The 55297-nt window shown below is 72.2% G+C and carries 55 protein-coding genes and 1 pseudogene (2 of these 56 only partly in view); 23 read left to right on the forward strand and 33 right to left on the reverse strand.

The window, feature by feature from the left end; translation table 11 throughout:
• On the forward strand, positions 1-287 hold the 3' end of the coding sequence (locus ACFVU7_RS23050; RefSeq protein WP_388046818.1) for a BTAD domain-containing putative transcriptional regulator. It extends 2434 nt beyond the left edge of the window; 287 of the gene's 2721 nt are visible here — the last part of the coding sequence; its start codon lies beyond the left edge, outside the window; it ends in the stop codon at positions 285-287.
• Here the strand turns inward: ACFVU7_RS23050 and ACFVU7_RS23055 are convergent.
• The 7 genes from ACFVU7_RS23055 to ACFVU7_RS23085 all read right to left on the reverse strand — a co-directional run bounded on the left by ACFVU7_RS23055 (position 277) and on the right by ACFVU7_RS23085 (position 9675).
• Positions 277-1314 (reverse strand): LLM class flavin-dependent oxidoreductase, encoded by a 1038-nt coding sequence (locus ACFVU7_RS23055; protein ID WP_380777094.1) that lies wholly within the window; start codon positions 1312-1314, stop codon positions 277-279. The genes ACFVU7_RS23050 and ACFVU7_RS23055 overlap by 11 nt on opposite strands.
• Before the next feature lie 25 nt (positions 1315-1339).
• Positions 1340-2530 (reverse strand): acyl-CoA dehydrogenase family protein, encoded by a 1191-nt coding sequence (locus ACFVU7_RS23060; RefSeq protein WP_074003436.1) that lies wholly within the window; start codon positions 2528-2530, stop codon positions 1340-1342.
• Positions 2527-4368, reverse strand: a complete 1842-nt coding sequence (locus tag ACFVU7_RS23065; RefSeq protein WP_388046820.1) for a dipeptide ABC transporter ATP-binding protein — start codon at positions 4366-4368, stop codon at positions 2527-2529. Before ACFVU7_RS23065 ends, ACFVU7_RS23060 begins: the two co-directional genes overlap by 4 nt.
• Entirely contained in the window at positions 4365-5222 is an 858-nt protein-coding gene (locus tag ACFVU7_RS23070; protein WP_074003434.1) for an ABC transporter permease, read from the reverse strand. The genes ACFVU7_RS23065 and ACFVU7_RS23070 overlap by 4 nt, the downstream gene beginning before the upstream one ends.
• Positions 5219-6181, reverse strand: coding sequence for an ABC transporter permease (locus tag ACFVU7_RS23075; protein WP_241852957.1), 963 nt, complete (start codon positions 6179-6181; stop codon positions 5219-5221). The genes ACFVU7_RS23070 and ACFVU7_RS23075 overlap by 4 nt, the downstream gene beginning before the upstream one ends.
• Before the next feature lies 1 nt (position 6182).
• Complete coding sequence (locus tag ACFVU7_RS23080; protein WP_388046822.1) at positions 6183-7832, reverse strand: ABC transporter substrate-binding protein; 1650 nt, start codon at positions 7830-7832, stop codon at positions 6183-6185.
• Positions 7833-8190: 358 nt separating this feature from the next.
• Positions 8191-9675 carry an MFS transporter gene (locus ACFVU7_RS23085; RefSeq protein WP_074003432.1) on the reverse strand — a complete coding sequence of 495 codons (1485 nt, stop codon included), beginning with the start codon at positions 9673-9675 and terminating at the stop codon, positions 8191-8193.
• 125 nt (positions 9676-9800) lie between these two features.
• Here ACFVU7_RS23085 and ACFVU7_RS23090 point away from each other — a divergent pair, with 125 nt between their 5' ends.
• The gene (locus ACFVU7_RS23090; protein WP_387824843.1) at positions 9801-10235 is read left to right on the forward strand and encodes a winged helix-turn-helix transcriptional regulator; all 435 of its coding nucleotides are present in this window, start codon (positions 9801-9803) and stop codon (positions 10233-10235) included.
• A gap of 200 nt (positions 10236-10435) precedes the next feature.
• Here the strand turns inward: ACFVU7_RS23090 and ACFVU7_RS23095 are convergent, their stop codons facing one another.
• The 13 genes from ACFVU7_RS23095 to ACFVU7_RS23155 form a co-directional block, all read right to left on the reverse strand.
• Positions 10436-11014: a hypothetical protein gene (locus tag ACFVU7_RS23095; RefSeq protein ID WP_388046824.1), complete on the reverse strand. Its 579-nt coding sequence runs from the start codon at positions 11012-11014 to the stop codon at positions 10436-10438.
• A gap of 607 nt (positions 11015-11621) precedes the next feature.
• The gene (locus tag ACFVU7_RS23100; protein ID WP_388046826.1) at positions 11622-12761 is read right to left on the reverse strand and encodes a hypothetical protein; all 1140 of its coding nucleotides are present in this window, start codon (positions 12759-12761) and stop codon (positions 11622-11624) included.
• Positions 12762-12766: 5 nt separating this feature from the next.
• Entirely contained in the window at positions 12767-14308 is a 1542-nt protein-coding gene (fxlM, locus tag ACFVU7_RS23105; RefSeq protein ID WP_388046827.1) for a methyltransferase, FxLD system, read from the reverse strand.
• Complete coding sequence (locus ACFVU7_RS23110) at positions 14308-14844, reverse strand: thiopeptide-type bacteriocin biosynthesis protein (RefSeq protein WP_388046829.1); 537 nt, start codon at positions 14842-14844, stop codon at positions 14308-14310. The genes fxlM and ACFVU7_RS23110 overlap by 1 nt, the downstream gene beginning before the upstream one ends.
• Before the next feature lie 170 nt (positions 14845-15014).
• Positions 15015-16496, reverse strand: coding sequence for a LuxR C-terminal-related transcriptional regulator (locus ACFVU7_RS23115; RefSeq protein WP_388046831.1), 1482 nt, complete (start codon positions 16494-16496; stop codon positions 15015-15017).
• Entirely contained in the window at positions 16496-17002 is a 507-nt protein-coding gene (locus ACFVU7_RS23120; RefSeq protein ID WP_388046833.1) for a LuxR C-terminal-related transcriptional regulator, read from the reverse strand. The genes ACFVU7_RS23115 and ACFVU7_RS23120 overlap by 1 nt, the downstream gene beginning before the upstream one ends.
• 36 nt (positions 17003-17038) lie before the next feature.
• The gene (locus ACFVU7_RS23125) at positions 17039-18493 is read right to left on the reverse strand and encodes a hypothetical protein (RefSeq protein WP_388046834.1); all 1455 of its coding nucleotides are present in this window, start codon (positions 18491-18493) and stop codon (positions 17039-17041) included.
• On the reverse strand, positions 18490-18681 hold the full coding sequence (locus tag ACFVU7_RS23130; RefSeq protein ID WP_388046836.1) for a hypothetical protein: 192 nt from the start codon (positions 18679-18681) through the stop codon (positions 18490-18492). Before ACFVU7_RS23130 ends, ACFVU7_RS23125 begins: the two co-directional genes overlap by 4 nt.
• 315 nt (positions 18682-18996) lie before the next feature.
• Positions 18997-19881 (reverse strand): phosphotransferase enzyme family protein, encoded by an 885-nt coding sequence (locus tag ACFVU7_RS23135; RefSeq protein ID WP_387824887.1) that lies wholly within the window; start codon positions 19879-19881, stop codon positions 18997-18999.
• Positions 19878-21173 (reverse strand): helix-turn-helix domain-containing protein, encoded by a 1296-nt coding sequence (locus ACFVU7_RS23140; protein ID WP_388046839.1) that lies wholly within the window; start codon positions 21171-21173, stop codon positions 19878-19880. Before ACFVU7_RS23140 ends, ACFVU7_RS23135 begins: the two co-directional genes overlap by 4 nt.
• Before the next feature lie 120 nt (positions 21174-21293).
• Positions 21294-21575, reverse strand: a complete 282-nt coding sequence (locus ACFVU7_RS23145) for a DUF397 domain-containing protein (protein ID WP_234348198.1) — start codon at positions 21573-21575, stop codon at positions 21294-21296.
• Positions 21572-21802 (reverse strand): DUF397 domain-containing protein, encoded by a 231-nt coding sequence (locus tag ACFVU7_RS23150; protein ID WP_049649459.1) that lies wholly within the window; start codon positions 21800-21802, stop codon positions 21572-21574. Before ACFVU7_RS23150 ends, ACFVU7_RS23145 begins: the two co-directional genes overlap by 4 nt.
• Positions 21799-22674, reverse strand: a complete 876-nt coding sequence (locus tag ACFVU7_RS23155; protein WP_063780036.1) for a helix-turn-helix transcriptional regulator — start codon at positions 22672-22674, stop codon at positions 21799-21801. Before ACFVU7_RS23155 ends, ACFVU7_RS23150 begins: the two co-directional genes overlap by 4 nt.
• Before the next feature lie 296 nt (positions 22675-22970).
• Between ACFVU7_RS23155 and ACFVU7_RS23160 the strand changes: the two genes are divergently transcribed.
• Positions 22971-23609, forward strand: a complete 639-nt coding sequence (locus tag ACFVU7_RS23160) for an HAD family hydrolase (protein ID WP_388046840.1) — start codon at positions 22971-22973, stop codon at positions 23607-23609.
• On the opposite strand, the gene ACFVU7_RS23165 is transcribed toward ACFVU7_RS23160, so the two are convergent.
• Positions 23589-24896, reverse strand: coding sequence for a helix-turn-helix domain-containing protein (locus tag ACFVU7_RS23165; protein WP_388046841.1), 1308 nt, complete (start codon positions 24894-24896; stop codon positions 23589-23591). The two genes, ACFVU7_RS23160 and ACFVU7_RS23165, sit on opposite strands and share 21 nt — an antisense overlap.
• A gap of 175 nt (positions 24897-25071) precedes the next feature.
• On the opposite strand from ACFVU7_RS23165, the gene ACFVU7_RS23170 reads away from it, so the two are divergent.
• From ACFVU7_RS23170 to ACFVU7_RS23205, 8 genes are all read left to right on the forward strand, one after another.
• On the forward strand, positions 25072-25830 hold the full coding sequence (locus tag ACFVU7_RS23170; protein ID WP_388046842.1) for a 6-carboxytetrahydropterin synthase: 759 nt from the start codon (positions 25072-25074) through the stop codon (positions 25828-25830).
• Positions 25827-26387, forward strand: a complete 561-nt coding sequence (locus ACFVU7_RS23175) for a phosphoribosyltransferase family protein (RefSeq protein WP_259316400.1) — start codon at positions 25827-25829, stop codon at positions 26385-26387. Before ACFVU7_RS23170 ends, ACFVU7_RS23175 begins: the two co-directional genes overlap by 4 nt.
• Positions 26384-27496, forward strand: coding sequence for a glycosyltransferase family 4 protein (locus ACFVU7_RS23180; protein ID WP_388046844.1), 1113 nt, complete (start codon positions 26384-26386; stop codon positions 27494-27496). The genes ACFVU7_RS23175 and ACFVU7_RS23180 overlap by 4 nt, the downstream gene beginning before the upstream one ends.
• Before the next feature lie 80 nt (positions 27497-27576).
• Positions 27577-28206: a GTP cyclohydrolase I gene (gene folE, locus ACFVU7_RS23185; protein WP_388046846.1), complete on the forward strand. Its 630-nt coding sequence runs from the start codon at positions 27577-27579 to the stop codon at positions 28204-28206.
• The gene (locus ACFVU7_RS23190; protein WP_388046848.1) at positions 28203-28871 is read left to right on the forward strand and encodes a thymidylate kinase; all 669 of its coding nucleotides are present in this window, start codon (positions 28203-28205) and stop codon (positions 28869-28871) included. The genes folE and ACFVU7_RS23190 overlap by 4 nt, the downstream gene beginning before the upstream one ends.
• Positions 28868-29920: a radical SAM protein gene (locus tag ACFVU7_RS23195; protein WP_388046849.1), complete on the forward strand. Its 1053-nt coding sequence runs from the start codon at positions 28868-28870 to the stop codon at positions 29918-29920. Before ACFVU7_RS23190 ends, ACFVU7_RS23195 begins: the two co-directional genes overlap by 4 nt.
• Positions 29913-31004, forward strand: coding sequence for a DegT/DnrJ/EryC1/StrS family aminotransferase (locus ACFVU7_RS23200; RefSeq protein ID WP_388046851.1), 1092 nt, complete (start codon positions 29913-29915; stop codon positions 31002-31004). The genes ACFVU7_RS23195 and ACFVU7_RS23200 overlap by 8 nt, the downstream gene beginning before the upstream one ends.
• Positions 30992-31660: a PolC-type DNA polymerase III gene (locus ACFVU7_RS23205; protein WP_388046853.1), complete on the forward strand. Its 669-nt coding sequence runs from the start codon at positions 30992-30994 to the stop codon at positions 31658-31660. The genes ACFVU7_RS23200 and ACFVU7_RS23205 overlap by 13 nt, the downstream gene beginning before the upstream one ends.
• A 10-nt stretch (positions 31661-31670) precedes the next feature.
• Here the strand turns inward: ACFVU7_RS23205 and ACFVU7_RS23210 are convergent, their stop codons facing one another.
• Positions 31671-32165 (reverse strand): NUDIX domain-containing protein, encoded by a 495-nt coding sequence (locus ACFVU7_RS23210; RefSeq protein ID WP_388046855.1) that lies wholly within the window; start codon positions 32163-32165, stop codon positions 31671-31673.
• A gap of 147 nt (positions 32166-32312) precedes the next feature.
• On the opposite strand from ACFVU7_RS23210, the gene ACFVU7_RS23215 reads away from it, so the two are divergent.
• The 8 genes from ACFVU7_RS23215 (at position 32313) to ACFVU7_RS23250 (ending at position 41047) form a co-directional block, all read left to right on the forward strand.
• Entirely contained in the window at positions 32313-33296 is a 984-nt protein-coding gene (locus ACFVU7_RS23215; protein ID WP_388046857.1) for a hypothetical protein, read from the forward strand.
• Positions 33293-34888: a PEP/pyruvate-binding domain-containing protein gene (locus tag ACFVU7_RS23220; RefSeq protein ID WP_388046859.1), complete on the forward strand. Its 1596-nt coding sequence runs from the start codon at positions 33293-33295 to the stop codon at positions 34886-34888. The genes ACFVU7_RS23215 and ACFVU7_RS23220 overlap by 4 nt, the downstream gene beginning before the upstream one ends.
• Positions 34885-35526 carry an HAD-IA family hydrolase gene (locus ACFVU7_RS23225; protein WP_388046861.1) on the forward strand — a complete coding sequence of 214 codons (642 nt, stop codon included), beginning with the start codon at positions 34885-34887 and terminating at the stop codon, positions 35524-35526. The genes ACFVU7_RS23220 and ACFVU7_RS23225 overlap by 4 nt, the downstream gene beginning before the upstream one ends.
• Positions 35510-36145, forward strand: coding sequence for a PIG-L deacetylase family protein (locus ACFVU7_RS23230; protein WP_388046862.1), 636 nt, complete (start codon positions 35510-35512; stop codon positions 36143-36145). The genes ACFVU7_RS23225 and ACFVU7_RS23230 overlap by 17 nt, the downstream gene beginning before the upstream one ends.
• A 108-nt stretch (positions 36146-36253) precedes the next feature.
• Positions 36254-37003: a 7-carboxy-7-deazaguanine synthase QueE gene (locus ACFVU7_RS23235; RefSeq protein ID WP_388046865.1), complete on the forward strand. Its 750-nt coding sequence runs from the start codon at positions 36254-36256 to the stop codon at positions 37001-37003.
• A gap of 969 nt (positions 37004-37972) precedes the next feature.
• Positions 37973-38863 carry a hypothetical protein gene (locus ACFVU7_RS23240; protein WP_388046867.1) on the forward strand — a complete coding sequence of 297 codons (891 nt, stop codon included), beginning with the start codon at positions 37973-37975 and terminating at the stop codon, positions 38861-38863.
• Between the two features lie 145 nt (positions 38864-39008).
• Positions 39009-39395: a hypothetical protein gene (locus tag ACFVU7_RS23245; protein ID WP_388046869.1), complete on the forward strand. Its 387-nt coding sequence runs from the start codon at positions 39009-39011 to the stop codon at positions 39393-39395.
• Positions 39392-41047 carry a hypothetical protein gene (locus tag ACFVU7_RS23250; RefSeq protein WP_388046871.1) on the forward strand — a complete coding sequence of 552 codons (1656 nt, stop codon included), beginning with the start codon at positions 39392-39394 and terminating at the stop codon, positions 41045-41047. Before ACFVU7_RS23245 ends, ACFVU7_RS23250 begins: the two co-directional genes overlap by 4 nt.
• 8 nt (positions 41048-41055) lie before the next feature.
• On the opposite strand, the gene ACFVU7_RS23255 is transcribed toward ACFVU7_RS23250, so the two are convergent.
• From ACFVU7_RS23255 to ACFVU7_RS23290, 8 genes are read right to left on the reverse strand one after another with little or no spacing between them, the layout of a single operon-like run.
• Positions 41056-41631 (reverse strand): DUF4913 domain-containing protein, encoded by a 576-nt coding sequence (locus ACFVU7_RS23255; RefSeq protein WP_388046873.1) that lies wholly within the window; start codon positions 41629-41631, stop codon positions 41056-41058.
• Entirely contained in the window at positions 41624-43360 is a 1737-nt protein-coding gene (locus ACFVU7_RS23260; protein WP_388046875.1) for a type IV secretory system conjugative DNA transfer family protein, read from the reverse strand. The genes ACFVU7_RS23255 and ACFVU7_RS23260 overlap by 8 nt, the downstream gene beginning before the upstream one ends.
• Positions 43357-44880, reverse strand: coding sequence for an ATP-binding protein (locus ACFVU7_RS23265; RefSeq protein ID WP_388046876.1), 1524 nt, complete (start codon positions 44878-44880; stop codon positions 43357-43359). The genes ACFVU7_RS23260 and ACFVU7_RS23265 overlap by 4 nt, the downstream gene beginning before the upstream one ends.
• Before the next feature lie 9 nt (positions 44881-44889).
• Positions 44890-46338: an SCO6880 family protein gene (locus ACFVU7_RS23270; protein ID WP_388046878.1), complete on the reverse strand. Its 1449-nt coding sequence runs from the start codon at positions 46336-46338 to the stop codon at positions 44890-44892.
• Positions 46335-47735, reverse strand: a complete 1401-nt coding sequence (locus tag ACFVU7_RS23275) for a hypothetical protein (RefSeq protein ID WP_388046880.1) — start codon at positions 47733-47735, stop codon at positions 46335-46337. The genes ACFVU7_RS23270 and ACFVU7_RS23275 overlap by 4 nt, the downstream gene beginning before the upstream one ends.
• A 38-nt stretch (positions 47736-47773) precedes the next feature.
• Entirely contained in the window at positions 47774-48583 is an 810-nt protein-coding gene (locus tag ACFVU7_RS23280; protein WP_388046881.1) for a hypothetical protein, read from the reverse strand.
• Between the two features lies 1 nt (position 48584).
• Positions 48585-48869 carry a hypothetical protein gene (locus ACFVU7_RS23285; protein ID WP_049650094.1) on the reverse strand — a complete coding sequence of 95 codons (285 nt, stop codon included), beginning with the start codon at positions 48867-48869 and terminating at the stop codon, positions 48585-48587.
• A gap of 3 nt (positions 48870-48872) precedes the next feature.
• The gene (locus ACFVU7_RS23290; RefSeq protein WP_388046883.1) at positions 48873-49292 is read right to left on the reverse strand and encodes a hypothetical protein; all 420 of its coding nucleotides are present in this window, start codon (positions 49290-49292) and stop codon (positions 48873-48875) included.
• Between the two features lie 218 nt (positions 49293-49510).
• On the opposite strand from ACFVU7_RS23290, the gene ACFVU7_RS23295 reads away from it, so the two are divergent.
• Positions 49511-50536, forward strand: a complete 1026-nt coding sequence (locus ACFVU7_RS23295) for an NlpC/P60 family protein (RefSeq protein ID WP_388046885.1) — start codon at positions 49511-49513, stop codon at positions 50534-50536.
• A gap of 29 nt (positions 50537-50565) precedes the next feature.
• On the opposite strand, the gene ACFVU7_RS23300 is transcribed toward ACFVU7_RS23295, so the two are convergent.
• The 3 genes from ACFVU7_RS23300 to ACFVU7_RS23310 form a co-directional block, all read right to left on the reverse strand.
• Complete coding sequence (locus ACFVU7_RS23300) at positions 50566-51699, reverse strand: hypothetical protein (protein WP_388046888.1); 1134 nt, start codon at positions 51697-51699, stop codon at positions 50566-50568.
• 16 nt (positions 51700-51715) lie between these two features.
• The gene (locus ACFVU7_RS23305; protein ID WP_388046890.1) at positions 51716-53350 is read right to left on the reverse strand and encodes a relaxase/mobilization nuclease domain-containing protein; all 1635 of its coding nucleotides are present in this window, start codon (positions 53348-53350) and stop codon (positions 51716-51718) included.
• 92 nt (positions 53351-53442) lie between these two features.
• Positions 53443-53823 (reverse strand): hypothetical protein, encoded by a 381-nt coding sequence (locus tag ACFVU7_RS23310; RefSeq protein WP_380740568.1) that lies wholly within the window; start codon positions 53821-53823, stop codon positions 53443-53445.
• A gap of 209 nt (positions 53824-54032) precedes the next feature.
• Here ACFVU7_RS23310 and ACFVU7_RS23315 point away from each other — a divergent pair, with 209 nt between their 5' ends.
• From ACFVU7_RS23315 to ACFVU7_RS23325, 3 genes and pseudogenes are all read left to right on the forward strand, one after another.
• The gene (locus tag ACFVU7_RS23315) at positions 54033-54362 is read left to right on the forward strand and encodes a hypothetical protein (protein ID WP_380740566.1); all 330 of its coding nucleotides are present in this window, start codon (positions 54033-54035) and stop codon (positions 54360-54362) included.
• Positions 54363-54544: 182 nt separating this feature from the next.
• A pseudogene (locus ACFVU7_RS23320) lies at positions 54545-54769 on the forward strand (DUF932 domain-containing protein); the annotation flags it as partial.
• A gap of 206 nt (positions 54770-54975) precedes the next feature.
• On the forward strand, positions 54976-55297 hold the 5' portion of the coding sequence (locus ACFVU7_RS23325) for a hypothetical protein (protein ID WP_380740630.1). The gene runs 239 nt beyond the window's last position; the window shows 322 of its 561 coding nt (coding positions 1-322); it begins with the start codon at positions 54976-54978; the stop codon falls past the right edge of the window.

The raw sequence follows: 55297 nt of genomic DNA on the forward strand, positions 1-55297 counted from the left end.
GCCCCGGGCTGCTGGCCTTCCACCACGACCGCGCCATCGCGCTCGCCGAGGCGGACGGCACCCCGGTGGAGGCGATGGAGCGCCGTGCCTGGGAGGCCCTGGTCGGGGCGTCCGCCCGGGCCGCCGCCGCGGGCGACGACGCGCTCGCGGTCAGCTGTCTCGACCACGCCCTGGACCGCTGCCCGCCCGGGGAGCCCGAGCGGGTCTGGCTGGTCACCCACCACCGCCGCATCCGCGACAGCCTCGGCGCCCGCGCCCATCGCCGCCGCCCGGCCGTTACCGGCTGACCCCGGCGGGGACGGGCAGCGCCGGGGCGAGGTCCCGCACGCGTTCCAGCGAGCGGATCTTCTCCTCGACGTCGGTGACGTTGTTGGTCACCATCAGCTCGTCCGCGCCGGTGCGCTCCAGCAGGTCCGTCAGCGCCCGGCGGACCTCCTCGGCGTCGCCGACCGCCTGGGTGCTGAGCAGCGCGTCGGCGGAGGCCAGCTCGGCCTCCGTCCACGGGTACGCCGCCGCCTCCTCGACGGTGGGCAGCGGCGCGATCGGCGAGGCGCCGTTCAGCCGCAGCACCGGGAACAGCGCCGGCGCCGTCAGCCGGCGCGCGTGCTCCGTGGTCTCCCCGCACACCGTGTAGGCGGTGACGATCGCGTGCGGCCGCTCGGCCCGGGCCGAGGGCCGGAAGCTCTGCCGGTACGCCCGCAGCGCCTCCTCGGTGCCGCGGGAGTTGAAGAAGTGGTGGGCGAACGCGTACGGCAGCCCGCGCCGGCCCGCGTCCACGGCGCTGCGCACACTGGCGCCCAGCAGCCACGGCCGGGGCGGCCGCGGCGGCTCCGGCAGGGCCTCCAGCCGCTGGTAGACGTGCCCGTCCGGGAAGCCGCCGTCGACGAAGGCGAGCAGCTCCTCCAGCGCCGCCGGGAAGTCCTCGTCGGGCGCCCGGCGCAGCGCGTGGGAGAGCAGCGGGTCCGCGCCCGAGCGGCCGATGCCCAGGTCCACCCGGCCGGGGAACAGCGCGGCCAGCGTCCGGAAGGACTCCGCGACGGCGTACGGCGGGTGGTTGGGCAGGATCACCCCGCCCGCGCCGATCCGGATCCGGCTGGTCCGCTCGCCGAGCGCGGCCAGCAGGACGGCCGGGACGGAGCCGGCGATCCCGCGCGAGTTGTGGTGCTCGGCCACCCAGAACCGGGTGTAGCCCAGCTCGTCGGCGGCCGCCACCAGCCGGCGGGTGCCGACCAGGGTCTCGGCGGGGCTGCCGGCGGAGTCGATGGACGATATGTCGAGGACGGACAGCGGGACGGTCGGGGAACTGCTGGTCATGCGGGGGTGCTCCTTACTCGGGGTGTCACGCGTACCAGGTGGGGCGGGGGACTTCGCCGTGCAGGAGGTGGCGCCCCACCACGCGGGCGCGCCCCGGGTCGTCCTCGTGCACCCGCCGTGCCCGGGTGTCCCGCCAGTAGCGGTCCAGCCCGGCCGCGGCCTCGGCGCCGCCGGGGCAGGCCGCCCCGAGCACGCCGGCGGTGACCGCGTCGGCGGCCGCGCCGGCCTGCGCGGCCAGCGCCGCGACCCGGACGGCGTGCCGGCCGCGCTCCTCCTCGGTCACCGTGCGGCGCCGGGCGTGCAGGGCGTCCGCCTCGGCGCCGACGGCGTCGGCGAACGCCTCCACCGCCCACAGCGCGGAGGCCAGGGCGCCGTAGTGCCGGGCCGCGTCCGCGGCGGCGGCCTCGGTCAGCGGCGCCTGCGACCACTGCTCGCGGGCGTGCCGGGCGGCGGCGTCCAGCGCGCCCCGGGCCGCGCCGATCAGCGCGTTGGCCTGGGCGAGCTGGAAGGCCGGGGTGAGGAAGGTGTTGTAGACCCGGGGAACGAAGGTCTTGTCGACGTGGCCGAGCGCCCCGGTCCACGGGATGTTCGCGCCGTCGGCGACCACCGTCCCGGCGGCCAGCGACCGCAGCCCGAACTCCTCGGCGCCGGGCTCGAAGGACAGCCCCAGGTGGTCGCTCATCGCGAGCGCGCTGATCGGGGTGTCGCCGTCCTCCAGGAAGCCCTCCAGGATGGTGATGTCCGACACCGGGTGGCCCAGGACGCGCTCCAGCCGCCCGTGGAACAGCATCTCGCGGCCGGTGTCCTGGATCACCAGGGGCGCCGAGCGGGGCTTCGAGGACCCGCTGTAGAACCACCGGGCCCGGGCCGACACCTCGGCGATGTGCTGGATCTTCTCGTCGGTGCCGATGAACTCGGCGATCGACACCCACACGTAGTGGTGGGCCAGCAGCTCGCCGACCGAGGCGTCGGCCGCCGCGACGGTGCGCACCACGCGGAACGCGGTGGACCAGTCCTGGCCGGCCCCGCCGTACTCGACCGGCCCCAGCAGGGTCACCAGGCCGGACTCCTTCAGCAGCCGGATCTCCCGCACCGGCGGGGTGCCCTCGCGGTCGCGCCGGGCGGCGCCGGGTGCCAGCAGCGCCGCGACCTCCTCGGCCCGCCGCAGCCACGCCTCGGCGGCCTCGGGGACGGCGTCCGTCGTCGTGTCAGTCATGTCTCCCACTTCGTGACGTGCTCGCCGTCCTGCCCGGCGACGTGTTCGGTGTCCTGCCCGGTGTTCCGCTCCGGGGCCTGCTGCGGGTCGTCGCGGCCGGTGACGTCGGCGCCGTGCGCCCCGCCCGAGCCGTCCGTACTGCCCGTACTGCCCGTACCGTCCGTACTGCCCGTACCGTCCGCGCCGGGCAGCCGCAGGACGGCGTCCAGCAGGGCCCGGGTGTACGGGTGGGCGGGGGCCTCGAAGATCCGCTCGGTCTCGCCCTCCTCGACGACCGACCCGCCGCGCATGATCAGCACCCGGTCGGCGACCTGCCGCACCACGGCCAGGTCGTGGGTGATGAACAGCAGGGCGATGCCCCGCTCGCGCCGCAGCCGGTCCAGCAGCTCCAGCACCTGCGCCTGCACCGAGACGTCCAGCGCCGAGACCGGCTCGTCGCAGACCAGCACCTGCGGACGGCCCGCCAGCGCCCGGGCGATGGCCACCCGCTGGCGCTGACCGCCGGACAGCTGGTGCGGCCGGCGGGAGAGCAGCTCGGCCGGCAGGCCGACCTGGTCGAGGAGTTCCGCGCACCGCCGGGCCCGCTCGGCGCGACGCAGTCCCGGCAGCGCCTCGCCGATGATCCGCGCCACGGTGAACCGGGGGTCCGCCGAGGCGTACGGGTCCTGCTGGACGAACTGGATCGCCGAGCGCGAGGCCCGGCGCCGCCGCTCCGGCAGCGCCGACCAGGGCCGCCCGTGCAGCAGCACCTCCCCGGCGTCGGGACGGGACAGACCCATCGCGACCCGCGCCAGCGTGGTCTTGCCCGAGCCGGACTCGCCGACCACGCCCAGCGCCTCGCCCGCCCGCAGGGTGAACCCGACCTCGTCGAGGGCCCTCGGCCCGCCCGGTGCGAAGGACTTGACCAGCCCGCGCCCGGTCAGCACCGGGGCCGCCTCCTCGGCGTCCGGTGCCTCGGCCTCGGCCGGGGCCGGGGCCTGGGCGGGACGGGCCGGCGGGCGGCCCGAGGGCACCGCGTCCAGCAGCATCCGGGTGTACGGGTGCTCCGGGGCGGACAGCACCCGGCCGGTCGGCCCGCTCTCCACCACCTCGCCCCGCCGCAGCACCAGCACCCGGTCCGCCAACTGCGCCACCACCGCCAGGTCGTGACTGACCAGCAGCAGTCCCCGGCCCTCGTCCTTGAGCCGGCCGAGCAGCGCCAGGATCTGCGCCTGGACGATCGCGTCCAGCGCCGTGGTCGGCTCGTCGGCGATCAGCAGCGGCGCGTCGGCGGCCAGCGCGGAGGCGATCAGCGCGCGCTGGCGCAGCCCGCCGGAGAGCTGGTGCGGGTACTGGGTGCGCCGGGCCTCCGGCTCCGGCACGCCCACCGCCGTGAGCAGTTCCACCACCCGGGCGCCGACGTCCGGGCCGGCGGTGCCGCCGAGGCGGGCCGCCTCGGCGATCTCGGCGCCGACGGTGCGCAGCGGGTCCAGCGCGGTCAGCGCGTCCTGGAAGACCACGGCGACCCGCCGGCCGCGCACCGCGCGCCACTGCCGTTCGCCGAAGCCGGCGGTGTCCGTCCCTGCCACCTCCAGGGTCCGGGCGGAGACCCGGGCCCTGGCGCCCGCCAGCCCGATGAGGGAACGCGAGGTGACGGACTTGCCCGAGCCGGACTCGCCGACCAGCGCCACGCACTCCCCGGGGCCGATGGCCAGTGACACCCCGTCCACGGCGGGCCGCGGCGCGCCGGGGAACGACACCCGCAGCCCCTCCACCCGCACGAGCGGGCCCGGCACCGGCGCACCGGTGTCCCCGGCCGTCGCCTCCGCACCGGTCGCTTCCGTTGTCGTCGTCGTCATCGCACCGCCCTCAGCTGCAGCGAACGGCCGATCAGCGTGGTGCAGACCACCACGACCGAGACGGCCAGGCCGGGTGAGATCGAGATCCACCAGGCCGTCTGGAGGAAGTCCTTGCCGTCGGCGACCATCGAGCCCCAGTCCGCCTCCGGCGGGACGGGGCCCAGGCCGAGCAGGCTGAGCCCGGAGCCCGAGATGATGGCCGAGCCCAGCCCGATGGAGGCCAGCACCACCAGCGGGCCGCCGACGTTCGGCAGCACGTGCCGCAGCACCGACCGCCAGGCCGGCACCCCCAGCACCCGCGCCGCCTCCACGTACTCCGAGCGCAGCACCAGCCGTGCCTGGCCGCGCACCAGCCGGGCGTAGTGGGGCACCCCGGCGATGCCGATGGCGATCGCCACGTTGACCGTGCCGCCGCCCAGAACCGCCACCACCACCAGCGCGAGCAGCAGTTCGGGGAAGCCCAGCAGCACGTCCACCAGCCGCATCAGGACGAAGTCGACGCGCCGTCCGCCGCAGCCGGCGACCAGGCCGAGCAGCGCGCCGCCGCCCACCCCGATCAGCGTCGCGCCGACCGCGATCAGCAGCGACAGCCGGGTGCCGTGCACCAGCCGCGACCAGACGTCCCGGCCGAGCTGGTCGGTGCCCAGCCAGTGCTCCGCACCGGGCGGGCGCAGCGCCGCCGCGACGTCCGTCGCCGCGGGGGAGTGGGTGGCGAACACCCCGGGGAAGGCCAGGACGAGCGCCACCACGGCCAGCAGGACCAGCGGCGCCAGGCGGGCCGGGGAGCGCAGCAGCGCGCCCCGGCGGGCGGCGGCCCCGGCCGGCCGGTCGAGGAGGGCGGTCACGGTGCTCATGCCGCTCCTCCCTCGCGCAGCCGGGGGTCGATCAGCGGGTGGAGCACGTCCACCAGGGTGTTGATGACCACGAACGCCGCGCTGGAGATGACCACCAGGGCGCTGACCACCGGGAGGTCGCGCGAGCCGACCGCGTTGGCCAGCACCCGGCCCAGGCCGGGCCGGGTGAAGATGTTCTCCACCAGCACCGCGCCGCCGAACAGGCTGCCCAGCACGAAGCCGGCCAGCGTGGTCAGCGGCAGCAGCGCGTGCCGCAGGGTGTGCCGCAGCAGCACCGCCGTCGCGCCCAGGCCGCGCGAGCGCGCGGTCAGCACGAACGGGCGGCCGTCGGCGCTCTCCAGCTCCTGGCGGATCACCTGGGCGAGCACCCCGGCCAGCGGCAGCGCCAGCGCCAGTGTCGGCAGCACCAGCGCCGCCGGCCCGTCCGCCCCGATCGAGGGCAGCGCGTGCAGCCGGTAGGAGAACACCGTCAGCAGGATGATGCCCAGCCAGAACGAGGGCATCGACACCATCAGCAGCTCGGCGACACCGGCGGCGGCGCGCACCGCCCGGCCCCGGCCGGCCGTCAGGGTGGCCGCCAGCACCGCCAGCACCAGCGCGGTGACCAGCGCGGACACCGCCAGCTCGACGGTCGGGCCGAGCTGGCTGCCGAGCAGCCGCTCGATCGGCTCGTTGAGCTGGTACGACCAGCCGAGGCCGCCGCTCGCCAACCGGGCGAGCTGGCGGCCGTACTGGACGAGCAGCGGGTCGTTCAGGCCGTTCTCGGCGATCACCTGGTCACGCAGGGCCGGGGTGCCGGCGGCGCCCGGCCCGATCAGTCCGTCCACGATGTCGCCGGGGGCGAGGTGGAGGGCGAAGAACGTCACCGTGAGCGTCCCCCACACCACCACCAGCCCCGCCGCGAGCCGCCGGGCGACGAACCTGGCCCAGGGCGGCACGTGCCGGGCACTGTTCGACACCTCAGGCCACCCCGATGCCGTAGAAGTCGGTGTTGGCGTCGACGTCCAGGACCAGCCCGTTCACCTTGCCGTGCCGGGCGACGTCCATGGTGGCGATGTAGGCCGGGAAGGAGTACGCCTGCTCGACGATCTTCCGCTGGACCTTGCGGTACAGCTCGGCGCGCCGCTCGGCGTCCACGGTCGCCTCGGCCTCGTCCAGCCAGCCGTCGATCTCGGCGTCCTTGACCCGGCTGCCGTTCGCCCCGCCGCCCCCGAACTGGGACTTGGAGTGGTAGAGGCTGCCCAGCAGGACCGGGTCGGAGCCCTGCCAGGCGAAGGCGAACACGTCGTAGTCGCCCTTGCCGGTGCGCCCGATGGAGCCCGCGGAGTCCAGCGGCACCAGCTTCAGCTCGATGCCGACCTGCTTCAGCGCGTCCTGCACGCCCACGTCGAAGGTGTGGTTCTGGGCCGAGACGAAGGTCTGCACGTACGGCTGCTCGGCGCTGAGGCGCTTGCCGTCCCTGGTGCGGTAGCCGTCGGCGTCCCGCCCGGTCCAGCCGGCCTCGTCCAGCAGCTTCTCCGCCTTCTCCTTGCTGTACTCCCAGGCCGGCTTGGCGAACGACGGCTCGGCGCCGGGGGTGGAGGGCGCCAGCGGCCCCCAGGCCTGCTCGTACTCGCCCTGGAAGACGCCCTTGACGATCCCGGCGAAGTCGATGGCGTGCCGGACGGCCTGCCGGGTGCGCGGGTCGTCGAACGGCGCGCGGGCGGTGTTGAGGTAGTAGGTGTAGGGGACGCCGGGGACCGCCTTGCGGACCACCTCGACGCCGTTGCGGCCGCGCAGGCCGGCCAGCCGGTTGGCGGGGATCAGCTCGGCGGCGTCGACCTGACCGGACGTCAGGGCGCCGACCCGGGAGGCGTCCTCCTTCAGCAGCAGCACGACGATGCTCTCCAGCTTCGCCGGCCCCTGGTGGGCGGCGGTCGGCGGGGCCCAGTCGTAGTCGGAGCGGCGCTTGAACACCGCCTGCTGACCCGGCGTCACCGACTCGAAGGTGAACGGGCCGGTGCCGACGACGAACGCGCCGCCGGAGGAGAGGTCGCCCGCGTGGTCGCGCAGCGCGACGGGGGAGTGGAAGCCGAGGAAGGTGCTCCCCGCCGAGTTGAGGAACGAGGCGTGGGGGGCCGTCAGGTGCACGGCCACCGTGCGCGGGTCGACCACCTCGGTCTCCTTGTACGGGCCGAGCAGGCCGGCCGCCCGCTTGGACGCCGTCTTCGCCGCCGTGACGTGCTCGAAGTTCGCCTTCACCGCCGCCGCGTCGAACGGGGTGCCGTCGCTGAAGGTCACGCCGCTGCGCAGGGTGAAGGTGTAGGTGAGGCCGTCGGGCGAGACCGTCCACGACTCGGCCAGCCACGGCTTGACGGTCCCGTCCGGAGCGATCGCGACCAGCGACTCCAGCACCGGGCGCAGCAGCCGCCCGGTGACGGCGGTGGACGCGGCGTGCGGGTCCCAGCTGTCGGGTTCGACGGCGGCGCCGTAGCGCAGGGTGCCGCCGCCGGCGCTCTTCGCGGAGGGCGGGGCGGAGGAGTCGGAGCAGGCCGTGAGGACGGCGGGGCCGATGACGGCGGCGGCGGTCAGGGTGACCGGGAGACGGAGGAAACGGCGTCTGGTGTACATGGGTTCTTTCTCGATCCTGCGCGAGGCGGGGAACGGTGGGCGGCGTGAGGCCCGCCCACCCCGCGGGGGAGACGCTGATGGACCCGGCCGCGGACGATGCGACGAGTCTGCTGGCTCCGTCCGGATCCGACCCCCCTGACCGTCCCCCTAAGCGGGCCCTTTCCCGGGGCCCGCGGGTTTCGCGGCGGGATCCTCGTGGGTGTGCTCGGCCGGTGTCTCGGCCGGCGTGTTCCGACGCGGTGTTCCGACGTGGTGCTCCGACGTGGTGCCGAGTGCGGTGCGGCCCCGGCGGCGGTACGCGCCGTCGGGGTGGTGCGGCCGTTCCGGGAGGCCCTCCGGAACGGCCGCACGGGGACCGTCAAACGTGCGGTACGGGGGTGTCCGCAGACTTGAGGTCCGACTCGGGGGCGCTCTCGGCGCCGTCCGCGGGGCTGCGCAGGACGAAGGCGGCCACCAGGACGCCGACCGCCACGAACAGGGCGCTGAGCCCGTAGGAGAGGTGGAAGCCGCCGGTGAGCGCCGCCACCTTGCTGTCGCCCTCGCCGAGCAGAGTCGCGGTGCGGGAGGCGGCCACCGTGGCGAGCACGGCGGTGCCGATCGAGGCGCCGACCTGCTGGGTGGTGTTCACCAGGCCGGAGGCGATGCCGGCGTCGTTGGGCGAGGTGACCGACATGGCCTGGCCGATCAGCGCTGGCATGGCCGCGCCGAAGCCGAGGCCGAGCAGCACGAACGGCGGCACGATGTCGGCGAGGAAGCTGCCGTCGCTCGGCACCCGGGCCAGCAGCGCGAGCGCCGCGGCCACCAGCAGCAGGCCGACGACCAGCACCCGGCGGGGCCCGAACTTCTGGTTCAGCTTGACCGCGAAGCCCAGCGAGACGATCGCGATGGTGACCGGCGCGGGCAGGAAGGCGAGCCCGGTCTTCAGCGCGTCGTAGCCCAGGACGTTCTGGAAGTAGAGCGCGGTGCAGAACTGGTAGCCGAACAGGCCGGCGACCATCAGGACCATGATGCCGTTGGCGCCGGAGACCGCCCGGGAGCGGAAGATGTGCAGCGGCAGCAGGGGCTTGGCCGCGTACGCCTGGCGGACCACGAAACCGACCAGCAGTACCAGCGAGCCGGCCAGCAGGCCCAGCGTGCGGGCGTCGCCCCAGGTGTACTCCTCGGCCTTGATGATCGTGTAGACCAGCAGCATCAGACCGCCGGTGGCGAGCACCGAACCGATCAGGTCGGCGCCCTCGCGCAGCCCCGCTCCCTTCCCGCCCGGCACCACGCTCTGCGTCAGCACGAGCGCCACCAGGCCGATCGGCACGTTGACGTAGAACACCCATGGCCAGCTGAAGCTCTGCGTCAGCACGCCGCCCAGGATCAGGCCCAGCGAGGCGCCGGCCGCGGAGACGAACGCGTACGCCGCCAGTGCCTTGGCGCGCTCGCCGGCGTCGGGGAACAGGGTGATGATCATGCCCAGGACGACGGCCGAGGCGAGCGCCCCGCCGACCCCCTGGACGAACCGGAACACCACCAGCGCCGTCGAGGAGGAGGACAGGCCGCAGGCCAGCGAGGCCACCGTGAACAGGCCCAGGCCCGCGCTGAAGACGCGCTTGCCGCCCAGCAGGTCGCCCAGCCGGCCGGAGAGCAGCAGCAGCCCGGCGAAGGCGATGAGGTAGGCGTTGACCACCCAGGCCAGGCCGGACTGGGTGAAGCCGAGGTCGGTCTGGATGGTCGGGAGGGCGACGGTCACGATCGAACCGTCGAGGATGATCATCAGGTTGCCGGTGCAGAGGAGCCCCAGTGCCAACCAGCGTGACCTGGAAGGCTGGAGGGACGGCGGGGCTTGCGTGGTCATCGGAGCAGTCCTTCGGGGGAATGGCCCGGGAGGGGCGCCCGGTGGCGCCCGCGCTCCCTGAGGGCACTTCTTGTTACAGCGACCATCATGTGTGACCATCAAGTCCACCGTAAGGAGGCACTTTCATGTTCCTGGGGAACAACGATGTGATCGAGGACATCGACGAGACCGGCGGCCTCGACGACCCGGCCCCCGCCCGCGAGGCGTGCACCGTCCTGGAGGCGCTCAACCGGATCAGCGGCAAGTGGGCGATCGGGATCCTGCTCAACCTCAGCCACGGCCCGGTCCGCTTCACCGAACTCGAACGGTCCGTACCCGGAATCAGCCGCCGCATGCTCACCCTGACACTGCGGAACCTCGAACGCGACGGACTGATCGAACGCACCGTCTACGCGACCGTGCCGCCCAAGGTGGAGTACCGCGGCACCGAGATGGCCGCCGAACTCTACGCCTCCCTCAAGGGCCTCACCGCCTGGGCGGAACGCCACCGCGACGCCATCGCCCTCTCACGCGACTCCTACGACCGGGAGCAGCTGGCGGCGGGCACCGGAGACCTCTGAGGCCAGACCCTCCGCTATGCGAAGGGCGAGCCCGTCATCATGCTCGACGGGCTCGCCCGGGTACTGCACGTCGACCGGCAGGAGGCGGCCCGCCGGGTCCTGACCCCAGTCGTTCGGCGCGGCGGCGTCCGAAGAACTGCCGGATGGAGCAAGGACGTTGGTGGCGAATCAGGGTTCGGCCTGACCGCCACGATCCCGGGCTACGTCAGCTTGTAGGCCATCTCGGCGAGTTCGAGTGCCTGGCGGAGCGTGTCCTCGTCCGTGATCTGTACGCTCACCCGGTAGGCCCGGTGGCCTTTGGGGACGAGATAGGCGTCCGGTGCGATGCCGTGAAGGGTCGCGGCGTCGCTGTCGTAGTTGAGCCGCAGGTTGACCACGCCGGTGTCGGCGTAGACGTACGCGAACCCGCCGAGCTGGCTTCCCTGCCGTCGCAGGCGCAGGTAGTCGCTGTAGTCGAGGGGTTCTCCCTCCTGGTGGGTCTTCCGCTTGACCCCGTGCAGCGCGGCGTTGGGCCACGACGTCGTCTCCTCGAGGAACGCGACGAACTGCTCCGCGGCGGGGTTCCGGGTCAGCATCTTCCTCACCTCCGCCTGGCCCTCGGCCGCGAGGCCGGGAATCGGCAGCGACTGCCGGCTGCCCCCGACCGCCGCGTCCTTCCCTGCGGTGGGACGGCTGGCGGGCGTCGGGCCCACTCCCATCGCGGCGATGAGCTGCCTTCCCACGTCGGACGCGTCCAGCTCTTCTGCCGTGCCCTCCATCTGGATGAACGTGACCTTCACTTCAACCCCTCCCTGAGTTGCATCGGTACATGGAAAGTAGCATCAACTCCCAATGTATGAAATGTACTTAGGAGGCCCCGAAGCAGGAGGTGCCGGGTGCCGGAATGGGTCTTCGTCGCGCGCCCGAGGCTCCGGACCAAACACCGTCCGTTCCATGAGGGCCTCCAGCCACGCGACGACCGAGGCCGGTTCGCGTACGGGAGGGCGTCGCCGAGTACGTCTCCTACACCTACCGCGGCGGGGCCGGCCCCGCGGATCCGGCCGGTCGGGTGCCGTCCGGGGCGCGGCGGATCAGCCCTTCCCGGTCCTCAACCGTCGCGTCATGAAGCCCACATGCCTTCTGCTGGGCCTGTCGGTTGTGCATCCTCGCTTCGATTGTCACGCCGGAGAGGAGCTTCAGGTGAGCCGACCCGGCCAGGGCCGCCTTGCGCTGACACACCACGCCTGATCATCCCTTCTGGAGGGACGATCAGGCGCCAGCGGGGATCGACTCGGCAGCATGCCTGGTCAGACCGTCGATGTGTAGTAGCTCGTGAGAGCCTCGCGCCCGTCCCGTGAGTTGCTGTCCTGTGACTCTCGCCCGTTTGAGGCAACTCCGAAGGCTGCTTCAGCTGTGTGCTGTTCTGGGGGTGTGCTTCCCGAACGGGTTTCCTGCGGGTGGGACCGGGTCCGGCGGGGAGGCTTCGAGTACCGCCCGGGCATCGGCGAGGGCGGCCTCCAGCTGGTCGCGGAGGGGCTTGGGGAGGGTGGCGGAGCCGAGTGCGCAGGCGGCGAGGGCCTGTGCGAGTTCGGCTGTCCGGCCGGGTCCGAGGCGGTCACGGACACCGGGGTGGGTGAGGAGGTCGCGCAGTGCGTAGCCGTCGCCCGTTTCACCCGCTCGGCGGGAGAGCTGCTCGATCAGGTCTCGGGAGGCGGGGGTGTCCGGGCCGGCGGCGTCGATGGCGGTCAGGGCGAGGCGGGTGGTGAAGACGGCCAGGCCCTCATCGGGTTCGAGGGCGAGGCAGTGGTCGATCGCGGTTTCGGCGGCGGGCCGGTCGCCGGGGCGGCACAGGGCGGTGAGGACGGTGGTGACGGCGTTCTCCCAGGGCGCGCCCGGCTCGGTGTCGGCCAGCAGGGCGAGGGCGCCGGGAAGGTTGTCGGCGGTGATGCGGGCGAGGACGGCGACCTGGCGGCCGTCGAGGATGCGTCGGCCGATGCCGCAGTGCTGCTCGATGTGGCGCAGGGCGGCCGTCCAGCGGCCGGCGGTGGTGAGGGCGCGGGTGCCGTCGGCGATGAGGACGCGCCACAGCCACCGGCGGACTTCGTGGCGCTGTTGGTCGGTCTCGGTGAGGCGAGCGGGGATGGTGATGCCGTCGAGGGTGGTCTCGGTGGCGGTGGTGACGGCGTGGTAGAGGTCAAGGAGGAGCTGGTGGCCGTGCTGGTGGTGGCCGGCGCGGATGTGGAGGCGGGCGAGGTTGACGACGGGTTCGAGGCCGTGGATGGCGCTGGTCGTGGGGAGCGGGCCGCGGATGAGGTGGAGGGCGGCGTGGCGGTGGCAGAGTTCGCGGGCGTAGCCGGGCAGGGCGAGGTCGGAGGCGAGGAGGGCCGCCTGGTTGAAGACGGCGGAGGCGAGGCTGGGATCGTCCTGCCGGGAGGCTGTGTCGGCCAGCTCGGTGAGCCGGCCGACACGGGTGTCGAGGGGCAGGCACGCGGGCCGGTGGCGGGCGACCAGCGGGAAGCGCCGGGCGATCGGTCCGGTCGGGTGCATGCGGGCTACTCCCAGATGACGGTGATCGGGTGGTGGGGGCGGTCCAGGACGAAGCGGCCGGCGTCCGGGGCAGTGGTGGCGGGGGAGTCAGGGAGTTCGAAGCGCGGTTTCCGGCTGCGGTAGCCGGTGTTCCAGGTGCGGATCTGGTCGGTGACGAGGTCGGCGAGGGCGGCGCCCGTCGGGCCGTGGCCGATGACGCCGGTCTCGTAGGTCTTGCGGCCGTCGGTGTCGGGTGGGCCGGGGCGCAGAGTGAGGTAGGCGAGGGAACCGGCGTCCATCGTGGCCATGGCGCCCCAGCCGAACATCGGGTTCACGCCGCGTTCGCGGGCGTTGCCGGTGACGCTCATCCGCATCAGGGAGTTGGGGAGGGTGAGGGCCAGCCACAGGTCCTGGTACTCGTAGGTGGTGCCGGCCGGGATGGTGACGCCGGTCCAGACGTCGTGGCGCTCGGTGTCGAGGACGCCGAGCAGCAGGTCGGCGTGGACCGCGTCGCTCTGGTCCTTGTGGACCTGGAGGGTGACGTCGCCCTGGTGGGTCAGGGCGACGGTGCGGCGGGCGTCGTCCATGCTGCCGCGCAGCGGCATGAAGACGGCGAGCTGGTCGTCGACGGACACCCAGCCGTTCTCTCCGCGCTCGAAGGCGATGGTGCGCGAGGCGGTGCCGCGCAGACGCAGCGGCAGGACGATCCGCCCGCTGGGCTTGACCTGCTGGAGCCAGGCGGTGGGCACCTCGCTGGTGCTCACGGTGGCGATCAGTCGGTCGAACGGGGCGGCGTCGGGGTGGCCGAGGGCGCCGTCGCCGAGGACCACGTCGGCGTTGGTGATCCCGGCGTCCGCGAGGTGCTTGCGGGCGCCGTCGACGAGGTCGTCGTCCACGTCGACGGCGACCACGTGTCCGTCCGGGCCGACGATGGTGGCCAGGTAGGCGGCGTTGACGCCGGTCCCGGCCCCGGCCTCGAAGACGCGCTGGCCGGGCCGGGCGTCGAGCTGCTCCAGCATCAGGGCGACGATGGCGGGCTGGGAAGCGGCGCTGATCTGGGTGCCGGACCCGTCGGTCTTGGTGTAGGTGGGGTTGTCGGCGTAGGCGGCCTCCAGAGGGAAGCCGGGCAGGAAGTGCTCGCGGGGAACGGTGCAGAAGGCACGCTCCACCGAGGTGCTGGTGATGTGCTTCTGGGCGAGCAGACGGTCGGTAAGGCTGTTGCGCAGCTGCTCCGCGGAGGTGGCGGCGCTATTGCTGAGAGTAGTCACGTCGGCGACCCTAGTGGTTGTGCGGATGGTGGGCTGCGAGGACGTGGGGCCCTCGCCGGAATGGAAGACGGTTTCCAACGCGCGTGCAGCAGTGGCGGATTGGTGCTCGACGGGCACGCCGGCGCGGTTGGCGTGGAAGATCATCAGGTGGGTGAGGACGGCGCGTAGCCCGCGGGTGAGGCGGCCGTCGCGCGCCAGGCGGACGAGGTCCTGTCCGGCCTTCTCGAAGGCGTCGACCCAGTCGGATTGGCCGGCGAACGGTTCACCAGGGTGGGTGAGTCGGCGGGTGTCGAGGGTCATCAGGCGGCGCATCGCGGTGGCCAGGGGGCTGCCCGTACGGGTGCGAGGGCGGGCGGCTCGGGTCGCAGTTCGGCGAACTTGGCCCAGACATCGCCCTGTTCGTACCAGTCGAGGCCGGCGGAGCGGAGCATGGCGGAGACGAGGACGACGAGGGTCTCGGTCCGGCCGAGTGCGGGCGGGTCAGGCTCGGCGGTACGGGCCATCAGGTGCCGGCTGTCGGTGTGGAAGAGCCGGTGGGCGATCTCCATGGCGTCGGGGCCGCCGAACGCCTCGGTTTCCGGTTCGTAGATCACGGTGGCCCAGCCCGTGAGGAGACCCTCCTTGGCGAGCACGTCGAGGAGCGCGGTGATGACGAGGGCGGGGTCGGCGGCGCGGTAGCGCAGTCGCAGCCCCTTTTTGCGCATGTACCACCAGCCGTTCAGCGCGCCGGAGTTCTGGCCGTAGGCGAGGACGGGGGCCAGGCGGTGGGCGGTGATCTGTTCGACGGTGGCAGGGTCGGCGAAGGTGAGGTCGTGCTGGATCCAGCCGGTGGTCATCGAAACGGTCCTTGGTCAAGCGGTCAGGCGGTCAGGAGGCAGACGCCCGGAGCGAGAGCGCGAGGCGGCGGGGGTGGGGTGCCGTTCAGTGTGCGGAGCGGCACCCCACCGGGATCACTGGCCGGAAGCCGCCCAGATCGGGAGGCTCTCAGCGACGGAGGCGGTCCGGATCAGCCAACCCATAGAGGTGTTGGAGGCAGGGTGACGAGGCCGGTGACGAGGGCGAGGGCGGCGGCGTGGGTGCGGCTGCCGCGCCACGAGAGCGCACGGACGACCCTGGCCTCGACGGTGCGGGCCTCGCGCAGGCTCAGTCCGGCGGCGTTCGCCCCGGCCTCGCTCATCGTCCCGGTGCAGATCAGCGTGAGCACGGCTCGCCCCGCCTGATCCAGCTCGGGCACGCGGTCGGGCAGCCCGGCGCGCAGCCGCTCGGTGCCGATCAGCTCCGTCGTGATCAGGCGGACGGCCAGGTGCGCGTCGTCCACGGCGCCGGCGCGTCGGCGCAGGTCGGCCAGGCGGTGACGGACCAGGTACTCCCCGGCATGGACCCGGCCGCCGATCTCGGCGATGGTCAGCCCCTCGGCGGCGAGTTCGGCGATCCGCCGCTCCAGCGCGTTGAGCTCGGGCACAGGGGCACGTCGTGGCTCCGTCCTCGGAACGAAGCTCGTGGTCGCCAGGACCCGGCGGAAGCCGGCTTCCCCGGCCACGGGTACTTGATCGGCGGTGCACGCGAGCAGGAGGTCGTCGGCCGGTGCACCGAGGCGGTGGGCGGCGGCCACGTAGGCGGCGGTGCCGTTGTGCGCGCCCTGGCGTACGGCGCAGGACCAGGCCGCTCTCAGCCCGACCACTCCGACGGCACGGTCCGGATCGACCGCCACTGAAGGAAGCACCAGAGCGCACGGGACACCGAGGGCCAGCGCCTGGTGCACCAGCCGGACGACGGTCGGCGCGACCCCGCGAGGCGCGGCCCCGGCCAGAACCTCCGCCAGCGACGGCACTTCCGGAAGGGCGGCAAGTGCGCCGAGGTGTACGACCAGACCGCGCGTGGACCGGAGCATCGCGACGGCGCGCTCCACCGGATCGGAACGGTGGCAGAGCTCTGCCGGGGTCGTCGCTACGGGTCCGGACGCACCGGCCGCTCCCTTCGTCCGGTGGTGCCTGGTGCGGCCCTGGCCCGAATCGGCCGCCATGGGTGTGGTGAGCCCGGCCAGGGTGTCCCCGGCCGGGTCGATCAGCTGGTGTTCCAGTGCTCGGCGGACGGCGACAACGCGCTTGCGCGTGCCGAAGACGTCCAGCACGGCGTCCTCGTAGAGCTCCGCCGCGCGCTCCCGGACCTCCAGCGCGCGGGCGACGTCGAGGCGGTTCCCACCCGCCGCCCAGATCCGCAGGATCAGCGTCTGCTCGTCCGTGAGAGCCGGCGGAGCACCCGTCGGGGCCGAACGCGTGAGCAGACCGGACTGCCACGCCCAGGCGAAGGCCTGGACCCGGTTCGCCGTCCCCAACCGGTCGTACGCCTGGCGCAGGTGGTACTTGACGGTGTCGACACTCAGATCCATGGCCGTGCCGATCGCCGCGTTCGTCATCCCGAGACCGACCCTGTCCAACACCGCGACGAACTGCGCGGCCGGCGCCGTGGACGCCACTTCCGTACGCATCAGCACGCCTTCGCCCGCTGCCGAAGCCTGCTGAGCTTCACGGCCGGCCAACCGACGCCGAGTGCCCGCAGCGGCACCAGGTCGCCGAGAACGGCCGCGGCGCTCGCCTGCTCCCGCGACCGGGCCCCGAGCGTCCTCAGGACGGTCTGGGTGTAGGTCTTCACCGTGTTCACGGCCAGGCCCAGGTGCTCGGCGGTGACGGTCGGGTTCTCGCCGCCCACCAGCCCGGCGAGGACGGCGATGTGCTGCGCCGACAGCGGGTTGCCGATGGGGTTCATCAGGTGCACCTCCTGCACCAGGCCCCATCCCGCGCCCAGGGCGGTGGCGTGGAAGCGCGACTTCGCTCCGATCTTCGGCAGTAGCGTGAGGATGGCAGCGCCGACCCTGGACTGCTCGATTCCGGTGGCCCGGCTGATCGCCCCGTACAGCGCGCCGCGGGCCAGCTGTTGCAGGAGGAGGACGTCGGCCTCGGACAGGTCGGGCTTGACGGGGCGGGAAGCGGGCATGGCGGATCTCCAGCAGAAGCGGGGGAGGATGGGAGGCTACGACCGGTCGAGGGCGGCCAGCAGGGAGGGCCCGATCCGGCGGGCGGCGTGGGGGCCGATGGTCAGGACCAGGTCTCCCCGTCGGACGAGGGAGGCGACCAGCGATTCGGGGCCCGGCTGGTCCAGGCCAGGCTCGTAGCGGATCACCGTGCCCGTGGGACTGGCGGTGAGGATGCTCTCGCCGCCGTCGACGCGGTTGTGGTGACGGGGGAACGTCGAGTGGACGGGCAGCAGCACCGTCCGGTCGGCGGCCGTCAGGGCGTCGGCGATCAGGCCGGCGAGGGTGTTCGACCGCAGATGCCCGGAGGGCTCGTACACGGCCACCACCGCGCCCTCGGTGAGCATCCGGGCACCCAGGAGGTCGGCCTCGATCTCCCTCGGGTGCACGGCGATGGATTCCACGACGTCGATTCCACCGCTCGTGCCGAGCCGGGTCAGCGACCTCTCGACGCCGGCGAACGCGCCGAGCCCGTCGACGAGTTCGTGGCCGGGGACACCGAGCGCCCAGCCCGCGGCCCAGGCCGTCGCCACGGCCATGGCGGAGTTCGTCCCCGCGACCGGCACGGTGAAGGTGTGACGCTCGCCGCCGGCCTGGACGGTGACGCGGTGCTCCTCACCGGTCCAGAAGCTCCCGAGGACCTGCACGTCCATGTCGGCGCCGCGGCCGACGGTCACCACGCTCGGGCCCCGGCGTCGGCGCAGCCGGTCCGCGAGCTCCAGGCAGCCGGGCTGGGCGGCCCACAGCACCACCGTGCCGCTCCGTCGGGCGAGGGCCTCCATCTGGTCCAGCGCCTCCTGCTGGTTCCACCAGCTCGGCGGTGCGGCCTCCGCGGCGGTGACCAGTGTCACGGCAGGGGCGAGGCCTTCACCCAGGGAGCGGAAGCGCCAGCCGGGCGGCGAGGCGTCGTGGCCGGAGCTGTCCGGGCACAGGTCCACCACCAGGAGCTCTCCGCCGCCGCCGTAGCCGGCGGAGTCCCCTTTGGGCGCCTCGGCGAGGATCCACCCGGGGTCGCGGCTGACGAGCGCGCAGGTGAGCGCGGCGGCGGCCATGGTGGTCGAGTGGCTGCCGGCGACGGCGACCGTGGTCGGCGCCGTGGCGGCCAGCAGCTCGACGGCCCGCCCGTAGCCCAGTATCGGAAGGCCTCGCCCGACGGCGTGGTCCAGGACCTCGTGCACCACGGTGTTGTCCCCGCCCCAGATCAGCGAGGCCGTCCCGGGAGTGGCCGCCCGAAGGCCGACACCGCACCGTTCGAGCCTTTGGAGCAGGTCGGGGCGGGAATCGGGGCGCGGCGGCGAGACCGTCACCCGAGCGTGCCTCCGGGCCAGATAGGAGGCCAGGCCCGCGATGCCGGGGGTGTGGGGGTCGAGGATGTGGACGGCCGAGAGGAGGCCGGGCAGCGGCAGGGGCCGTCGAGGCGCTCCGGCGCTGTTCGCGGCAGTGGTCGTGTTCACGCCGGCTCCGTCAGAGCGGGTCCGTTGTCGGCCGGTTGGGCGAGGTGGAAGGCGACCTTGCCCAGGTGCTCGGTGCTCGCGCACACCACGGCAAGCATCGAGCCGACGTCGGTAGCGGCCGGCACACCGGCGTCGCCGGTGACCGGGTCCTTCAGGAACAGCGGATGGCGCAACACGTGAGCCTCCATGGCCGGAGTGGAACGTGGGGGGCGGGTCGAAGCACGTGGATCGGCTGGGACCCGACGGGAGCGCCGGTGGCGGCGTCTCCGACACGTCAAGAGTGGCCAGGGAGGCGGTACGAGCGGGAGGGGGTTGAAGGGGACAACCCCGAGTGTCCCCTTCATGTTCATGGGGACAGGGCAAGCTGTCCCCATGAACGGAGGCTGGCAGCCTGCGAAGGCATGCACAGTCAGGGAAGCGGTGAGGGACAGACCCACCTACGCCTATGAAGGAGGGGGGTCAGGAATCGTCGTTCGACCGAATCCCAGAGGGTGTCGGCGAGTTCAGATGACCGTCCAGCCCCACGGACGGGCCCCTTCCCGGCCTTGGATGCAAGCGAGGCGGTAGTGGGCCTGCTCGCGATGCCGTGTGGGATCGGCCGCAGCGAGCTGGAGTGCGAAGCAGGTGACGCGCAGTTCGCGGATGTTGCGCAGGACCGGAAAGCTCGGCTGGTCCGTGACATCGGCACCGTAGGCGGTGCAGATCGCCTCGTACTGCTGGGCGGTGATGCTGCCGAAGCTCGTGAAGCCCGCTGCCATCGTTGCCAGGTCGTACTCGCGCCGGCCCAGGGAGGAACGTTCGAAGTCGAGCAGGTAGGTGGTGTTCCGGGTGACCGCGGTGTTGCCGCCCCAGGCGTCTCCGTGGACCACGCAGAGCGGCTCTCCGAGCGGAAGGTCGTCCCAGGCAGCCTGGAGGTCCGCGAGGTGCCCTCGTAGCCAACTGCGCTGGTGGTCATCAAGGGTGACCGCTTCGGCGATCCGCTCGGCGATCCGGACGAGCGGGTCGAGGAGGCCGAGATCGATGTGCTCGGGTACGGGCAACTCGTGCAATCTGCGGAGGAGCGGAGCCATGTCCGCGCCGGTGCCCGGTCGATGGGGCGGCAGCTCGTGCCAGAAGGTGACGGGCCGGTCGCCGACGAGGACGGGGACGGAGAAGGCGTCCAACGGACGGACGACGGGCAGGCCGCTCTCGTGAAGCCACCGGGCTATCGCGATCTCCTGTACCGCCGCGGGCCGTTGGCCGGTGCGGGCGATCCGGGCCACCACACCTTCGGGGAGTCGCCACAACGCGTTCTCGCCCAGCCTGATCAGCTCGGCACCGTCGGCGGACAGACCGGCTTCGGCACATGCCCTGAGCAGGACGGCATGGGAACCGCTGGCAGTAGTCACCCACCTACCGTAGCGGCGATCTGGAGGTGCAGGCCTTGGAGCCCGCTGTGCCGTTCGTACCGGCGTGCGATGCTCGCCAGCTCCTGGAGGTCCCGCACGGCCCGGTGCGAACGGAGCCGGGCGACCTCGGCCATGGCCAGCTCGGTTTCCGGCAGCACGTCGTCGGGGTCTCCGACGACCAGCAGGAGGCCGGTCAGCTTGGTCCGGCTGAAGGTCCTGGATCGGGCGAACGATTGAGAGTGTCCGTCGACGGCGTTCCTGAGCCGGTAGAGCGCGTCGTCGACCGCGTGACCGGTGAGTGCGAGGTCGTAGACGGCATGGCCGGTGTCGCCCTGGTGCTGCGCGTCGTCGTAGTAGCTCATCCAGGGGGACTCCTGGGCTGCCCGGACCTGGCCGTACGCCTCGTCGGACCGTCCGATGGCCGCGAGAGCTGCCTGGCGATTGCCCAACCGGGCGTGCCCTCGTGCTGCCGCGTTGTTCAGCATGGCGCGTTCGGCGGGGGAGAGCCGGTCGGACCGGACGAGGCCCAGCTCGGCCAGGGTCACGCTGTCCTCGTACTGCTCACACCAAGTGGCGAGCCGGGAGCGCAGGTTGAAGGAGACAGCACGTGCCGACCAGTCACTTGCCTCCTCCGCGAGCTCTGTCGCCCACCGAAGGTGTCGGCCGGCCTCGGCGAACTCGCCCGTGTCGAGCAGAACGGCGCCGGCGGCGGAGGCGAGACGGCTCGCCGCGGTGAGCAACTTCGGGCGTAGCGGACTGCTGCACGGCGCCTCGGTCAGACCCCTGACCCACCGAAGCTGTGCGACGGCGGTCTCCCGAACGAGACCACCTCCACCGTGCAAGTTGTCCCAGCTGCGCAGGACGGCGGCGGCGGACTCGACGTGGGCGATATCCCCTGGAAGCACCGACGAGCCAGGTCCTGAGCCGGGCTGGATGAGCGGAACCGCGATCGGGCTCAGGCTGTCCACGAATGCTGCTGAGGGATGGGCTGCCTGCGCGGTCGCGACGGCGGAGTCGTCCTCGCCGCGAAGGCCCACTTGCATGTTCACCAGCACGAGGCTGCGGGCGAGTGCTCCGCCGGTGTCCAGCGCGATGTCGAGCGCCTCGGCGTGATGCGGCAGGCACCTGCGCTCACCGCGTTCCATCTTGCCGATCAGATCGCCGCTGAGGTGCACCAAGGCGCCGAGTTCGTCCTGCCCGTAACCCCTCAGCATGCGCCACTGCCGGATCTCGTTGCCCAGCCACTCCTCGGGCGAACGCTCCGGGTGCAGCATGTTGGGCCGTGCCGCCATCTCGCCCCCTTCGACCGGCCGTGGGGACCGATCTCGTTGTCCCCACGGCCGGGAGGATTCCTCACCTGTACCGGGAATCGGTGCTTCCACACATCTGCCGTCGTGGGCCAGGCGCCCTCGTCAAGGCCGGACGGCCTTGACGAGGATCGCCTGGCACTCGGCCGTGTCGATGTCCTGCTCGAACTCGCCGTCCTGGCAGCCCCGAACGAAGGCGGTCCACTCTGCCGCGGTGAAGAAGAGCACCCTCCCCGTGGCCGAGTGCCGAAGTGCGGTGGCGCCGTTCGGGAGGATGGCCACCTCCAGGCGATCCGCAGGATCGCTCTCCGGGGCCACCATCCATCGAGCTACGCGGAGGTCGAGCGTGTAGAGGTCCGACTTGGCGGCCGGCACGTACGTTGTCACGCTTCGACCAGGGTGTCGGCCGCGAGGGCGAGGATGAACGCACGAACCTGACCGGCACCGGACCTGAGCGCGGGGATCTCCGGGTTCTTCGAGTCCCGGATGGCGACAGCCGGAAGCCCTGGCACGGTCGCAAGCTCGACGCAGTTGCCGTTGTTCGCGGTGTAACTGCTCTTGTGCCAGAGCACATTGTCGAGCGGAACGGAGTAGAGGCGGTTTGTCTCGATCATGATGCGGTCAGTCTTCTCTCGGTCTTCGCGATCAGTGCCAGCGACTCCTGGGGACCGAGGGCGGCTCGCAGGAGGTAGGAATGGAGACGGGCGAGACGCCGCAGCCCGAGCGCGTCGTCCACGACGATCGTGCCCGTGACGGCCTCGGCGAAAGCGGTGCCCGGCGATTCCTGGCCGTCGCCCTGGAACAGGGTGAACGCGCCGGTCAACGTGCCTTCGGCCCCCTTGTCGAAGGGGACGACCCGAAGGTCTACGGACTCCAGGTCGGCGGTTTCCCGGAGATGGCGGAGCTGAGCCGCCTGGACGGACGGTCCTCCCACCTCGAATTCCAGCGCGGCCTGGGTGATGACGGCCGTCAGGCGAAGCGGGACCTCGTCGCGCAGACGGCGTTGCCTCATCCTCTTGACCTCGACCAGGCTGTCAACCTGGTCCGGGCCGAGCGCCGCGAAGCCGACCTCGGTGACTGCACGGGCGTAGGCCTCGGTTTGCAGGAGGGCCGGTATGTACGCGACCTGGTACTCGGCCGCGGCGACAGCCTCGTGCTCGTAGGAGATGAACTCCGTGTACCTGCTGCTGAGGACGTCAGCGTAGGCGTCCCACCACATGGCCGTGCGCGCTCGTCCCCGGCGGAAGAGGGCCTCCAGGTGGCCTCGATCCGACTCGGAGACGTCGAAGAGGTCCATGAGGGCCTCGAAGTCGGCCGGAGTGGCGCTGCGCTTGCCGGTCTCGACTCTCGTGACCTTGGAAGTGCTGCATCCGATCCGAGCGCCGACCTCTTCGGCGGTCCAGCCGAAGGCTTCGCGCCGGTGTCGCAGGTCGGCGCCGAACCTGCTGCGTGCGGCGAGCGGTTGCTGCGGGACGGCGGGCGTCATCGATTCCTCCGTGAAGCCGTGGTCCGAGGATTCTGTCGCTCCGTCAGCTTAGCGGGTCGGACCATGTACGGCATGTGTATGGCAACAGAATTGGCAATTTGCCAATCATGCGTAGGGCCGTATCAGCGCGGCATCCTCCCATGGATCCAGGCGCCGGCAGGCGTGCTGCGGTATGCCGGTGACCTGGCGACCCGGGTCCTGCCGGGATCCGGTGAGCCGGGTGCTGCCCGCGAGGAGTTCTACGGTCCCGATGCCGCGGAGTTCCCGGAGCCTGGCGGGCGGCCTAGGCTGCCGGGATGACGACATCTCCGGCGACCGGGTTCGGCGCGGTGGTATTCGACTTCTTCGGTGTCTTGACTTTCAACATGGTCGAGGTGATCCAGGCGTTCGAGGATCGGGAGAAGATCGTCCGCGGGACGTTCCTTCGCGGGTGGGCTTCACCGGAGGGACAGGAGCTGTTCCGTCGGCTCGAGCTCGGCCAGATCACCCAGGAGGAGTGGAACTCGAGGTTCGGCGGCCTGATCGGCGTCGAGCCTGCCGGCTTGATGGCGCGGTACCTCCACGACGCCTTCCCCGCCTACCCGGTGCTCCGCGTTGCTCGCCAGGCGCGTGCAGCCGGGATCAGGACGGCGGTGCTGTCGAACTCGCTCGGCCGCCAGCCGTTCGACCCGTACTCCGGATTCGACCTCGCCGGTACGTTCGATGCGGTGGTGCTCTCCGCCGACGTCGGCGTACGCAAGCCGGATCCGGCGATCTTCCGGATCGTGTTGGACCAGCTCGGTGTGGGCGCGGATGAGTGCCTGTTCGTTGACGACAGTGAGTCGAACCTTGAGGCCGCCGCCGGACTCGGGTTCACGCCGTTGCTCGGGTTGGACGAGGACGTGGTGGCCCGGCGTCTGCGCGAGCTGCTGCACCTACCCGGCAGCGGCCTGTAGGAAGTCCGCGATGGGCCGGTAGGCGGCGTGCGGGGCGAGTTTGACCCGCAGTCCCTTGAGCTGGGAGGAGGAGCGGGCGGAGTCGACGGAACCGAGGCAAGCGGCCGCCTGCCAGGCGGCGGCGACGGCCGCATCGAGGTCGTTCAGGACGAGGTGGGCCTCGGCGGCGCGGGCCAGGTAGATGGCATGGCTGCGGGGAAACTCCTCGTCGACGCTGGGGTGTGCCCGCATGCCGGCCTCGAAGCGGCGCAACGCCTCGGCCGGGTCGCCGAGGTCGAGCGCGCACGAACCGGCGATCATCTCCACCTCCGACCTGGTCACCCAGTAGAGGAACTCGGGTTCGTCGTCCTGTGGGCCTCTGTCCAGCATGTCGTGTGCCAGGCGGAGTTGGCGGCCGGTTGCCGCCTTGGCAGTGGTCTTCGACATCGCACGGGCGGTGCGGGCGGCCAGCATCGCCTCCATGCGGGGGGTGCTGTGTCGCCGCAGCTGCGAGCGGGCGGTCTCCAGGAGGGCCACCGCGCGGTCGGCCTGGCCGGTGGAGTAGAGCTGGACGGCTGCGAACGAGATGGTGTAGATGCCCCCGGTTGCGTCGCCTGCTTCGGCGGAGGCGCGGAGGGACGCGTCGAAGTACCGCTGGGCAACACCGGGGCGGCCTTGGTCGAAGGTGCACCAGGCGACCTGCCGTGCGGCTTCACCCGCGAGCCGGAGGAGACGGTTCGCGGCAGTGCCCCGGTAGCGGCCGGCCTTGAGGAGGGTCACCGCGAGCGACAGTTCCCCGGAGGCCTGCCTGCGGACCTCCCCGCTGCCGAGCTCGTCGTCCAACCTGCGCAGGAGCTCGAGTCGGCCGGCCATGTTGACCAACAGAGCCGTGCCCCCGGCGCTCTGCGCGCTCTCGACGGGTGCGCTGGGGCGGGCGATGCCCAGAGCGCCGGCCCATCCTCCCGCTGATGCCGACATTGCGGCACCGGCCTTGACGAACCCCCGGCGATCCACTCGGCCTGCTCTCCCGTCCACGAGGTCGGCGAGGACCGTCAGTGCCGCTCCGTCCTGACCCCACGGAACGGCGGACGGCGCAGCCTTGGCGTTGGCCAGCTCCTTCTCGAACTTGCCGTCGGTTCGCAGCGCGCGGTCGTAGGCCGCGGCCACGTCGATGGTCAATGATCTGTTCCCGTTCTCCACGTTACGCAGATACGCCGGTGTGAAGCTCGTTGCCTGGGAGAACTGCGCCCAGGACATCCCGGAGTCCCGGCGCGCCTGCCGTAGGTCGTTCCGTAGTCGCTCGGACATCGCGACGCTCCTCGGGATTTGGGATCGCTCGTGGATCGGCCCCAGCCATTGTTCCCGGGACGCTGGCGGTGTGTGCTCGGTTCAGCACAGATTGCCACTTCCGCCTGGTCGGAGCTGGGCCCCGGCCCCGCGGCGCCATGCTCTGCCTCGTACCCCTGATCTCGAGAGGTGCACGATGAACTCCCCCTTCGAAGCCGACCCGGCGGCCGGCCCTCTGCCCAACGGATGGCTCCCGGGCCTCCCGGCGGGTGGCACCTACACCATCGGCAAGCGGGCGAACTGCGACATCGCCCGCACGGTCGACGGAATCGACGGCAGCGACCTGGTCACCGTGGAACTCGTCCTGACGGCCACTGAGCTGACAAAGCCCGGCTTCGTCTGCGACTTCGGTGACCTCTCCGGGCTCCAGCAGCACGTCGACCAGGTCCTGGACCACCAGGACCTGGACACGATCCTGGCCGACCCCACCGACGCCGGAATCGTCGCCCATGTCCGGGCGTGGGCGCAGGAGAACCTGCCCGACGACGTGCGTCAACTGCTCGACGACGTCCGGGTCTTCACCGGCCGCCTCCCCGACCCCGCCGCTGATGAGGCCGTCCGCTTCCGGGCCCGGCACTGGCTGTGCGATCTGCCCGACGGCCACAAGTGCGGTCGCCACCACGGCCACGCCTACCTGGTGACCCTCCCGGACCCGGACCAGCCGGACAACCTGCTGCCGGTGCCCGGGAAGCTGCGCGAGGTCGTGCTCTCGCGCTTCCACGGGCAGGTCCTCAACACGGTCTTCGACTTCAACCCGACCAGCGAGCACCTGGCAGCGGTGCTGACCGCGTGGCTCGTTGAGCAGGAGCTGACGGCCGTGGGCGGGCGCCCCTTCACGGTCCGCGTGTCCGAGACGGCGAGCACCTGGTCGCAGTTCACCCTGGAGGCGGCGTGAGCACCCGGGCCACGGCGGCCGCCTCCCCCGATGGAGCCGCTGCGCCGGGAAGCAGCATCAGACACCTGGACTGGGACGACGTCCAGGCGCAGGCCGCCCGGATCGCCGCCGCCATCCGGACGGACGGGGTGCCGCAGACCGTGGTGGCCGTCGTGCGCGGCGGCATGGTCCCGGCGGTGCTGCTCACCCATCAGCTCGGTGTCCGCGACGTGCGGGCGCTGGAGGTGACCCACACCGTCGATGACAGCGCCAACGCGGCCAAGACCACCGAGCCCATGGTCCGCAACCCCGCCTCGCTGGGCGGGCTCGACGGCTTGGACGTGCTCGTGGTGGACGACGTGGTAGGCACGGGCCAGGCCCTGGCCAGCGCGGTGCGGATCGTGGAGCAGGCCGGTGCCGCCCGGGTGCGCAGCGCCGTGCTGGTGGTCAACGAGGCGAACTGGACCGGCGACAGGCCGCCTGGCGAGACGGTGACCTGGATCGGGGAGACGGTCCGCGGTTGGGTCGTCTTCCCCTGGGAGGCGTCCGCGTCGGCGGGAGCGGAGGAAGCGTCGTGAGCAGGGTCGCGCTGGTGCTGTTGTCCTACCGGCCCGACCAGCCGTCGGGTATCGACCGGTCGATCGGCGCCTTGGTCAAGGGGCTGCGGGAGCTCGGGCACACGCCGCTGGTGCTGACGGCGGGCCCGGCCGGTCCGCTGGACCACCTGGAGACCGGCCTGATCCGGCTGTCCGGCGTCACCCTGCCGCACCCGGCGACGAACGCGGACGTGCTGGCCGCCCTCGCCGACCCCGCACCGGTGGCGGCGGAGGTCCGGTCCGTCCTGGCCGAGCACGGCGCGGACGCGGTCTGCTGGGGAGACACCCTGTGGGGCCTGGGCTACCTGAGCCCCGCCCCGGCCGGAGTCACCACCGCGCTGATGGTCCACAAGATCCGCCCCAGCGCGGAGCAGCGCTGGCAGAACGCGCTGGCGGCCGCCGACGTCGTCTGCCCTGCCAGCGACTACCTCGCCGACGGCGGGTCCGCAGCCGGTCTGGACACCAGCCGCTGGCGGCCGGTCCTCAACGCCCTGCACACCCTCATCGAGCCTCCCACCGCCGGGGAGCGGGCCAAGTTGCGGGAGACGGGGCCGGTGCGGATCGTCTCGCGCGCGGACCCGGCCAAGGGCCTGGCCGAACTGCTCTGGGCACTGCCCCCGGACTGGGACCGGCCCGTGGAGCTGGTCCTGGCCGAAGCCGGGTTCGAGCTCCAGAGAGGAGGGCAGGCCCGGACCCTGGCCGCCTGCCGGGAGGTCGAAGCCCGGCGTCCCGGCCTGGTAAGCATCCTGCCGGCGCTCGGCTGGGCCGACGTACCGGACTTCTTCGCCGGCGCCGCCGCCACCGTCATCTCCACCCAGGTGCCGGAGACGTTCTGCTTCACCGCCGCCGAGGCCCTGTCCGTCGGAACCCCGGTGGTCGGTGTCGACCTGGGCAACGTGCCGCTGCTGGCCGGCGAGGCCGGGCGCTATGTGCCGCTGGAAGCCGGTCCCGGGGGACTGTGGTCGGCCGTGGCCGAGCTGCTGGCCGACCCCGGCCCGTACGAACGGGCCAGTGCGGCCGCCCCCGGCCGCATCACCCGCTTCACGCCCCAGAAGTCCGCCCGAGCCCTCCTGGACGCCCTCGGGCTCTGAGCCCACCGCACGACGCTTCGTCGCACGGGCGACCCGTGCGACCCCGTCACCCTTCCCACGGACAAGTGGAGGACACCTTCGTGGAGACCACCCTGCCAGCCCCCGCCGAACCGCACCCGGGGCCGGACTCCGGCACCCGCGCCCCGATCGACGCCACGGCCGTCGAGACCCTGCTGCGCGACCTGCTCATCGCGCTCGGCGAGGACCCCACCCGGCCCGGCCTCGCCGACACCCCGGCCCGCGTCACCCGGTTCTTCACCGAGTTCCTCGGGCACGAGGCCGGCACCACCGACACCACCTTCGAGTACCAGGCCGAGGGCGAGGGGTGCGTCGCCGTCGGCGGCATCCGCACCGCCTCCCTGTGCGAGCACCACCTGCTGCCGTTCACCGTCGAGGCAGTCGTCGCCTACGCTCCCGTCGACCGGGTGCTGGGCCTGTCGAAACTGGTGCGGATCGCCCACCAGCACGCTCACAAGCTCCAGCTGCAGGAGCGGCTCGGCGCCGAGATCGCCGAGGACGTCGCCCGCCTGACCGGCAGCAAGCAGGTGGCGGTGTGGATGGTGGGCGACCACTCGTGCATGGTGGCGCGCGGGGTACGCGCCCACGGGACCCGCACCGCCACCGAGTACCTGCTCAAGCCGCTGGCCGCCGACATGGCGGCGGTGGAGCGGCTGCGCCGCGTCGCCGCACTGGCCGGCGGTGCGCGATGAGCGCCGTGGTTACGCTCGAAGGCGTCAACGGGGTCGGCAAGAGCCACCTCGGCCGCCTGGCCGCCGCCGCCCTGGGCCCGGTGTGCGTGCCGCTGGTCGAACTGCCCGACTCCGCGCCGACCGGCCTGCCCGGCCAGGTCATCGCCGCGCTGCACAGCGAGGGCGACCGGTTCCTGCGAACCGGCCACCCGGGTACCGAGACGCTGCTGCTGGCCGCGCTCCAGGTCCACCGGCACGAGGCGCTCGCCCCTGTCGGCCCCGGCCGGATGGTGCTGGAGGACCGCGGTCCGGCGTCGGTGGCCGTCTACCAGGCCGCCGTCCTCGCCGAGGCGGCCGGCGCCACGGACGCCTGGGCACTGGAGCGGTCCCTGGCCATCGAGCAGATGATCCGGGGGTGGCGGCCCGCTCCCACGACCACCGTGCTGCTCACCGACGACCCCGACGCGTGCCGGGCCCGGTTCGAGCGACGCACTGGCCAGGCGGCGAGCCGGGACGAGCGGGCCCTGATGTCCCGTGCCGGACGGATCTACCACCAGCTGGCCGCCGTGTCGGACGGCTACGTGGTGCTGGACCGGCAGCTGATCGGCGAAGCCGACGCCGTCGACCTCATCACCGGGCTGTGCCGCGACGCGGCCGCCACGACCGCGGACGGGGTGGCCGAGTGAAGCCGGGGAAGACGGTCAGCCTGCTGTGGGGCCTGCGCTCGTTCTGCGCGTCCCACGGCTGCCGGTACTGCTACTTCGGGACCGTCGCCGAACACAGCATGCAGATGCCCACCCAGCTCGGGGTGCTCTCCCACCTGTCGCCGAACGACCTGACCACCGAACAGGTCCTGGCCTTCGCGGGCACGCTGGCCGACTCGCCGGTCGGCCGGGTGTTCCTGGCCGGCGGGGAGCCGCTGCTGTGGAGGCCGATCATCAAGCTGATCGAGATCCTCAAGACAGGCGGCCTGGAGGTGGTGGTGTGCACCAGCGGTGTTGCCCTGAACCGGGCGGACCTGTGCGATCAGCTGATCGAGCTGGGGGTCGACGCGGTGTCGGTGTCGCTGGACTCCGCCGACCCGGTCCACAACGACCGGTGGAGGCCGCCGCGCCGCGAGGGCGACGGCTGGAAGGCCGTTGTCTCCGGGATCAGCGCGCTGCTGGAGTCCCGCGGGCCCGCGCCCCGTCCCAAGGTCGGCATCTACAGCGTCATCACCGCCCGCAACCTGACGGACATCATCGCTGTGCCCGAACTCGCGGTGGCGCTGGGCTGCGACTACGCCGTCCCGCAGCCGATCGCCCTCGACCCCGGCCACAAGCTCGCCAAGGCGCTGTCCCTCACCCCCGAGCGCGCGCCCGAACTGCGCCAGCACTTCGACGAGTTGTACGCCGCCGAGCTGCCGCTGGTGCTGCCCGAGCGCGCCTACGCCCGCCAGGTCGCCTCCGCGGTCACCAAGCCCACCGACCTGGTCCCCGGCTGCTTCGGCGGCGACACCCTCTTCTTCGTCCAGCCGGACGGCACGGTGTGGGACTGCCCCTCCGGGCTGAAGATCGCCGCCACGGCGCCGGAGCGCCACCGCACCATCAAGGACACGGCCGCCCGGGACGTGTTCCCCGCTCCGACCGGCTGCGGCGCCGACTGCTCCCTGTTCTCCGTGGACTGCGTCAACATGTGGCCGCTCACCGGCTTCCCCGTGCTCTCCCCGACCGGAGCGGAGGCTCACCGTGCCTGAACCCGCGCACCACCAGGCGATGGCCGCCGCCGTCGCCCGCATGCCCAACCCGTCCGGCTACCAGGAGGTCACGGCGCTGGAGGAGGAGCTGGCGGCCGCGTTCGGCACCCGCCGGGCCGTCGCCGTCTCCTCCGGCACCGCCGCGATCACCACCGCGCTGGCCGCCTGCGGCATCGGAGCCGGCGACGAGGTCCTGCTGCCGGCCGTCACCGTCGTCATGACGGTCGCCGCCGTCGTCGCCGCCGGGGCCCGCCCGGTGTTCGTCGAAGCCGGCGCCGACGGCCGGGGCCTGGACCTGGCCGACCTCACCGCGAAGACCGGCCCGGGGACCAAGGCCGTCATCGCCGTGCACCTGGCCGGGCGCACCGACGGCATCCACGACGTGGCCGCGTACACCCGCACCACGGGCCTGCGGCTGATCGAGGATGCCTGCCAGGCCCAGGGCACCACCACCCGGGGCCGCCCGGCCGGCACCGTCGGCGACACCGGCTGCTTCTCCCTCAAGGACGGCAAGATCATCGCGTGCGGGGAAGGCGGCTACCTCCTCACCGACGACGACGCCCTCGGCGACCGGGCCGCCGCCTACCGCACCCACTGGCAGAGCCCCGCCCCCGACGCCCCGGCCGGAAGCCGCCTGGGCGTCAACTACCGCCTCGCCGAGCCGCTCGCAGCCCTCGCCCGCCACAACCTCCAACGCTTCCCCGAGGCGCTGGCGCACCGCCGTAGGCAGGCAGCCGCTCTCCACCGCGCGGTCGACGGCACCGCGGGCCTGGAGCCGATCGCCGCGGGCGACGGCGACATCCCCAACGGCTACAGCGCCCTTTGGCGCCTGACGCTGCCCGCGCCGCGCGCCTTCGCCGCCCACCTCGCCGGCCTCGGCGTGCCCAACAGCGTCGGCACCCACCGCCTCACCGCAGCCCACCTGCACCCGGCCTGCTCCGGCTACGCCACCGGCGGTCTTCCCCGCGCGCACGCTACGGTGGACACCCTGCTGGCCGTCCCGTTTACCGAGCACGACACCGAACTGGCCATCGAGCAATGGGCGTTGACGATCAGGCAGGAGGCCGCCGCGTGGAAGAGCTGATGCGCGATCCCCGCTTCGCCGACACGACCCTGGTGGTGATCGACTTCGAGGGGCTCACCCCCGCCGGACGGCCCGCCGAGCCGATCGAGGTCGCCGCCCTCGCGCTGCGCGCCAGCGGCCGCCGACTGGTGGAGGTCGGCCGGTTCGAGTCACTGATCCGCCCGCCCGCCGACGTCCCCGTCACCGCGATGGACACGGCCCAGACCGGCCTCACCGCCGCCCTGCTCGCCACCGCGCCCTCGTCCGCCCAGGTGATGGCCGACTTGGACGCTCGCCTGAGCGCACCGCCGTACCGGCTGGTGGCCCACCACGCGCACACCGAAGCCGGTCTGATCGCCCATCAGGCCGAGCACTGCCCCGTCCTGGCCGCCACGCCGCTGCTCGACACGATCGGCCTGGCCAAGGCGGTCCTGCCGGGGCTCGGCTCCTACCGGCTGGACAACCTGCTCGGCCACTACGGCATCCCCAGACCCGCGGACCGGCACCGGGCGATGCCGGACGTCCAGGTCACCGCCCAGGTCCTGGAACTGCTGCTGGCCGCAGGGTGCGCCACCGGCCGGTGGCGCACCCTGCTGGAGCTGGACATGGCCGCCGGGCTGCAGCCCAAGCGCCTGACCCCGGCCGTCCCGGACGCGGAGCAGAGCGCCCTGTTCTGACCGTCCGCCCTCACGCCGCCAGGCGCAGCGACCCGTCGGCGATCATCGCGAAGAGCTGCTTCACCTGAAGGCGCGAGTCCTCGGACAGGCCCTCGACCTCGGCCGCCTCCTGCTCGGTGAACCAGCGCACCTCGTGCACCGCGCTGCCAGGCGCCCCGTCGTCACCCGCCCGGGCGACGTACACGTGGTCGATGTGCCGGTGCGGCTCGCGGGTGTGGTTGTCGGCGCAGGCGTCCATCTCCACCACCCACCACGGCGCGACAGGCGCGCTGTGCGGGAAGCCGGAGGGCAGCGGAAGTGACGGACCGGGGAGCAGCTCGGCCCGCAGCCCCGTCTCCTCCTCGATCTCGCGCAGCGCGGCCTCGGCCGCCCCCTCGTCGACCTCGACGTGCCCGCCGGCCGGGAGCCACAGCTCCAGCCGCGGATGCCACACCAGAGCTGTCCTGCACTCCCCGTCCCCGCCGACGCGGAAGACGAACGCACTCGCTGTCGATTCCTTGATCACTTCGCTGCTCCTCGGCACTCGGCCACCTACGGTGCCGCACCGGCCCACCAGGCGGCAGGCGCCGAGCCTTTCACACCACGCACCACCCAGATGACCAAACGTCACCGATCCGGCCACCGCGCCGCCGGCCCCGGCAAGGAGAAATCCGTGGAGCCCGTCTGGAACGGCCAGCTCTCCTGCGACTACGAGCACACCAGGCCCGGCAGCACCCCGCTGGAGCTCGACCTGTACACCACGTCCCTCACCCGGTGGCCCGGCGTGTTCATGAACGACCCCCGCCCGTACGGGCGACTGCGGCGGCCGGGGATCGTCGACATCCCGGAAGGCGACCATCTCGCTCTCACCGGGCGCTGGCACCAGCTGCTCGCCGATCCCGCCTACGCCAGCTCGATGGTCACCGCCGCCGAGCAGCGCCACCGCCTCGCCGACACCACCATGCTCGCGCTGGAGCACCAGCTCAAGGCCGGTGCAGCTGCTGAGCAGCAGCTCGCGGCGGCGACCTCGGCGTTCCTCGGCGTGATGAGCGCCCACATCGTCAACTGGCTGCTGCCCGACGACGACTGGCAGCACCTGCTCGCCGAACTGCTCGGCGGTGACGCCGAGGGGCGGGCCTGCCGCCTGGCCCTGAACACCCCCGATGCCACCGGCCACCTGCTGGACGCCCACCTGGTGCTCCTGGACGGCGCCGCCGCGCTCGCCGGGGGCGCCGACCTCGTCCTCGCGGCCGGCACCCTCGCCGCGCGGGCCGGAACCCTGTACGGGGACGGCTCCCCGGCCGCCGCCGCGATGCCGCTCGAAGACCACGCCCGCGCCGCCGGGCTTCTCACCGCCACCGCCGCCACCGACACCACCGGCCAGCGCCACGTCATCGACGCCTCGCGCCGACGCGCGGTCCAGCTGCGCGACGCGTGGGTCCTCGCCGCGCTGCTCGCCGCCGCGGGCGACCCGGCCGGCACCGCGCGGGTGCAGGGGATGACCACCGTCTGCCGATGGGCGGCCGGCAGCGAGGAGACCCGCAAGGTCCAGCGGCACCGCTACCTCGCCGCAGCACGCCGCTGGTGCGAGCAGCACGGCGCCGACCCCGCCACCATCACCGCCGCCGACCTGCTGGCCCCGGGAGCTGTCCGATGACCACCGCCCTGCCCTGTCTCGACGAGACCCTGGACACCGAAACCGCCGGGGCGAAGGCCACCGCCCTCGCCCGCCTGGCCGCCGCCGGGCTGCCCGTCCCCGCGGGAGTCGTCATTCCCGCAGGTCACCCCGAGGAGCAGCTCGCGGCCGCCACCCGCGAGGTCCTCGCCCGTTGCCCTGCCCCGTACGGGCTGATCGCCCGCTCCTCCTCCGCAGCCGAGGACGGAAGAGAGGCGTCCTTCGCCGGCCTGTTCACCTCCCGCATCGTCCCGGCCAAGCCCGCCGCGCTACTGGACGCCATCCGCGCCGTTCGCGCCTCCGCCCACCACCCGACCGTTACCGCGTACGGCCAAGCCATGGGGGTAACCGGTCTGCCGCGCATGGCCGTTCTCGTGCAGGCGGTCCTGCGACCGGCTTGCTCCGGTGTCCTGGCCGCCGCCGTCACCGGCGGCCGGTGCACCCGCTGGCGGATCGAGGCCGTCCGCGGCCTGGCCGAGCAGCTCGTCTCCGGTCATGTGGTCGGCGAGATCCACGTGGGCGGCCCCGGCCACAGCGCCACCGTCCGGCCCGCCACCCAGGAGGTCATCCAACTTCCCGCTAAGGAACATGAGTTGGAGATTCCGCCGGGCGAGTGGGTAGGCCTTGGCACGGTAGCCGGAACTCGGGCCAAGATCCAGACCTCCAGCGCGGGCGTGCTGCACCTGTACACCCCGGCCGCCCTGGCGGACCAACCCGCGCTCACCGCCACAGCACGCGATCAGCTCCTCACGGCCGCCGCCCGGGCCGCCGAGGCCCTCGGCCTGGAGCGCGTCGACGTCGAGTGGGTGATCGACGCCGATGGCAGCCTCCACGTCGTGCAGGCCCGCCCGCTCACCGCCCCGCTCACCGACCACACCGCCGTTCGGACGGCGGCCGACGACGACCCGGTGCTGCACGGGATCGCGGTCGCCCCCGGAACCGGCACCGGCCCCGCCGTCCATGCGGTCGGCGATGCCGGCATCGCCGACCAGGTGCTGGTCTGCGACGCGCTCGGCCCCGAAGCCGTCCCGGCGCTTCTCACGGGACCTGCCGCCGTCGTGGCCACCACGGGCGGCGAGCTCTCCCACACCGGGATCATCACCCGCGAGCTCGGTATTCCCTGCGTCACCAACGTCACCGACGCCCGCAGGGCCATCACCACCGGCGCCGTCGTCGAAGTCGACGGCGGCGCCGGTACCGTCCGCCCCGCCCTGGCCGTCCCCCCTCAGCGCACCAGCCCCCAGACCCACTCGCTCTCCGCCACCGCGGTGCTCGTCCGCGCCCTGGACCAGCCAGTGCCCGACGACGGCCGCGTCGCCACCCTCCTCTGGCACGATGAGCACACCCTCGCCCTCGACCTGGCCGGGTACGGCAGCCACGGCCAGCACCCCGTCGGCCTGCTGGTGCCCGGCGACTTCTCCGCGCCGGTCACCGTCCCGCCCGGCTGCAGCCCGATCCGCCTGCCGGGATTGGGCATGCTGCTGTGGCCCCAGGACGCCCCGCCCCCGCCCACCGAGATCGCCGTCCTGGGCCCTGACGGACAGGTCCTCCACCGCAGGACGGTGACCCGGTGACCTCCGTCGAACTCCTCAGCGACGCGACGGCGCTGATCGTGGACTGGGACGGCACCGTCGCGGACAACACCGCCGCCCGCCACGCCGCCCTTCAGGCCGCACTGGCACCGCACGGCGTCGCCGTCCCCGCCGGCCGCTACCGGGCGCTGACCGGCCTGCCCGTGTGCGAGGTGATCGCCCAGCTCGCCGCCGACGCCGCTCTTCCTGCTCCACCTGTCGAGGAGGTGGTGGCGCGCAGCCGGACCGCACTGCTCGCCGGACCGGCGCCCGCCCCGATCCCCTGCAGCCTCGCTCTCCTCCACGCCGCCCACCGACTCGGCCTTCCGCTGGCCGTCGCCTCCAGCGCCGCCGCCGTCCTCGTCCACCACGGCATCCACCAACTCGGGGTGGAGGCGCTGCTGCCGATCGCCGTCACCCTCGATGACGTGCCCCAGGGCAAGCCGGCGCCGGACGCCTACTCGGAAGCCGCCCGGCGCCTCGGTGCCGACCCCACCCGATGCCTGGCCGTCGACAACGCTGCCGACGGCGTCGCCGCAGCCCTGGCGGCCGGCATGCGTACCCTCACCATTCGCGACGGTCGGCTCGTCCCGGCCCACACCCCCAGTCCCTCTGGAGCTCCCTGTGCCGTGCAATCCTGACGACCAGTTGACCGGGCCGCAGTCCGTACTCGCCGTGTTCGCCCACCCCGACGACGCCGAGCTGTGGGCCGGCGGCACCCTCGCCCTCCACGCCCAACATGCGCCCGTCCACATCGCCGTCCCCCTCCACGACCCGGTCCGCGACGCCGAGGCCAAGGCCGGAGCGGCCGTCCTCGGCGCCACCCTCCACCAGGTCGCCGAGCTCACCCCGTCCGCGATCCAGGCTCTGCTCGTCCAGCTGAAGCCATACGTCGCCATCACCCACCCCGTCCTCGACACTCACGCCGAGCACCGGCGCACCGCCGAGGCCGTCCTCGAAGCCCTGCCCGAAGCGAAGATCGAAACCGGCCGACCGCGGCGCCTCTACACCTGCGACACCTACAACTCCCTCACCCTCGTCGGTCCGGTCACCCCCACGGTGATGGTCGACGTCACCAGGACCTTCGACACCAAGATGCGGGCCCTGCACTGCCACGAGTCCCAGCCCATCGACGACCACTTCGGCCCCATGGCTGAAGACCTCGCACGCCTGTGGGGCAGGCGCAGCGGCGCCGTACACGCCGAGGCGTTCACCGCCCTTCCCATCCTCGGCCGCCTGCCCGGGGCCACTCACCTGTGATGTCGGCTGCCTGTCGCCGGTCAGAGGCCATCTTTTGCTCGGCGGCATACGCACCCCCGACGGAGGGCGGGCCCCTCGTCTGCAGAGCAACGGAGGAATCACCGAGTGATGAAGATCAGCCAGGTATTCGGGCCGACGGTTCAGGGTGAGGGGAGCGCCGCCGGACGGCACTGCCTCTTCGTGCGAACCTTCGACTGCAACCTGGAGTGCAAATTCTGCGACACCGCGTACACGTGGGCGGTGACGGACGAGAAGGCGGCCAAGACCCGCAGCGGGAAGCGCTACGAGCGCGACGAGCCCCTGTACGGACTCAAGTACATGGACGCCGCCGCGATCCTCGACCGGCTGAGGGCGCTGTGGGACATCGAGCACCGACCGACGATCATCGTGATCTCCGGTGGCGAGCCGATGATGCAGCAGCGGGAGCTGGTGCCGCTGCTGGAGCAGTTGCGCGGCTGGGGCCACGAGGTCCACGTCGAGACGGCCGGCACCATCGCCCCCCTCGCGGAGTTCAACGAGCTCGTCACGCAGTACAACGTCTCCCCGAAGACGGCCAGCAGTGGCAACCGGCTCTCCAAGCGGTTCAAGCCGGAGGCGCTCACTGCTCTTCGGGACAGCGGCCGGGCCTGGTTCAAGTTCGTCGTCACCGAGGACTGGGAGACGGACCTGGCGGAGATCGACCGGATCGTCGCAGATGTGGTGCTGGCGCCGCAGCGGGTGATGGTCATGCCGGAAGGGTCGGACGGCCGAACCAACATCACCACTGCCCAGAAGATGGTCGACGCCGTCCTTGGGCGGGGCTTCGGACTGTCCTTCCGGACCCACGTTTTCCTGTGGAACGACAACCCTGACCGGTAGCACGACGACGGCGTCCTCGGCACGGTCGTGATCCTCGTACGTTGATCTGCCGCGGACTCGCATGTCAGCGGTCCCCTGCGCCTCGCGGCCCATTGTGGCCGCGAGGGCACGGCATCGCTGGCGCAGCCCTCGCCAAGGGTCATACCGGCCTCGATTGTGGCGGCGTCGAGGTCGATCGCCCGCTGAAATTTCCGGCGCCGGAGTCACCGACGACCAGCAGTGGGCGGCCCTCCCGAGCTCAGGTCGTCTTGAGTGCAGCCGCCGACATCGAAGGCGGCGTTGACCTCATCATGGCCGGCTGTCATGGCATGCCGTGGTTGGTTCACGGGGTAGGGCAACTCTGAGGATCCGGCACCGGCGTGAAGGAACGGATTCGCCGGATCCTTCAGCCTTGCCTGGCAATATTAAGTGTAACAATAAGCACTAACTCGCTGTAGTCAGTCATTGCTGAATTCGTTCATCTCACGGGACAGGGTTCGTCGACGGGGCCGATTCTCGGTTCACTCCTGGTCGTTGGGCGGGTGGCCTTCGGAAATTTGGGAGCTCGGGTGCCAGTGCCGCGAGGATTGATGGCGCGCAGGTGCTTGTGATCAGGGTGAGCCGACGACTTCGGATATGGCCGTCGCGTTGACCGGCGAAATTCGGCAGACGTGTGCTAAACCGGGGTACTGGTACGTGGAGGGGGCGCTGTCCGCCCGGACCGGCCCACTCCTTGGCGGTGCAGCTGGACGTATATGCGGATTGTCGCGTGGGAGATGGCGGATGCGATCACTGCAGCCGGCGGAGCGGGAGGATCTCATTCTTGGTGTTCCTCCAGCGAATGATCAGAGGATTTGGGAGCGGCTGGCCGAGGAGGACGCAGTCTCGGCCGGACTTGTAGGGAGTTGGATGGCAGAAGCCGGAACGGACGACAAGTCGGTACGCGTACGGCCAGAATCTGGGGCGCGCGAGCCTTCGGCAGGTGCGCGGGTGGCGCAGACGGATCAGTTGCCCCTGTGGACCGAAAAGGGAACGGCTGAGCCGTCAGGTGCTCGGCTGGTGACGGACGAGGCCGGGCTTCCCGACCTCAAGGCGCAGCTCCGCGAGGTGATGGAAGCCTGGAAGGAGATCGTGCCCGCGGGGCGCAGCACGGCCGACGATCTGCGAGTGATCCTGGAAGCCGATGTCGAGGCGCTGCGGGTTCGGTGGCAGCAGGTCGCCATGCCGTCGGATGGGTCTGCGGGGCGGGACGAGCAGGGGGTGTCGGGATGGCCTGCCGCAGGGTGGGGCGCGGAGGCCGTCAACGCAGCTCTTCGCGATGCCGAGCGATGCGACCCGGACCTTCGCGGGCTGGAGGAATGGCGCCAACTTGGGGCCGTGCGGGAAGCGGTTGGCCGACTGTGGCGAAGTCTCGCGCTAAGCGCAGGTGAGTACGCCGGTCGGCTCTTCGCCGACCACCGTGTCTCCGAGTTCCTTCGCAATGTGTCGATCCACGCCTGCGAGACGATCGCCCGGCTTGCCCAACTGGCCTCCGACCGTCTGCGTCGCGGCCAGACCGCGCTGCCGAGCGCGGAGGCCCTCCTAGTTCTGGGCGACGCGGCAGGTGCCTACAGCAGGTCCGCGCGGCGTCAGGATGGAGCTCCTGCCGCCGGGGCTCCGGGCATCACCGTCGATGTTCCCGGGCTGCGGCGGATGGGCGAGGCGCTGCAACGGCCTGGCCCGACGGCCGCGCAACCAGGAAGCGTCTCGGCGGGAGCGGCCACGGCGAGGTCGGCCCGTACGTCCCCGAGGCGGCCGACCGCCGCTGCGGGCGAGCGGCCGGCGCACCTGCGGCGCGGCGGATCGTCCGTCCAGTCGGGGCGCACGCCCAAGCAGAGGTGAGCCGAGACAGGGAGCGAGTTTCAGCGGGTTCAGCCGAGCCGGTGAACCGCCCTGCCGCCAAGCCGGCCTTTATCCACAGCACCCCGAACCGTCGCGAGCCATGCTCGCCTGTTTCCGCACCGCCAGCCGATCGGAGGACCGAATCATGAACCCGAACCCAGACCAGCCGGACGTCGAGCAGACGGCCGCCGTCACCCTGAGGACGGCCGCCGCTGCCGCGCACGTGCTTGCGGACCTGGCCGTCCGCGACGAGCGCTACGACCAGCTGGCCGCCCTCACCGCCGCCTCCTACGCCACCGAGGCAACCATCTACCTCCCACTGCCCGACAGCGATCCCGAGGACAACGACCGCGCGGCCGACCGCGACCTGGTCGACAACCTGGCCGACCTCGCCGACGCACTCGACGAGCTTGCGCGGCACTCGCCCGACGTCCGGCAGATGCGGGACCGTCACATGGCCGCCCTCCACACCCGGGACGCCGCGGTCGCACTGCGCGATGCCCTGCCCATTGAGCAGGGAGCGGCCCGATGACGGACGTCACCTGGGGTGATTTCGTCACCCTGGCTTCCTCCAGGATGGAGTACGCCCTGGCGGCCCTCACTCTCGCCGACGCCGAGAGTCCGAGCACACCAGGTCAGCACGCCGCCCGCAGTGAGGCGCTGGCGGACGTCTTCCAGCTGCTCCACCGCGGCACCAGCCGATTCGGACCCCTCGCTCCCGACCCGCTCGGCATCGCCGAAGGCGACGTCGCCCGGCTGCACAGCAACATGGAGATCCTCGGACGGTTGCTGCGGGACGAGGCTTTCTACGCGTGGCCCGAGCCCGACCCGGCTGCGTCGCACCTGGCAGAAGCCGTGGGCTTCCTCCGCTTCGCCGGAGACCTGCTCGCCAGCCACCACGGGCCGGACGGAGAGCCCCGCAGCCCGTACGCCGCGTACCTGGACAGCTCCGGGGTCGCGCGCCACGTGGTCGCCCAGACGGCCGAACTCGCCAGTGTCGCCGGGCGCGTGGCCGTACGGATCGGCCAGCTGTGCCCGTCCGACCGCCGGGTGGTTCGCAGCCATGACGTGGCCTACCGCCTCAGGGAGCGCGCGGTGCTCATCGAGCGGGCGGCGATCGGTATCCAGCGCCAGCTCCACTTGCCCCGCCCGTCCGTCCCGGCTCCCGGCCTTATGCACCTCCCGCCGGCCGCCACGGCGCCGCCGTTCCCGGTCAGACCGGGCGAGTCGCAGTACGAAGCGCTCCAGGCGGTCGGCGAAGGCCTGGAATGGCTTGCCGCCCATGTGGCGCAGCAAGCGTCCCAGCGACTCCCGGACGCTACCGTTGCCGAGTTGTCGATCGCCGCCGACCACTCCGCGGTCGCCCACCTGCTCACCGCCCGTCTGATCGAGCACACGCGGGATCTCCTCACGTCCGATCCGGTCGCGAAGGGCGTCGTCGATGTGGCCGGCGGCGCCTTGCGCGAGGCGGGTCAGGCCTGGCGGCAGGCCGCAGCCAGTTGGAAGTCGGGCCTCGGCAGCGCGCCCGCGGCCTCGAACCCCCGCCTCGTCCGCGAGGCGGAGTTCGCGGTGGTTCGGCTCGGGCGCACCCTCTTCTCCTCAGGTTGGACCCGCCGCGACACCGGGCGGCGCGTCCCCAGGGCCGCGCACGAGATCATCACGGCGCCTGGCGACGCAACCCACCTGCTCGCTGCCGCCCACGCCGTCCCCGCGGCCGGACAGATCTTCGCCGAACACGTCCCCCGCATCGCTGCCGCCCTGGTCCAGCGCGGAGCACTCCTCAGTTCCGATCCCGCCCGCAATCCCCGCGGCAGCGCGCCCTCCGACCGGTTCCAGAACGGCTGGACCAGGTGGTACCCGGCGTCGCCCGAGCAGATCCGCCACATCACGAACATCTATGACAAAGCCCGTCAAGCGTCCGCCGCAGCGCAGATCGCCACCGCCCGCGCGGCCGAAGCGGTCGGCCACCCCCTTGACCGGGCCGTGCTCGAGGCCAGCCGTCGGAACACGCTCGGCTTCACCGGCGACCCCTCCTACGACACTCGGCGGGTGAAGGCTGCCGCCGCCCGTGCCCGCAGCGCAACGGTGGTCCGCCCGTCGGACCCGGTGCGCCTGCCGGCCCACCGCGCCTCCGAGCTGTCCCGTGAGGTCGGTGCGCTCCATCCGCGGAGGAAGTCCCGGTAGTCGGCCGGTCAGCTGTCGTCCTCGGCCATACACCAGATGCTGGGCACCCTGCCGGGAAGTCGGTGCCCGGTACGGTGCTCGCCCTTGGTGCAGCCGGAGAACGGCCCGCCCGGACCGCGCAGGTCGGCGATGTGCGGCCGGTAATGGTCGCGGTACCAGACGCTGGGCCCCGTGTAGCCGCAGGTGGCGGGATCGGTGAGCTCCTGCCAGGCCAGCCACATCGCGTGCAGGACACCGACGGCGTCCCAGTGCTCGATCCACAGATGGCACCACCGGGAGTCGGCGGATGCCTCGCCGAGGCAGCCGGGGACGAGGACGCCTTCGACCCACTCCGCGAGCAGTCTCAGTTCCGCGTCGCGCTGCTCACCTTCGAGGAGGAAGAGGAAGGGCGGGTACTGCCACTCGGCGCTCTCCTCCTGCTCTGCCTCCGCGTCGTCGGGCGTCTCGCCTCCGTGGTCCGCCGACCCAGCCCTGCCCGAAGCGGATTCCCGGAGGTCCCGCAGCTCTGCCTGAACGGCCTGGAGCATGGCCTTGAGATCTTCCACGTCCTCGGTGAGCACCCGATTCACGGCTTCGTCAGTCATGGCGAGCCGACTTCCGGGCCTCCCAGGCGGCGGCGGCACGCTTGGCGATGAGTGCCTCCTCGGCTTTCATCGCGGGGCCGAGGTGGGCCATGGCCTGCTCCTCGTACCATGGGCGCAGGGCGATCTGGGCGACGGGCATGCCGGTGGACAGCAGCAGGGCGGTGCCGCGCTTCATGGCACGGACCTGGGCCGGTTCGAGGATCTGTTCGCGGTGCTCGCTGAAGGACGTCGAGCCGCCGTCGCGGCTCCTGGAACGGGACTCGCGGATGACGTCGTGATTGCCGACCAGGGTGGCGACATCGTTGACGAAGCGCGGGTCGTCCAAGCCGACACCGATCACCTTCTTCGTGGCCGCGCTCCACAGAGCGTCCATGCCGACCTCTCCCCAGGCCCGTACGCCCTGCCGATAGGACTGAAGGATCGTGCAGGGAGTGATACCGCGTGAGCCGAGGTGGCTGTAGAGGTCGGGCAGGTCCTCGATCCGGCAGATGTTGGCCGCCTCGTCCAGGACCGCGCGCATCGGCTCGGGCAGGCGTCCGCCATGGCGTTCGCCGGCCTCGGAGGCGGAGGTGAACACGGAGTCGGCGAGCGCGGCGACGACGGCGGAGGCCGCGCCGCCCTTCCTGCTGAGCAGGTAGAGGGTGTCCCGGCTGAGCGCGAACTCCTCCGGTCGGAACCGGGGCCGGTGCCGGTCGGGGAGCAGCCAGGTGAGCACCTTCTCGTCGCGCAGCGCGCTGACGGCGGTGCGGGCGTTCTGGTAGATGCCGGACTGGGTCTCCTCGGCGATGTTGATGGAGCTGTCGACCTGTTCGGCGAGGACCTCCTCGTGCTCGTATAGGATCCGCAGCGGCGCGCGTTCCTTGGGGTCGGCCAGCCACCTGAGCACGTGCCGTACGGTGGCGCCGTCCCACCAGGCGGCGCGGAACATGCCGACCAGCAGGTCGCCGGCGCCTTGAGACCAGAACGGGTCGGCGGCGTCCGATTTCACCTGGTTGACGAAGTGCCCGGCCAGGCGCTCGGCGCGGTCGAGCGTCTCGGCCTCGGCGACGATGTCCCACCACCACCCCCGCTCGATCCGGGCCACGCCCTGGGTGTCGAACGCCCAGACGTTGCCCGCCTTCCGGCGGGAGGCCAGGGTGGCGGCGTAGACGTCCGGCTTGTTGCTGGTCAGGAGCAGGGCCGCCGGGGCCTCCTCGGCGACCGGGATCGCGATCGCCGAGGACTTGCCGGCCCGGGGCGCCATCAGGGCGAGGTAGGTGTCCTCGTCGGACCCGCGCAGTTCCACGCCTGTCGGCAGGTGGTCGCCGAGCAGGACGCCACGGTCGCGAGCGGCGACGGCGCGAGGCCTGACACCGTGGAGGGAAGCGCGCAGCCGGATGGCGGTGCGGGCTGCGCGCTCGGGTGCGAGGTCGCGTACCTGGTGGAGAGTGGCGAGGTGGGAGGCGTTGTGGAACCAGCGCAGTCCCGTCCGCAGGCCCCAGAGAATGCCGGCGAGGACGACCAGGTCGAGGAGTGCTGCGCCGATGGCGCTGGTGGTGGGGGAGCCCGGCCAGACGGAGTGCCAGTCGCGCGTCATCTCGAAGACGATGAAGGGGCTGAGCGGCGGGACGTCGGCTCCGGCGATGGCGGCGCAGACGGCGGCACCGGTCCAGGTGGAGGTGGACAGGACCACCGAGCCGCCGGCGAGGACGGCGCTGGCGAGCCACGCCCGGTCGTTCTCGGTCATCATCGGCGTGCCCCTTCGGGCGCGTTCTCGGCCGTGTCGGTGTGGTAAAGCCGCTGCTCGGTGGACGTGAGCTTCATCGCCGCGGCGATGCCTGGCCTGGTGCCCAGCTTGATGAGGTACTTGCCGCGGCCGGGGTGGACGTGGTCGGAGGCATCGAGGCCGGTGCTGGTGGCCGAGGCCCAGGACGTGATCAGCAGGCGTTCCTGCTCGGTCAGGGTTCGTTTGCCGGAGACGCGGCCGAGTTCCTCGTCGGTCGAGCCGCCGATGACCCAGGTGTCGCACCGGTCCATCAGGCCTCTGGCCTTGGCCCGGTCCTCCTCGGTGGGCAGGGCTTCCATGTCCTGGAGCGAGTGCGTGACGTAGATGGTGACGTCGTCGGTGGTGCGGTTGAGGCGGCTGATGGAGTCCATGGCGTCGACCAGGCCGGGGCCGGATCGCAGGGCCCGCCACATCTCGTCCATGGGCAGCACGAGTCGGCGGCGGATCACACCGAGGCTGCGGGCGCTGTCGATGGTGTTGTAGGTGTAGGCCCAGCTGGCGATCATCCCCGCGGACACGACGTCACGGCCCCGGGCCCGCAGGGCGTCGATGTCGACCGACACCGCCGGGGCGTCCAGGTCGAGCGGCGTCGTGGTCGGGCCGTCGAACATGCCCTTGAGCGGCCCGTCGACCAGGTTGTCCAGGCCTGCCACGACCGAGCGGGTCAGGTCGAGGTACGTGTCGCCCTCGGCCGCCAGCTTGGTCCGCAGCGCCTCGGGGGCCTGGCGCAGGACGGTGATGACGTCGGGGATGACCGGGTCGGTGCCCGGCGTGGCCTCGGCGGCGAGCTGTACGGCGGTGGTGAGTGCGGAGCGTTCGATCTCGTCCGGTTGGCGGCCGAGCCCGCACCGGGTGGCCAACAGGGCGCCGAGGGTCTCCAGGCGGCGCCCGTTGAGGACATCGAGCAGGGCGCCGCGTTCGGCGGTGGGCAGCGAGGCCGATCGGCCCAGCAGAGGGCCGGAGTCGAGCGGGTTGATCCGGTCGGCCCCGGTGCCGATCCTCAGCACGCTGCCGCCGAGTTCGCGGATCATCGTGGTGTACTCGCCCTTGACGTCGGCCGGCACGCACATCATGCTGCCGAACGCGACGTAGACGAGGCAGATGCGCTTCACCAGGGCGCTCTTGCCGACGCCGGGTTGGCTCATGACCCACACCCCGGGATTGGTGGTCAGCTTCCCGGTCCAGCCGGACGGGTCGACACACACCAGTTCGCCGGTGAGCACGTCCGGGCCGACCGGTACTCCGCGCGGCGGCAGCCCTGAACCGAGGAGGAACGGGTAGATCGCGCCGGCCTGGGTGGAGGGCCCGGTGTAGACGGTGCCGGTGTCCTCCACCGCTGCCCGGCCGCCGAACAGGCCGCCCCAGCCCAGCCGCGGAGCGTAGGTCCGCCGCCCGCCCGGTACACCGCGGGCCTTCCCGCGCTCCGGCCGGCCGTCGTCCGGGTCGGGGTTCCAGCGCGGCGTCAGCAGCTTCGGCTGTCCCATGCCGACTCCCTACTTCACCAAGGGCTGGTAGCCGATCGGCAGACCGGCCGCGAACGTGGATGCCTGTGCGCCGTAGGCGGGGCGCATCCGGATGCCCTTCGTCGCCTTCACCGCGCGTTCCAACTCCTGTCGGGCGTCGGGGAGTTCGGCGGCGGAGCGGGCGGTGGTGGTGACCCTCAGCGTCCATTCGACGACCTGGGCGCCGCTCGCCGCCTGGTGGGCGGCCTGCTCGGCACGCTGGTGGTCGGCCTTCTGGCTCCACCTCGCGCGTCCCCGTACCTGCGCGGTCGCCTGCGCGCGCTGTTCGGCGTTGGAGATCTCACGTTCCAGGACCGCCTCGCCCTCGTACGGGTCGAGCACCCGGTAGGAGAGGGTGACGCGGCGCTGGAACCGCCCGGGGCTCAGCAGCGGCAGCAGCACGCTGTAGGCGATCGGGCGGCGCGGCATCTCCCGCAGCACCCAGCTCACGGAGACGGCGCCGTCGTGCGCGTAGGCCTCCAGCAGGTCGTCGGCGGCGACCGGGCCGCACTCACCCCAGGTCAGATCGGCGAAGTCCTCGTCCCGGGCGTCGAACACCGCCGGATCGTAGGCGGAGCGAACCAGACGGCGAAGGTCGGTGGGCGTGCTCCGGCGCACGATGTCGGTGCCGGTGCCGCTCAGGTCGAGCGTGTCGACCACCCGGAGAGCCTCGGCTACCTGCTCGGCCAGGTCGGTCGGCGGGTTCGCCCCTGCGGTCGGGTCGACGATGACGCTCATCCACGGTGCCACCGAGGCGGTCGCGCGCGGCGTGGTGCGCACGAGTTCGTCGATCGTGTCGAGTGCCAGGCGCGGGGCGTCGGACCGACGGCGGTCCTTGACGTCGTCGGCGAGCGCTTCGCCCGCGCCCGGGGTGATCTGGATGGTGACGGCGGCGCCCAGAACCTGCTCGTCGGTGCTCATCGCGTCCAGAACCGCGCTCCAACTGCGCAGGCTGCCGCGTACCGCGCTGGTGGTGGCCATGAGCGTCCCGCCGGGGGCGAGCAGGGTGGTGACGGTCATCGCTCCGCTGGACCGGTTGTGGACCACCCCGACCGGACGGCCCGTGGTGGGATCGTGGGCGGCGATCAGCATGGAGCTCGCACCGACGCCTGGCAGGTCCAGCGCGTACGGCTGCGGCAGGAGGACCTGGCGGTAGGAGGTGCTACCCGAACGGTTGGCGTGCCGCCAGGCGAGGACGGCCCAGTAGTAGGCCAGAGCCGGCATGCCCTGACGGCGCGCCGCGGCCAGCCCCGCGAGGGCGAGGGTGAGCGGTATGGTGACGAGCAAGGTGCCGGCGTAGCGGGCGCCGACGATGCCGTCGGCGATCAGCACGACGGCGGCCAGGATGGTGGCCTGGCGCGACAATCCGGCGAGGCCGAAGCTGCGCCGTGTACGGAATCCCTGCACCCTCAATCCGTCCGGGACTTCATGCGTGGTCACGGGTGTCCTCCGTTTCCGATCTCCCCCGCACCTCGTTGCACGGCCTGGTCGAGCCCGTCCAGGACCTGGATCACTGGGCCCGCTCCGGTCGCTGCCCCGGCAACCCCGGCAGCACCCGCCACACCACCGGCTCCCGCCGCGTCCCCGGCACCGGACGAGGTCGCGCCGTCTCCCGCGGCGGTCGGGTTCGGGATCAGTCCGGCACCGGTACGGGAGGCCTGAGCGAGGGCGTCGCTGCCGCCGTCCTGCTCTTCGTCGGTGGCCTTGCCCCTGGACATGGCCTGTTCGACGCGCTTGGCGTGTTCTACGGCTGTGGTGGGCTGGCTTCCCCCGGCCCCCTCAGCTCCGCTTTCGGCGATCTCGCTGCTTCCGCGCCTCGCCATCGCACCGATCGCACCCATGGCCCCGACAGCGCCGGAGCCGGCCATGCCCGACCCGAGCTCCTCGCTCAGGGAAGCGAAGATCCGGGTGAGCGGTCCGGGGGCGAGGATGCCGAGCATCAGCGTGGCCAGGCCGCGCAGCCACGCGGCGAAGCCGTCCGACTTTCCGAACTCGGTGAAGCCCGCACAGATGATGACCGCGAGGACGGGTTTGTAGGCGATGCCGACGAGGATCGAGGAGATCAGCTTCGCCACCCACTTCTGGGTGGCGTCGCCGCCGACCCGTCCGGCCCCGGCGATCGGCAGCAGCAGGCACTGGATCGGGATCGCGCTGTTGCGGAGAAAGACCAGCATGAGCTGGATGAAGCCGACCAGGATGAGCACCACGGCGCCACCGGCCACGATCACGGGGTTCACGATTCCGTTGGGGACCATGGTGGTGATGATCTTGTCGAAGGCGGTCTTGTCGTCATGGAAGACGCCTTGGACCAGGCCGTCGGTCAGCGCGTCACCGGCGGTGAGCAGCAGTGCCACCAGTGATACGCCGAAGACGCTCAGCATCGCGTTCTGCCCCCACCCCGAGGCGGCACGCAAGAGGTGCTTGGCCTGGCCGGTGACCGCCATGCGCCCGGCCTGCCACATGAATCCGAACACGGAGACCATCAGGCCGAGCCACGCCATCATCCCGGCCAGTACGGCGTTCCCGTTCCACAGCCCGGTGTTCTCCAGCTTCAGCGACGGTCCCTTCAAGGCGATCGTCAGCGTCGCCGCCATGAGCGTTCTGCAGAGTTCGACGGCTGCCTTGAGCCAGTCGCCGACGGCGGTTTCCCAGATGGAGTTCCACTCCTCCCTGACCGCCTTGTCAGTGGCCTTGCCGGCGGACTTGCACCAATCGGTGTCGAAGATCCGCCCGACCAGGCCGACAGCGGACTGCTCGCAGCCGAAGTCCACGATCGAACCGATGATGCCGTTGTCCGCGGCGGCCGGCGGTGCGATGGCCGTCACGCTGCCGAACACGACCGCCAGGGACAGGAGGACGGCGGTGATCCGGCGTCTCACGACGCCTGCCTGATCGCGGTCCAGCCTGCCGCGTTGAAGGCGGCGTCGCCCGGCGCCGCGATGGGCGGCTTCCGGTCGGCCTGCGCCGCCGCGTCCTTGATGGCCTGTCCTGACAACTTCCAGTCGCCGTCCTGCCAGACGGCTCCGAGGATCCCCACGCTGTAGACCGTCTTCTCCGCGGCCGTCTCCCCGGCCTTGTCGGTGACGTTCATCAGTACGTAGGCGGTCACCTGGGCGGGGGTGACCTGGATGGGCTTGACCCCGATCATGACGGTCCGCATGAACGCGCCGCCCGGCAGCGGCCCGCTCTCCGGCAGTCCGAGGGCTCTGCGGGTCGCGGCGTCGGCCCGCTCCGCGCCTTGGCGCACCTTCGCCTCGGCCGTCGGGGACTGATCGGCGGGCAGCATGTAGGCGCTGTAGACGGCGAGTTGCTGCTCCGCGAGGGTGCCGGCGCCTTCGACGTCCATCGCGGAGGCGGCCACCATCATCCCGATGGCGCCGTCGGTGGTGTTCGGGAAGCCGGTTTCCCGACCGTTCGCCGCCTTTCGCGCACCCCTCGGCGCGGCGAGCCAGCGCTCCGGCTCGGTCCAGGTCGGCGGCACGCTGTACGTGGGCGCCGGCTGCGGCGCGGTGGTCGCCGCCGGTGGCGACGAGGTGGACGCCGGGCCCGCGTGCCGGACCGCCGGAACGTCGTCGTGACCGGCCAGGGCCGCGTACCCGGTGAGCCCGACCACGGCGGCCAGCATGGCGCCCGAGCCCCACAGCACGGTCCGGGACAGGGGCCGGCCTCCCCTCGACTTCCTCATGTCAGCCCGCGATGCCGTTGAGGATGGAGATCAACGAGCCGGCCAGCAGGACGGCTGCCACTCCACTGCCCATCCACTTGAACGGCTCGGACCCGCCGCCGTGACGGGACTTGTCGGACATCGCGAGCTTCCACACCCCGACACCGGCCGCGACGACACCGGCCAGGAGCAGGATCCACAGGCCGTAGCCGAACAAGGTGCTGACGGTGCCCTCCATTCCCGGGATCTTGGTCGGCTTGGCGGCGGGAATCAGTCCCGAGTTCTTGGGATCTTCGGCGAGGAACATCAGTCACTTCCCTTCCATCTGGGTGCGCAGCCGGGCGGCCGCGCGCGCCACGGCGGCGTCGGCCAGGGCGTCTTCGGCACGTGCGACCGAGCGAAGCGCCGGCAGGTAGGGCAGGAGCACCGTCCCGGCGAGACGCCCGCCCAGGGCACGGAGGCGGTAGCGGGCCGCGGCCGCAGGCTTGGCGGGGACGTCGGCCACCACGACGAGCCACGGCTTCGGAACGGTGTCGGCCGGCCAGCTTCGGACGATCGCCTCCACCTGCACGGTGCCGTAGACGGTGCTGGGAGCGACCAGCACCGGCTGGACGCCGTACGGCACCGGTTCTCCCGGTCCGAGCCCGCGGGCCCGTAGGCCCCGTCCGTCGCCGCCGTTGAGCATCTGAAGCACCACGGCGGAGGCGATGTCGTATCCGTGAACCGGCATCAGCCCGTACGTCGGGACGGTGCGTGCCTGCTGAACAGGTACCACCGGATCGGGTGCCACGTCGCAACCTCCCCCAGCAACTCGCGTTGTCAGAGCGGCCTTTCGATCAGGAGCGAGGAACTGATCGTTTGACCACGTGGCGTAACGCCCCTGGCGGTACCGAAGGCACGCCCATCCGCCCATTCGGGCCTATCGACGCACCTCACAAGGGGGTCTCCGTGAAGAAGGGTCCGGTCTGCTGCGCGGTGCTCCTCGTGCTGCTCGGTGTGGTCGTCGCGGCGTTCGTTCCGGTGGTGACGGCGGGAGCCGCCGGGACGGGCAGAACACCGGTCGCCGGGCTGCCCGAGGAATACCGGCCATGGGTGCTCAAGGCCGCTGAAGCCTGCCACGACCCGGCGCTGACAGCCGCGTTGCTCGCGGCCCAGCTGTTCGAGGAGAGCGGCTTCCGTGCCGACGCCCGCAGTCCGGCGGGCGCCGAAGGGCCGGCCCAGTTCATGCCGGGTACCTGGGCGACCTGGGGGAGGGACGACGACCGCAGCGGTACGGCTTCGCCCTTCGAGATCGGAGACGCCGTGATGGCGCAGGGGCGGCTGATGTGCAGTCTGCTCGGGCAGGCGGCCGCGTCCGGCATCGCCGACGACCCCCGTCGTCTGGCGTTGGCCGCCTACAACGCGGGGTGGGCCGCCGTGGAAGCCAACCGAGGCGTGCCGCCCTACGCCGAAACCCGGCGCTATGTGGCGGACATCATGGGCAGCGTGGCCCGCTTCCAGGGCACCGGCCCGTTCTCGGAGATCACGGGCCACGGCGCCGGCGCGGACGCCGCCCGCCGGGCCGCCACCCAGCTCGGCGTGCCCTACAGCTACGGCGGCGGCAGCCCGGCCGGACCGAGTCGTGGCTACTGCGACGGGGACGGCGGCTTTCGGGACGGACAGTGCCTGGCCGGTGTGACGGTCGGTTGGGACTGCTCGGCTCTCGTCCAGTACGCCTACTGGCCCGCCCGCCGGCTCCCCCGCACCGCCGCCGAGCAGTACTCCGCCACGGCGGACCGTCCCGTTGCCCGGGCCGAACTCCGGGTGGGCGACCTGCTGTTCTGGAGACACGGCGGCAACGGCCACGTCTACCACGTGGCGCTCTACATCGGCGACGAACAGATGATCTCCGCGCCGAAGACCGGCGACGTCGTCAAGAAGGCCCCCGTCACGGACATGCCCGCCTCCGACTTCGCGGGCGCCACGCGACCGTAGGAGCTGTGTCAGAGCGGGGCTTGGGGCGGCTACCGGGACCGTCCGGCGCTGGGCTTCGGGATGGGAGCACGGTGGGCGGTGCGTTTGGGGCTGGGCTTCGCGCCCCGGGTCCATGACGGGGGCTGTCCCGCCGTGGCCGAGGAGGCCCGGGCCGCGTCGGTCACCACCGTGGCCGCGGTGACGGCGTCGTTCGCCGGCCTGCGTAGTGCGTCGGCGGTGGCCTGGACGAGGCGGGGCACGAGGTAGGAGGCGGGGCCGGCTTCCCAGCCGCGATCACGCATCAGCCGCGCCAGGTGCTCCCGGACCGGCTTGCCACCGTCCTGCATGTGCGCCATCCGGGCGGCCAGCAGCGGCCAGGGGCGGGAGTTCACCAGCAGCGCCGCCTCACGCTCCCGGCCGGGCAGCGCCTCGTAGACCCAGCGTACGAACGAGGCGTTCTCCGCCTGGCTCACACCCAGCTGCGCCAGCGCCCTCCGGCGGTCTCCGAGGTCGAGATCCCTCGGTAGGTCCAGCCCTACCGTCAACGGACCGTAGGAGCGTACGGAGTCCCGGCTCGGCCCGCTCGCCCGCCGCTGAGCGGCGTCGAGCCCGCGGTCGACCGCCTGCCCGACACCGGTCCCCTCGGCGTAGGCGGCCGCCAGGATCCGGCGGACATCGACGCCCCGTTCCAGCAGCTCCTGCATCGTCGCGGCGATCTCCGGCCAGGTGGGGGAGGCCAGGATCGCTTCGCGCACCGGGCCCGCCGGAATGGTCTCGCGGAGCAGCCCCGCCCACTCCTGGGTCTTCTCGGCCGTGATCCGCGCCGAGTCGGACAGGACGGCATCCCGCACCGACACCGCGATGTCCCCGACCCGCGGCAGGAAGTGCTCCAGGTCGACACCGGCCCGCCGCAAGGCGACCAGCTGCTGCGCCATGATCGGCCAGTCCGGACCGGACATCAACATCCAGGCGACATCGGGGGCGAGCAGGGCCTTGAGATCCCCGGCCGCCTCGGTGAGCGCCAGGTCGGTCGGCGGCAGCGGGTGCTCCCGCCCTGACCTCCGCTGCGCCCCACGGCGCACCGCGTCCGCGACGGCCAGCACCAGGCGCACCGCCGCCGCCGACGTCTGCACCGCCTCGCCGACGGCCTCGGCGAACGGTTCACCCGGGTAGGGCATGGTCATCGTGATCTCCTGTCGCTCAGCGGCCCCGTCTGGGGCCGTCCGCATCGTTGCCGGGAAAGCGATTCGTCTCGGCCGAAGGACCCGCGGTCTTCTTGGCGCCTGCGGTCGGTGGAGCGGTTGTCGCTGCCCGCGTGTCCAGAGCCTCGCCGTGAGCGCGGGCCCAGCCGTCCAACCTCCAGACGAGAACCTGGGCGATGGACTCCGCCGAGCCGAGTTCACGCCGTGCCGCGACCGCCGAGAGAACCGATGAGGGGTCGAAGCCGCGCCGCTCCAAGGCGATGAGGCGCCTGCGCAGGACAGGCCAGGCGGGATCCACGAGCACCGCCGACGCATGGCTGGGCAGTGCCCTCGTCACGACGTCGGCCAGTAGCGACGATCGGTTGGCCACCGGTGACGCCGGCCCCGGCCGCCTCGTGCGTGACCGAGCACCGGTTCCGACGGACGCCCCGGTGCTCAACTCCACGGCTTCCCGGAGCGACCGGCCGGCTCTCCTCGCCGCGTCGGCCTGGAGACGGAAGCCCTGCTCCTCATGCCAGAGCTGCGCGGCCGTGACGGCTGTGACCAGGGCCAGGAGAAAGCCCAGGAAGGCGGCCGCGTCGTTGTGACCGGAGGACGTGGCCGACGACACCAGAAGGCGGGCCGAGGTCCGAAGCAGCATCCGCGCTTCGCCGTCCAGGTCACGCCCGCCCGGAGCCCTGGCGGCCCGCTCGAATTCTGCCGCCGAGGCTCGCAGGTTCGGTTCCACCAGGGGAGGCACGGCCGCGGGCGTCAGGACCAGAAGGTCGCCGAGCGCGGCGACGTCGCCGGCCCCTGCTTGCCGTCCGCCGGAGCCGAGTGAACCCGACGCCGTGCTGAGGTTGTGCTGGAGCGTCTGCCAGAACGCGTGGGGCGGTACGTCCGGCTCCGGGATCGGCACGTTCCAGCGCTCTCGGACCCGGGGGAGCGACAGGTCGTAGGCAAGGCTCGAGCCCGCGAACCACACCGCCCGGTGGCCCCGGTCCCGATCGCCGGGCAGCGCGACCGTGTAGCCCGTCGGGGCGCTGCGCCCCGGGCCCGAACGCTGTGCGACCCGCAGGCCTGAGGAGCGGAGGCGGGTGAAGAACTCTTCCTCGCCGGCTGCGCCCGCCGCTGCCACGCGGACGGTTCGTTCGAGCTGCTCGCGCGCACTTTCAGGTAGGTGACGGCGCGAGGCCTTTCGCGTCTCTCCCGTTGTCGGCCACCGCTTCGCGGTCCGATCTCCCGACGTCAGCCGACGCAGTCCCCACTGCACCTCGAACTGTCGGGCGAGCCGTTGCATCTGCACGATGTCCTGCCGCAGATTCGGCTGGATCCCGTCCTGGCGGACCTTCGTCGCGACGATGTGGATGTGGTCGTCCGCGTGCCGGACAGCCACCCATCGGCAGCCCCATCTGTCGCCCTGCGGGGCGACACCGGCGGTGCTCATCATCGCCCGGGCGACCGAGGCCCACTGCTCGTCCGTCAGGAACGGATCCTCGGGCGCCAGACGCACCGCGACGTGGTAGACGAGTTCGGCCGGTACGGCGCCCCGGGAAGCGTGCACCGGAGCGTCCAGGAGCAGCGCGAGATCCCCGACCGTCGTCTCCGCCGACCGCGCGGGGTCGGGCACCCAAGGTGCCCAGGCGGCGACCAAGCGGGGGTCCTCGTGCTCGTCCCGTTTTCCAGGGCCATACAGGTAGAACAGCAGCCCGGCTGCGTCGTTTCCGCCCTTCGCTCTTTTGGGGATCACCAGCGCGACGCCCGCTCGCGCATCAGCTGCAGCGTCGCGCGGTCGACTCGCCGTACGGCTTCCTCGATGAGGAGTGTGCCGGGCTCGCCATCGCGGGGACCGACCGGACTGAGGGACTCGCTGATTCGCACCAGTTCGCCGCGCGATCTGATGAGTTCAGCCAGTACGTCCCGGGCATCCGCGGATACCGGCACGAGCTGGGACTTGGCCACCGCCAGTGCCTTTCGGGCCACCCACGCGGACACCGCCATGCCGTCGCGTTTCGCGGCCTCTTGTACGATCGTCAGCTCGGCATCGTTGTAGGCCAGGTTCACCCGGTTCGACCGCGGCGACTGCATCTGCCGTTCCCGTCGTCGGGCGCCCTCTGTGGCACTCACCGTCGGTCCTCCTCGGTTCCGCTGGCCGGGGGTTTCGGGCGGTCGGTTCGAAGGTGCCCCTGGCCGTGCCGCCCTGCTGCGCCACCTTGCTTGGTCATCGAATTGACGGCCAGCGGATACGCCGGATTGGCAGCCGGAAATCACCGACACGGGTGAGGCGCGCGGGAAGATTCGAAACCGTCGGGGGCGGTGGCTCTACGATCCGCTGCATGACGAGGGAAGACGATTTTCTGAGGCGAATGCGCGAGATCCAGGACGACCGCGAGAAGGCCATCGTGCCGCTCGCAGCCGTCATGGCGGAGCGAAAGTGCCTGAAGGACCAGCTGGCAGAAACCGAGGTCCCGTACGGGAGGGCGTACGCGGCCGCCGAGGCGGCCGGTTGGAGCACGGAGGAGCTCGCCAGGCTGGGCGCCGAGGTGCCGGCGCGCCGCCCCAAGGGCAGGCCACGGAAGCATGCCTTGGCCACCAGGAGCACCGTGCCGGGCCCCTCGTCCGGCGACGAGGAGAGCCTCGACGACGCAGGCGTACAAGCCGGCTGAGCAGCGGCGTAGACATTCACGGCCGGTCGGTGGTGAATGTCTATAGCGAGTTAGTGGTCATTGTTCCATCGACTCTGAGGTGAACCTTTCGGGCGTTAAGCCGCGGCAACCCCTGCCAATGGGACGAATGCGGTGTCGTCTTCCTTCTCGGACGGTCGATCCCGAGGCTTGGGGGGTAGGCGTTGCGCCAGAGCGGAGGTCCACCGATCGCTGGGTTCCCGAGTCGGCTACGAGGACTCGGCCACGGGGTCGCCGCCCAGAAGGAGCGCCGGGACCGGCTGCACCACCTGTTCGCCGAGGCCGGCACCCAGGACAACATCCGGGGCACCCGTTGGGCCGCCCTTCAGGCCGTCGTGGAGTTCGAGGACCACTTCCGCACCGTCAAGGCCCCCGAGGCCCTGACCGGGCAGGAGCACCGCGCCAACCTGGCGATGACCACGCTGCTGCACGACCAGAAGGGCCCGCTCAAGGACGCGACGAAGGCCCTGCTGCTCGCGCCCAACCCCCGGCGGCCGGGGGGTCTGCGGGCCCCGGCCGACCGCCAGCCGCTCCACATCGCCTCGGCCGCGCCGCCGCCCGCGCGGCCCCACCTTCCCTGGAACGAGGAACCGTCATGTCCGACAGCGACAACGCGCCCGTTGCCGTCGAGGCGGCCGACCTGGCCGACTTCGTGGCCGGTGCGCTCGGGCGCGAACCGGCCGGTCGGATCGCCGTCGCCGAGTCCGGCGACCCCCTGCGGGTGTACCTCGCGGACATCCCGGAGGGCCGGTGCGGGTCGGCCCGCTCGGCGGCCTTCGCCCGCGCGTTCATCGGCGACATCCCCGGGATGCGAGCCACTGGCCGCGGGCAGCGCGATGTCGCGCTGCTCATCTACGCCCGCGACGGCCACGGCTTCAAGGACGTCCACCCCTACAGTGCCGTGTGGCTCAACCTCG

Origin of the sequence: Kitasatospora sp. NPDC058046 (genome assembly GCF_042885595.1) — a bacterium.
Taxonomy (GTDB): domain Bacteria; phylum Actinomycetota; class Actinomycetes; order Streptomycetales; family Streptomycetaceae; genus Kitasatospora.

Coding starts and splice junctions, on each gene's coding strand:
- ACFVU7_RS23300 (WP_388046888.1), bottom strand. CDS start 51,699: ATGACCATGCCCTACCCGGGTGAACCGTTCGCCGAGGCCGTCGGCGAG.
- ACFVU7_RS23165 (WP_388046841.1), bottom strand. CDS start 24,896: ATGTCCGAGCGACTACGGAACGACCTACGGCAGGCGCGCCGGGACTCC.
- ACFVU7_RS23120 (WP_388046833.1), bottom strand. CDS start 17,002: ATGCCCGCTTCCCGCCCCGTCAAGCCCGACCTGTCCGAGGCCGACGTC.
- ACFVU7_RS23090 (WP_387824843.1), top strand. CDS start 9,801: ATGTTCCTGGGGAACAACGATGTGATCGAGGACATCGACGAGACCGGC.
- ACFVU7_RS23155 (WP_063780036.1), bottom strand. CDS start 22,674: ATGACGCCCGCCGTCCCGCAGCAACCGCTCGCCGCACGCAGCAGGTTC.
- ACFVU7_RS23260 (WP_388046875.1), bottom strand. CDS start 43,360: ATGATGACCGAGAACGACCGGGCGTGGCTCGCCAGCGCCGTCCTCGCC.
- fxlM (WP_388046827.1), bottom strand. CDS start 14,308: ATGACCCTCGACACCCGCCGACTCACCCACCCTGGTGAACCGTTCGCC.
- ACFVU7_RS23060 (WP_074003436.1), bottom strand. CDS start 2,530: ATGACTGACACGACGACGGACGCCGTCCCCGAGGCCGCCGAGGCGTGG.
- ACFVU7_RS23245 (WP_388046869.1), top strand. CDS start 39,009: ATGAACCCGAACCCAGACCAGCCGGACGTCGAGCAGACGGCCGCCGTC.
- ACFVU7_RS23080 (WP_388046822.1), bottom strand. CDS start 7,832: ATGTACACCAGACGCCGTTTCCTCCGTCTCCCGGTCACCCTGACCGCC.
- ACFVU7_RS23315 (WP_380740566.1), top strand. CDS start 54,033: ATGACGAGGGAAGACGATTTTCTGAGGCGAATGCGCGAGATCCAGGAC.
- ACFVU7_RS23235 (WP_388046865.1), top strand. CDS start 36,254: ATGAAGATCAGCCAGGTATTCGGGCCGACGGTTCAGGGTGAGGGGAGC.
- ACFVU7_RS23280 (WP_388046881.1), bottom strand. CDS start 48,583: ATGAGGAAGTCGAGGGGAGGCCGGCCCCTGTCCCGGACCGTGCTGTGG.
- ACFVU7_RS23115 (WP_388046831.1), bottom strand. CDS start 16,496: ATGCGTACGGAAGTGGCGTCCACGGCGCCGGCCGCGCAGTTCGTCGCG.
- ACFVU7_RS23055 (WP_380777094.1), bottom strand. CDS start 1,314: ATGACCAGCAGTTCCCCGACCGTCCCGCTGTCCGTCCTCGACATATCG.
- ACFVU7_RS23085 (WP_074003432.1), bottom strand. CDS start 9,675: ATGACCACGCAAGCCCCGCCGTCCCTCCAGCCTTCCAGGTCACGCTGG.
- ACFVU7_RS23290 (WP_388046883.1), bottom strand. CDS start 49,292: ATGCCGGTTCACGGATACGACATCGCCTCCGCCGTGGTGCTTCAGATG.
- ACFVU7_RS23160 (WP_388046840.1), top strand. CDS start 22,971: ATGACGACATCTCCGGCGACCGGGTTCGGCGCGGTGGTATTCGACTTC.
- ACFVU7_RS23130 (WP_388046836.1), bottom strand. CDS start 18,681: ATGGAGGCTCACGTGTTGCGCCATCCGCTGTTCCTGAAGGACCCGGTC.
- ACFVU7_RS23070 (WP_074003434.1), bottom strand. CDS start 5,222: ATGAGCACCGTGACCGCCCTCCTCGACCGGCCGGCCGGGGCCGCCGCC.
- ACFVU7_RS23110 (WP_388046829.1), bottom strand. CDS start 14,844: ATGACCACCGGCTGGATCCAGCACGACCTCACCTTCGCCGACCCTGCC.
- ACFVU7_RS23190 (WP_388046848.1), top strand. CDS start 28,203: ATGAGCGCCGTGGTTACGCTCGAAGGCGTCAACGGGGTCGGCAAGAGC.
- ACFVU7_RS23255 (WP_388046873.1), bottom strand. CDS start 41,631: ATGACTGACGAAGCCGTGAATCGGGTGCTCACCGAGGACGTGGAAGAT.
- ACFVU7_RS23150 (WP_049649459.1), bottom strand. CDS start 21,802: ATGATCGAGACAAACCGCCTCTACTCCGTTCCGCTCGACAATGTGCTC.
- ACFVU7_RS23265 (WP_388046876.1), bottom strand. CDS start 44,880: ATGGGACAGCCGAAGCTGCTGACGCCGCGCTGGAACCCCGACCCGGAC.
- ACFVU7_RS23170 (WP_388046842.1), top strand. CDS start 25,072: ATGAACTCCCCCTTCGAAGCCGACCCGGCGGCCGGCCCTCTGCCCAAC.
- ACFVU7_RS23065 (WP_388046820.1), bottom strand. CDS start 4,368: ATGACGACGACGACAACGGAAGCGACCGGTGCGGAGGCGACGGCCGGG.
- ACFVU7_RS23220 (WP_388046859.1), top strand. CDS start 33,293: ATGACCACCGCCCTGCCCTGTCTCGACGAGACCCTGGACACCGAAACC.
- ACFVU7_RS23285 (WP_049650094.1), bottom strand. CDS start 48,869: ATGTTCCTCGCCGAAGATCCCAAGAACTCGGGACTGATTCCCGCCGCC.
- ACFVU7_RS23250 (WP_388046871.1), top strand. CDS start 39,392: ATGACGGACGTCACCTGGGGTGATTTCGTCACCCTGGCTTCCTCCAGG.
- ACFVU7_RS23100 (WP_388046826.1), bottom strand. CDS start 12,761: ATGCACCCGACCGGACCGATCGCCCGGCGCTTCCCGCTGGTCGCCCGC.
- ACFVU7_RS23140 (WP_388046839.1), bottom strand. CDS start 21,173: ATGGCGGCACGGCCCAACATGCTGCACCCGGAGCGTTCGCCCGAGGAG.